54 protein-coding genes (2 of these 54 running past the window's edge) are annotated in these 56,203 nt (G+C 71.6%); 25 read left to right on the plus strand and 29 right to left on the minus strand.

Features of this window, described 5'->3' with window-relative positions:
• Positions 1-257: the 3' end of a purine-nucleoside phosphorylase gene (locus ACWC21_RS21810; protein WP_450884232.1), read on the plus strand. It extends 568 nt beyond the left edge of the window; only the last 257 of its 825 coding nucleotides appear in the window; its start codon lies off the left edge, out of view; it ends in the stop codon at positions 255-257.
• Positions 258-967: 710 nt separating this feature from the next.
• Positions 968-2,599 (plus strand): phospho-sugar mutase, encoded by a 1,632-nt coding sequence (locus tag ACWC21_RS21815; RefSeq protein WP_450884234.1) that lies wholly within the window; start codon positions 968-970, stop codon positions 2,597-2,599.
• A 443-nt stretch (positions 2,600-3,042) separates the two neighbouring features.
• Here ACWC21_RS21815 and ACWC21_RS21820 read toward each other — a convergent pair whose 3' ends face one another.
• Complete coding sequence (locus ACWC21_RS21820) at positions 3,043-3,768, minus strand: PH domain-containing protein (protein ID WP_450884236.1); 726 nt, start codon at positions 3,766-3,768, stop codon at positions 3,043-3,045.
• A gap of 232 nt (positions 3,769-4,000) precedes the next feature.
• On the opposite strand from ACWC21_RS21820, the gene deoC reads away from it, so the two are divergent.
• From deoC to ACWC21_RS21840, 4 genes are all read left to right on the plus strand, one after another.
• Entirely contained in the window at positions 4,001-4,954 is a 954-nt protein-coding gene (gene deoC, locus ACWC21_RS21825; protein ID WP_450884349.1) for a deoxyribose-phosphate aldolase, read from the plus strand.
• A gap of 5 nt (positions 4,955-4,959) precedes the next feature.
• Positions 4,960-6,393 carry an aldehyde dehydrogenase family protein gene (locus ACWC21_RS21830; RefSeq protein ID WP_450884238.1) on the plus strand — a complete coding sequence of 478 codons (1,434 nt, stop codon included), beginning with the start codon at positions 4,960-4,962 and terminating at the stop codon, positions 6,391-6,393.
• Entirely contained in the window at positions 6,386-7,309 is a 924-nt protein-coding gene (locus ACWC21_RS21835; RefSeq protein WP_450884240.1) for an aldehyde dehydrogenase family protein, read from the plus strand. The genes ACWC21_RS21830 and ACWC21_RS21835 overlap by 8 nt, the downstream gene beginning before the upstream one ends.
• 321 nt (positions 7,310-7,630) lie before the next feature.
• Entirely contained in the window at positions 7,631-8,269 is a 639-nt protein-coding gene (locus tag ACWC21_RS21840; RefSeq protein WP_450884242.1) for a uridine kinase family protein, read from the plus strand.
• Positions 8,270-8,294: 25 nt separating this feature from the next.
• Here the strand turns inward: ACWC21_RS21840 and ACWC21_RS21845 are convergent, their stop codons facing one another.
• A complete protein-coding gene (locus ACWC21_RS21845) occupies positions 8,295-8,702 on the minus strand; it encodes a peptidase inhibitor family I36 protein (RefSeq protein WP_450884244.1) in 408 nt (135 codons plus the stop codon).
• Between the two features lie 174 nt (positions 8,703-8,876).
• Here ACWC21_RS21845 and ACWC21_RS21850 point away from each other — a divergent pair, with 174 nt between their 5' ends.
• A complete protein-coding gene (locus ACWC21_RS21850) occupies positions 8,877-9,872 on the plus strand; it encodes a hypothetical protein (RefSeq protein ID WP_450884246.1) in 996 nt (331 codons plus the stop codon).
• 231 nt (positions 9,873-10,103) lie between these two features.
• Here the strand turns inward: ACWC21_RS21850 and ACWC21_RS21855 are convergent, their stop codons facing one another.
• A complete protein-coding gene (locus tag ACWC21_RS21855) occupies positions 10,104-10,841 on the minus strand; it encodes a SigE family RNA polymerase sigma factor (RefSeq protein ID WP_450884248.1) in 738 nt (245 codons plus the stop codon).
• Positions 10,842-11,080: 239 nt separating this feature from the next.
• Between ACWC21_RS21855 and afsQ1 the strand changes: the two genes are divergently transcribed.
• From afsQ1 to ACWC21_RS21880, 5 genes are all read left to right on the plus strand, one after another.
• Complete coding sequence (gene afsQ1, locus ACWC21_RS21860; protein ID WP_388791929.1) at positions 11,081-11,758, plus strand: two-component system response regulator AfsQ1; 678 nt, start codon at positions 11,081-11,083, stop codon at positions 11,756-11,758.
• On the plus strand, positions 11,755-13,332 hold the full coding sequence (locus tag ACWC21_RS21865; RefSeq protein ID WP_450884250.1) for an ATP-binding protein: 1,578 nt from the start codon (positions 11,755-11,757) through the stop codon (positions 13,330-13,332). Before afsQ1 ends, ACWC21_RS21865 begins: the two co-directional genes overlap by 4 nt.
• Positions 13,329-13,931, plus strand: coding sequence for a hypothetical protein (locus ACWC21_RS21870; RefSeq protein ID WP_450884252.1), 603 nt, complete (start codon positions 13,329-13,331; stop codon positions 13,929-13,931). Before ACWC21_RS21865 ends, ACWC21_RS21870 begins: the two co-directional genes overlap by 4 nt.
• Positions 13,932-14,034: 103 nt before the next feature.
• A complete protein-coding gene (locus ACWC21_RS21875; protein ID WP_450884254.1) occupies positions 14,035-14,577 on the plus strand; it encodes a VanZ family protein in 543 nt (180 codons plus the stop codon).
• Positions 14,578-14,673: 96 nt separating this feature from the next.
• Entirely contained in the window at positions 14,674-14,874 is a 201-nt protein-coding gene (locus ACWC21_RS21880; RefSeq protein WP_388791921.1) for a PspC domain-containing protein, read from the plus strand.
• Positions 14,875-14,947: 73 nt separating this feature from the next.
• Here ACWC21_RS21880 and ACWC21_RS21885 read toward each other — a convergent pair whose 3' ends face one another.
• Positions 14,948-15,283: an ATP-binding protein gene (locus ACWC21_RS21885; RefSeq protein WP_450884256.1), complete on the minus strand. Its 336-nt coding sequence runs from the start codon at positions 15,281-15,283 to the stop codon at positions 14,948-14,950.
• A 138-nt stretch (positions 15,284-15,421) separates the two neighbouring features.
• Positions 15,422-16,579, minus strand: a complete 1,158-nt coding sequence (locus ACWC21_RS21890; RefSeq protein ID WP_450884258.1) for an adenosine deaminase — start codon at positions 16,577-16,579, stop codon at positions 15,422-15,424.
• A gap of 113 nt (positions 16,580-16,692) precedes the next feature.
• Between ACWC21_RS21890 and ACWC21_RS21895 the strand changes: the two genes are divergently transcribed.
• Complete coding sequence (locus tag ACWC21_RS21895; RefSeq protein ID WP_450884260.1) at positions 16,693-17,457, plus strand: alpha/beta hydrolase family protein; 765 nt, start codon at positions 16,693-16,695, stop codon at positions 17,455-17,457.
• 17 nt (positions 17,458-17,474) lie between these two features.
• Here the strand turns inward: ACWC21_RS21895 and ACWC21_RS21900 are convergent, their stop codons facing one another.
• Positions 17,475-18,425, minus strand: coding sequence for a LysR family transcriptional regulator (locus ACWC21_RS21900; RefSeq protein ID WP_450884262.1), 951 nt, complete (start codon positions 18,423-18,425; stop codon positions 17,475-17,477).
• A gap of 63 nt (positions 18,426-18,488) precedes the next feature.
• Here ACWC21_RS21900 and ACWC21_RS21905 point away from each other — a divergent pair, with 63 nt between their 5' ends.
• The 3 genes from ACWC21_RS21905 to ACWC21_RS21915 all read left to right on the plus strand — a co-directional run bounded on the left by ACWC21_RS21905 (position 18,489) and on the right by ACWC21_RS21915 (position 22,182).
• The gene (locus ACWC21_RS21905; RefSeq protein ID WP_450884264.1) at positions 18,489-19,772 is read left to right on the plus strand and encodes an MFS transporter; all 1,284 of its coding nucleotides are present in this window, start codon (positions 18,489-18,491) and stop codon (positions 19,770-19,772) included.
• 90 nt (positions 19,773-19,862) lie between these two features.
• Complete coding sequence (gene dnaN / locus ACWC21_RS21910; RefSeq protein WP_450884265.1) at positions 19,863-21,035, plus strand: DNA polymerase III subunit beta; 1,173 nt, start codon at positions 19,863-19,865, stop codon at positions 21,033-21,035.
• A gap of 127 nt (positions 21,036-21,162) precedes the next feature.
• Positions 21,163-22,182 carry a sigma-70 family RNA polymerase sigma factor gene (locus tag ACWC21_RS21915; protein ID WP_450884267.1) on the plus strand — a complete coding sequence of 340 codons (1,020 nt, stop codon included), beginning with the start codon at positions 21,163-21,165 and terminating at the stop codon, positions 22,180-22,182.
• Here the strand turns inward: ACWC21_RS21915 and ACWC21_RS21920 are convergent.
• The 10 genes from ACWC21_RS21920 to ACWC21_RS21965 form a co-directional block, all read right to left on the minus strand.
• Positions 22,066-22,419, minus strand: coding sequence for an STAS domain-containing protein (locus tag ACWC21_RS21920; RefSeq protein WP_450884269.1), 354 nt, complete (start codon positions 22,417-22,419; stop codon positions 22,066-22,068). The two genes, ACWC21_RS21915 and ACWC21_RS21920, sit on opposite strands and share 117 nt — an antisense overlap.
• A 50-nt stretch (positions 22,420-22,469) precedes the next feature.
• Positions 22,470-23,054, minus strand: a complete 585-nt coding sequence (locus ACWC21_RS21925; protein ID WP_450884271.1) for a Uma2 family endonuclease — start codon at positions 23,052-23,054, stop codon at positions 22,470-22,472.
• 96 nt (positions 23,055-23,150) lie between these two features.
• Positions 23,151-24,434: a thymidine phosphorylase gene (locus ACWC21_RS21930; RefSeq protein WP_450884273.1), complete on the minus strand. Its 1,284-nt coding sequence runs from the start codon at positions 24,432-24,434 to the stop codon at positions 23,151-23,153.
• A gap of 67 nt (positions 24,435-24,501) precedes the next feature.
• Entirely contained in the window at positions 24,502-24,912 is a 411-nt protein-coding gene (locus tag ACWC21_RS21935; protein WP_450884275.1) for a cytidine deaminase, read from the minus strand.
• Complete coding sequence (locus tag ACWC21_RS21940) at positions 24,909-26,171, minus strand: ABC transporter permease (RefSeq protein WP_450884277.1); 1,263 nt, start codon at positions 26,169-26,171, stop codon at positions 24,909-24,911. The genes ACWC21_RS21935 and ACWC21_RS21940 overlap by 4 nt, the downstream gene beginning before the upstream one ends.
• Positions 26,171-27,292, minus strand: a complete 1,122-nt coding sequence (locus ACWC21_RS21945; protein WP_450884279.1) for an ABC transporter permease — start codon at positions 27,290-27,292, stop codon at positions 26,171-26,173. The genes ACWC21_RS21940 and ACWC21_RS21945 overlap by 1 nt, the downstream gene beginning before the upstream one ends.
• Positions 27,289-28,953: an ABC transporter ATP-binding protein gene (locus tag ACWC21_RS21950; protein ID WP_450884351.1), complete on the minus strand. Its 1,665-nt coding sequence runs from the start codon at positions 28,951-28,953 to the stop codon at positions 27,289-27,291. Before ACWC21_RS21950 ends, ACWC21_RS21945 begins: the two co-directional genes overlap by 4 nt.
• Before the next feature lie 221 nt (positions 28,954-29,174).
• Positions 29,175-30,221 carry a BMP family lipoprotein gene (locus ACWC21_RS21955; protein ID WP_450884281.1) on the minus strand — a complete coding sequence of 349 codons (1,047 nt, stop codon included), beginning with the start codon at positions 30,219-30,221 and terminating at the stop codon, positions 29,175-29,177.
• A gap of 226 nt (positions 30,222-30,447) precedes the next feature.
• Positions 30,448-31,476, minus strand: coding sequence for a BMP family lipoprotein (locus ACWC21_RS21960; RefSeq protein ID WP_450884283.1), 1,029 nt, complete (start codon positions 31,474-31,476; stop codon positions 30,448-30,450).
• 296 nt (positions 31,477-31,772) lie between these two features.
• Complete coding sequence (locus ACWC21_RS21965; protein ID WP_450884284.1) at positions 31,773-33,005, minus strand: M20 family metallopeptidase; 1,233 nt, start codon at positions 33,003-33,005, stop codon at positions 31,773-31,775.
• A gap of 287 nt (positions 33,006-33,292) precedes the next feature.
• On the opposite strand from ACWC21_RS21965, the gene ACWC21_RS21970 reads away from it, so the two are divergent.
• On the plus strand, positions 33,293-33,979 hold the full coding sequence (locus tag ACWC21_RS21970) for a class I SAM-dependent DNA methyltransferase (protein ID WP_450884286.1): 687 nt from the start codon (positions 33,293-33,295) through the stop codon (positions 33,977-33,979).
• Here the strand turns inward: ACWC21_RS21970 and ACWC21_RS21975 are convergent.
• From ACWC21_RS21975 to ACWC21_RS21990, 4 genes are read right to left on the minus strand one after another with little or no spacing between them, the layout of a single operon-like run.
• Positions 33,976-35,136, minus strand: coding sequence for a hypothetical protein (locus ACWC21_RS21975; RefSeq protein WP_450884288.1), 1,161 nt, complete (start codon positions 35,134-35,136; stop codon positions 33,976-33,978). The two genes, ACWC21_RS21970 and ACWC21_RS21975, sit on opposite strands and share 4 nt — an antisense overlap.
• Before the next feature lie 44 nt (positions 35,137-35,180).
• Entirely contained in the window at positions 35,181-36,119 is a 939-nt protein-coding gene (locus tag ACWC21_RS21980; protein WP_450884290.1) for an N-acetylneuraminate synthase family protein, read from the minus strand.
• 13 nt (positions 36,120-36,132) lie between these two features.
• Entirely contained in the window at positions 36,133-37,359 is a 1,227-nt protein-coding gene (locus ACWC21_RS21985; RefSeq protein WP_450884292.1) for a cytidylyltransferase domain-containing protein, read from the minus strand.
• 20 nt (positions 37,360-37,379) lie between these two features.
• Complete coding sequence (locus ACWC21_RS21990) at positions 37,380-38,750, minus strand: DUF6716 putative glycosyltransferase (protein WP_450884294.1); 1,371 nt, start codon at positions 38,748-38,750, stop codon at positions 37,380-37,382.
• Positions 38,751-38,948: 198 nt separating this feature from the next.
• Between ACWC21_RS21990 and ACWC21_RS21995 the strand changes: the two genes are divergently transcribed.
• From ACWC21_RS21995 to ACWC21_RS22010, 4 genes are all read left to right on the plus strand, one after another.
• A complete protein-coding gene (locus ACWC21_RS21995) occupies positions 38,949-39,935 on the plus strand; it encodes a glycosyltransferase family 2 protein (RefSeq protein ID WP_450884296.1) in 987 nt (328 codons plus the stop codon).
• Complete coding sequence (locus ACWC21_RS22000; RefSeq protein ID WP_450884298.1) at positions 39,935-41,266, plus strand: alpha-2,8-polysialyltransferase family protein; 1,332 nt, start codon at positions 39,935-39,937, stop codon at positions 41,264-41,266. Before ACWC21_RS21995 ends, ACWC21_RS22000 begins: the two co-directional genes overlap by 1 nt.
• Positions 41,267-41,614: 348 nt before the next feature.
• Entirely contained in the window at positions 41,615-42,778 is a 1,164-nt protein-coding gene (locus ACWC21_RS22005; protein ID WP_450884300.1) for an acyltransferase family protein, read from the plus strand.
• Positions 42,779-42,882: 104 nt separating this feature from the next.
• Positions 42,883-43,800 carry a class I SAM-dependent methyltransferase gene (locus tag ACWC21_RS22010; RefSeq protein WP_450884302.1) on the plus strand — a complete coding sequence of 306 codons (918 nt, stop codon included), beginning with the start codon at positions 42,883-42,885 and terminating at the stop codon, positions 43,798-43,800.
• A gap of 5 nt (positions 43,801-43,805) precedes the next feature.
• Here the strand turns inward: ACWC21_RS22010 and ACWC21_RS22015 are convergent, their stop codons facing one another.
• Entirely contained in the window at positions 43,806-44,456 is a 651-nt protein-coding gene (locus tag ACWC21_RS22015) for a TetR/AcrR family transcriptional regulator C-terminal domain-containing protein (protein ID WP_450884304.1), read from the minus strand.
• Positions 44,457-44,526: 70 nt separating this feature from the next.
• On the opposite strand from ACWC21_RS22015, the gene ACWC21_RS22020 reads away from it, so the two are divergent.
• Positions 44,527-45,903 (plus strand): FAD-dependent oxidoreductase, encoded by a 1,377-nt coding sequence (locus tag ACWC21_RS22020; RefSeq protein WP_450884306.1) that lies wholly within the window; start codon positions 44,527-44,529, stop codon positions 45,901-45,903.
• On the opposite strand, the gene ACWC21_RS22025 is transcribed toward ACWC21_RS22020, so the two are convergent.
• Together ACWC21_RS22025 and ACWC21_RS22030 are read right to left on the minus strand one after the other, a co-directional pair.
• Positions 45,904-46,485: a Uma2 family endonuclease gene (locus ACWC21_RS22025; protein ID WP_450884353.1), complete on the minus strand. Its 582-nt coding sequence runs from the start codon at positions 46,483-46,485 to the stop codon at positions 45,904-45,906.
• 99 nt (positions 46,486-46,584) lie between these two features.
• The gene (locus tag ACWC21_RS22030) at positions 46,585-48,165 is read right to left on the minus strand and encodes an acyl-CoA mutase large subunit family protein (protein WP_450884308.1); all 1,581 of its coding nucleotides are present in this window, start codon (positions 48,163-48,165) and stop codon (positions 46,585-46,587) included.
• An 83-nt stretch (positions 48,166-48,248) separates the two neighbouring features.
• Here ACWC21_RS22030 and ACWC21_RS22035 point away from each other — a divergent pair, with 83 nt between their 5' ends.
• A complete protein-coding gene (locus tag ACWC21_RS22035; protein ID WP_450884310.1) occupies positions 48,249-49,091 on the plus strand; it encodes a L,D-transpeptidase family protein in 843 nt (280 codons plus the stop codon).
• 228 nt (positions 49,092-49,319) lie between these two features.
• Here ACWC21_RS22035 and ACWC21_RS22040 read toward each other — a convergent pair whose 3' ends face one another.
• The 3 genes from ACWC21_RS22040 to ACWC21_RS22050 form a co-directional block, all read right to left on the minus strand.
• On the minus strand, positions 49,320-50,375 hold the full coding sequence (locus ACWC21_RS22040) for a hypothetical protein (RefSeq protein WP_450884312.1): 1,056 nt from the start codon (positions 50,373-50,375) through the stop codon (positions 49,320-49,322).
• The gene (locus tag ACWC21_RS22045) at positions 50,375-51,037 is read right to left on the minus strand and encodes an RNA polymerase sigma factor (protein WP_450884355.1); all 663 of its coding nucleotides are present in this window, start codon (positions 51,035-51,037) and stop codon (positions 50,375-50,377) included. The genes ACWC21_RS22040 and ACWC21_RS22045 overlap by 1 nt, the downstream gene beginning before the upstream one ends.
• 287 nt (positions 51,038-51,324) lie before the next feature.
• Positions 51,325-51,723, minus strand: a complete 399-nt coding sequence (locus ACWC21_RS22050; protein WP_450884314.1) for a hypothetical protein — start codon at positions 51,721-51,723, stop codon at positions 51,325-51,327.
• A gap of 237 nt (positions 51,724-51,960) precedes the next feature.
• Here ACWC21_RS22050 and ACWC21_RS22055 point away from each other — a divergent pair, with 237 nt between their 5' ends.
• The gene (locus ACWC21_RS22055) at positions 51,961-52,401 is read left to right on the plus strand and encodes a DUF1877 family protein (RefSeq protein ID WP_450884316.1); all 441 of its coding nucleotides are present in this window, start codon (positions 51,961-51,963) and stop codon (positions 52,399-52,401) included.
• A gap of 53 nt (positions 52,402-52,454) precedes the next feature.
• Here ACWC21_RS22055 and ACWC21_RS22060 read toward each other — a convergent pair whose 3' ends face one another.
• From ACWC21_RS22060 to ACWC21_RS22070, 3 genes are all read right to left on the minus strand, one after another.
• Positions 52,455-53,009: a hypothetical protein gene (locus ACWC21_RS22060; RefSeq protein ID WP_450884318.1), complete on the minus strand. Its 555-nt coding sequence runs from the start codon at positions 53,007-53,009 to the stop codon at positions 52,455-52,457.
• 76 nt (positions 53,010-53,085) lie between these two features.
• A complete protein-coding gene (locus tag ACWC21_RS22065; RefSeq protein WP_450884320.1) occupies positions 53,086-53,862 on the minus strand; it encodes a DUF4328 domain-containing protein in 777 nt (258 codons plus the stop codon).
• Between the two features lie 115 nt (positions 53,863-53,977).
• On the minus strand, positions 53,978-55,591 hold the full coding sequence (locus ACWC21_RS22070; protein WP_450884357.1) for a beta-N-acetylhexosaminidase: 1,614 nt from the start codon (positions 55,589-55,591) through the stop codon (positions 53,978-53,980).
• A 191-nt stretch (positions 55,592-55,782) separates the two neighbouring features.
• Here ACWC21_RS22070 and ACWC21_RS22075 point away from each other — a divergent pair, with 191 nt between their 5' ends.
• Positions 55,783-56,203: the 5' portion of a 2-oxo-4-hydroxy-4-carboxy-5-ureidoimidazoline decarboxylase gene (locus ACWC21_RS22075; RefSeq protein WP_450884322.1), read on the plus strand. Its footprint extends 185 nt past the window's final position; the window shows 421 of its 606 coding nt (coding positions 1-421); its start codon is at positions 55,783-55,785; its stop codon lies off the right edge, out of view.

The following is a 56,203-nucleotide window of genomic DNA, read 5'->3' on the forward strand; positions in this document are numbered from 1 at the left end:
CCGGCCCGCACTACGAGACGCCGGCCGAGATCCGGATGGCCCGGGTGATCGGGGCGGACCTGGTGGGCATGTCGACGGTGCTCGAGGCCATCGCGGCGCGGGAGGCCGGGGCGGAGGTGCTGGGGATCTCCCTCGTGACGAATCTGGCCGCCGGTATGACCGGGGAGCCGCTGAACCACGAGGAGGTCCTGCAGGCCGGGCGGGACTCGGCGGCGCGGATGGGCGCGTTGCTCGCGCGCGTGCTCGGCCGGTTGTAGGCGCGGGTGGGCTCTGGCGGGGGGCCGGCTGGGGCTCCGCCCCGGACCCCGGCGTTTCCCACCCACCCGTCACGGTCAACTGAACAGTGAACCCAGCTGGGGCTCCGCCCCGGACCCCGCCGGCAGGGGCTGTCGCCCCTGGACCCCGTTTCCCACCCACCCACCCGTGACAGCCAACTGAACAGTGGCCCCACCTGGGGCTCCGCCCCAGACCCCAGCGGGGGCTCCGCCCCCCCTGCACCCCCGGCGGGTCACCCCCACGACACCCTCGTGGGGGCACCGCCCCTGCACCCCCTGCGGGGCACCGCCCTGCACCCTCGTGGGGGCACCGCCCCCGCACCCCCGGGCACCGCCCCCGCACCCCCGCGGGGCACCGCCCTGACACTCCACTGGGCACCGCCCCTGCACACTCTGGGCGTGGCCGTCGCCGGATACGGAACCGACCGCTTTCCGGCGGGGCTCCGACCCTGCCACCCCACGGGGCTCCGCCCCTACACCCCCTCGCGGGGGCTCCTGCCCCCGCGCCCCGTCTGGCTCCGTCGGCGGGCGGCGCCGGCGCCGCCCGGCGATACGCGGCCCGTCCGGGGGTGCCCCCTCTGGGGGAGTTCGAGGACGAGGCCGTCCGGGGCCGACGCGGGGGCCGGGGGCGGCGGCCCCCGGCAGACAGACGGCACCAGCAACGAGCAACACCAACGAGAGGTTGACCCGACGTGCACGACGATCTCATCGCACGGGCCAAGGCGTGGCTGGCCGAGGACCCCGACGTGGAGACCCGTGAGGAACTCGCCGCGCTGATCGACGCCGGGGACGTCGAGGAGCTCGACGCACGGTTCGGCGGGACGCTGCAGTTCGGTACCGCGGGGCTGCGGGGCGAGCTGGGGGCGGGGCCGATGCGGATGAACCGGGCCGTGGTCATCCGGGCCGCCGCCGGGCTCGCGGCGTACCTGAGGAAGAAGGGGCAGGCCGGCGGAGTCGTCGTCATCGGCTACGACGCCCGGCACAAGTCCGAGGACTTCGCCCGCGACACCGCCGCCGTGATGACGGGCGCGGGGCTGCGCGCCGCGGTGCTGCCCCGGCCGCTGCCGACCCCCGTCCTGGCCTTCGCCATCAGGCATCTCGGCGCGGTCGCCGGCGTGGAGGTCACCGCCAGCCACAACCCGCCCCGGGACAACGGCTACAAGGTGTACCTGGGCGACGGTTCCCAGATCGTCCCGCCCGCCGACGCCGAGATCGCCGCCGAGATCGACGCGATCGTCTCCCTCGACGACGTCCCGCGTCCCGACACCGGCTGGGAGACCCTCGACGACTCCGTCCTCGACGCCTATCTCGCCCGTACCGACGCCGTCCTTGCCGAGGGCTCCCCGCGTACCGCCCGTGCCGTCTACACGGCGATGCACGGCGTCGGCAAGGACGTGCTGCTGGCCGCGTTCGCGCGGGCCGGGTTCCCGGAGCCCGTCCTCGTCGCCGAGCAGGCCGAGCCCGACCCGGACTTCCCGACCGTCGCCTTCCCCAACCCGGAGGAGCCGGGGGCGATGGACCTGGCCTTCGCGAAGGCGCGGGAGACGGAGCCCGACCTGGTCATCGCCAACGACCCGGACGCCGACCGGTGCGCCGTGGCCGTCCGGGACGGGGACGGGTGGCGCATGCTGCGGGGTGACGAGGTGGGTGCCCTGCTCGCCGCCCACCTGGTGCGGCGCGGGGCGCGCGGCACCTTCGCCGAGTCCATCGTGTCGTCCTCGCTGCTCGGGCGGATCGCCGCGAAGGCGGGGCTGCCGTACGAGGAGACGCTCACGGGCTTCAAGTGGATCGCCCGGGTGGACGGGCTGCGGTACGGCTACGAGGAGGCCCTCGGCTACTGCGTCGATCCGGACGGGGTGCGGGACAAGGACGGCATCACGGCCGCGCTGCTGGTCACGGAGCTGGCCTCCGAGCTCAAGGAGCAGGGGCGGACCCTGCTCGACCTCCTGGACGACCTCGCCGTGGAGCACGGCCTGCACGCCACCGACCAGCTCTCGGTCCGGGTCCAGGATCTGTCGGTCATCTCCGAGGCCATGCGGCGCCTGCGCGAGCAGCCGCCGACCGAGCTGGCCGGACTCGGCATCACCAGGGCCGAGGACCTCACCCGGGGGACCGACAGGCTGCCGCCGACCGACGGCCTGCGCTACACCCTCGACGGCGCCCGCGTCATCGTGCGGCCCAGCGGCACCGAGCCGAAGCTGAAGTGCTACCTGGAGGTCGTCGTGCCGGTCGCCTCGCACGCCGAGCTGCCGGCCGCCCGCGCCCGGGCCGCCGAGCTGCTCGCGGCGGTCAGGCGCGATCTGTCGGCGGCCGTCGGCCTCTGAGCCGTACGCACACCGTGCCGCCGTGCCGGTGACGTCGCGCTGATGGGATGTCCCTGCCGCCAGGGGCATCCCATCGGTGCTGTCCGGCCGGGCCCGTCCTGCCGGCTCGCCACGGCAGCCGCCCCTCCGACGGCGGCACAGCGGGCGGCGGCCACTGTGCCGGTCGTCGGCCGGGGCGGGCAGGCGCGGAGGGGGGGGCAGGCGCGGAGGCGGGCAGGCGCGGGGCAGACCCGCGCCGCGTGGCGGTGATGCCGGGGTGGTGGGCGTGATGGGCGGTCACGCGTGACGCGCGGCACGGAGGCCTGCGCCGGTGCGGCCCGTCCGGGCCGGGAGCCGGCGTGGGCCGGGAGCCGGCGTGGGCCGGGTTCACGCGGTGGCCACCGCCGCGGCGGTGGCCGCCAGCAGGGGCGCGGCAGGTCGAACATGTGCTCCAGCCGGGCCCGTCAGCCCGTGAAGCGCAGGATCGCCAGCAGGATCGCCCCGGCCACCGCGGGCGCCGCGACCTCGTACGCCCAGCGGACGGTGACCTCGCCCTGTGCCGTCTCCGCCTGCTCGCGGTCCTCCAGCATCCCCCGCAGGTCGTCCATGATCTTGTCGGTCTCGGCACGGGTCGGGCCGTCCGGTACGGCGGAGCCACGAAGGCCGCCCCCGAGCCCGCGGCCCAGTCCTCCGAGCCCGCGGCCCAGTCCTCCGAGCCCGCGGCCCGGTCCGCCGGGCCTGCCGCCCGCACGGGCCGCCGCCTCGGCGTGGGTCTGCCGCCGGGTGGCCTTCTTGCGGGCGCGGAGCGAGACGGGGATGGCCCACAGCTGGTACTTGGCGCCGGCCTTGGTGACGACCTCGTTCGAGTAGCCGGAGCGCAGGGAGGCGATCTGCCCCCAGGGCAGCGTGATCACCCGGAAGGGGTTGCGCACGCGCAGCCGGTCGTCGCCCGCGAAGACGGCCGGGCGCAGGGTGAACGCGGTCACCAGCGGAACGACGAGGATCAGAGCGGCGAGCGCCAGCCACGGGGTGCGGCCGTGCCCCTTGATCAGCGCGTCGACGCCGAGCCACCCGACGACGACGAGCAGCAGGACACCGCCCAGGAGCGCCATCGGGGAGCGGTAGATCAGGTCCTTGGTGGCGGGCGCCGGGGGGTGCGGCTCGGATGACTGGCGGTCCGGGGTCGTCATGCTCCCGATTCTGCCCGACGCCTCCGGAAGCCCACGTACACGGTCTCGCGGGCGGTCTCGTACGCGGTCCCGCGGGCGGTCTCGTACGCGGTCCCGCGGGCGGTCTCGTACGCGGTCCCGCGGGCGGTCTCGTACGCGGTCCCGCGGGCGGTCCCTCCGCGGTGCCGGGCCATGGGACGAGTACCCGGGGGTGTACAGCCGCTACGCGCGTAGATATGCTCGGCTGGTGACCATGCCCAGTACTGCACCCGCTGTTCTCGCTGACGTCACCGCGTCCGACAGCACGCTGCGCCGCTTCCTCCACGGGCTGCCCGGCGTCGACGCGGTCGGCCTGGAGGCGCGCGCCGCCTCGCTCGGCACCCGTTCCATCAAGACCACCGCGAAGGCGTACGCCATCGACCTCGCCATCTCGATGGTCGACCTGACGACGCTGGAAGGCGCGGACACCCCGGGCAAGGTCCGGGCGCTCGGCGCCAAGGCCGTCCACCCCGACCCGACCGACCGTACGGCCCCCGCGACCGCGGCCGTCTGCGTCTACCCCGACATGGTGACCGCCGCGAAGGAGGCCGTCGCCGGCTCGGGCGTGAAGGTCGCCTCGGTCGCCACCGCCTTCCCGGCCGGCCGCGCCGCCCTCGACGTGAAGCTGGCCGACGTCCGCGAGGCCGTGCTGGCCGGCGCCGACGAGATCGACATGGTCATCGACCGCGGGGCGTTCCTCGCGGGCAAGTACCTGAAGGTGTACGACGAGATCGTCGCGGTGAAGGAGGCCTGCGGGACCTCCGCCCGCCTGAAGGTCATCTTCGAGACCGGCGAGCTGTCGACGTACGACAACATCCGGCGCGCGAGCTGGCTCGGCATGCTGGCGGGGGCCGACTTCATCAAGACCTCCACCGGCAAGGTCGGGGTGAACGCCACGCCCGCCAACACCCTGCTCATGCTGGAGGCCGTGCGGGACTTCCGTGCGCAGACCGGGGTGCAGGTCGGCGTGAAGCCGGCCGGCGGCATCCGGACCAGCAAGGACGCGATCAAGTTCCTCGTCCTGGTCAACGAGACCGTCGGCGAGGACTGGCTGGACAACCACTGGTTCCGCTTCGGCGCCTCCTCGCTCCTGAACGACCTGCTGATGCAGCGTCAGAAGCTGGCCACCGGCCGCTACTCCGGCCCCGACTACGTGACGGTGGACTGATCACCATGGCTGCATTCGCATACGCACCCGCCCCCGAGTCCCGCTCGGTCGTCGACATCGCACCCTCGTACGGCCTGTTCATCGACGGCGAGTTCACCGAGGCGGCCGACGGCAAGGTCTTCAAGACCGTGTCGCCGTCCACCGAGGAGGTCCTCTCGGAGGTCGCGCAGGCCGGTTCCGAGGACGTCGACCGCGCGGTGCGGGCCGCCCGCAAGGCCTTCGAGAAGTGGTCGGCGCTGCCCGGCTCCGAGCGCGCCAAGTACCTGTTCCGCATCGCCCGCATCATCCAGGAACGCAGCCGCGAGCTGGCCGTCCTGGAGACGCTGGACAACGGCAAGCCCATCAGGGAGACCCGCGACGCCGACCTGCCCCTGGTCGCCGCGCACTTCTTCTACTACGCGGGCTGGGCGGACAAGCTGGAGCACGCCGGGTTCGGCCGGGATCCGCGGCCGCTGGGCGTGGCCGGCCAGGTCATCCCGTGGAACTTCCCGCTGCTGATGCTGGCGTGGAAGATCGCACCGGCGCTGGCGACCGGCAACACGGTCGTGCTGAAGCCGGCCGAGACCACTCCCCTGTCGGCGCTGTTCTTCGCGGACATCTGCCGCCAGGCGGGCCTGCCCAAGGGTGTCGTCAACATCCTCCCGGGCTACGGCGACGCGGGCGCCGCGCTCGTAGCGCACCCGGACGTGAACAAGGTCGCCTTCACCGGCTCCACCGCCGTCGGCAAGGAGATCGCCCGCACGGTGGCCGGCACGCGCAAGAAGCTCACCCTGGAGCTGGGCGGCAAGGGCGCCAACATCGTCTTCGACGACGCGCCCGTCGACCAGGCCGTCGAGGGCATCGTCACCGGCATCTTCTTCAACCAGGGCCAGGTCTGCTGCGCGGGCAGCCGCCTGCTGGTCCAGGAGTCGGTCCACGACGAGGTGCTCGACTCCCTCAAGCGCAGGCTCTCCACCCTCCGCCTCGGCGATCCGCTCGACAAGAACACCGACATCGGCGCGATCAACTCCGCCGAGCAGCTGGCCCGGATCACCTCGCTCGCCGACCGGGGCGAGGCCGAGGGCGCCGAGCGCTGGTCACCGGCCTGCGAACTGCCCAGCGCCGGTTACTGGTTCGCGCCGACGCTCTTCACCAACGTCACCCAGGCGCACACCATCGCCCGCGACGAGATCTTCGGCCCGGTCCTGTCGGTGCTGACCTTCCGTACGCCGGACGAGGCGGTCGCCAAGGCGAACAACACGCAGTACGGACTGTCGGCGGGCATCTGGACCGAGAAGGGCTCCCGCATCCTGGCCGTCGCGAACAAGCTGCGCGCCGGTGTCGTCTGGTCCAACACGTTCAACAAGTTCGACCCGACCTCGCCGTTCGGCGGCTACAAGGAGTCGGGCTTCGGCCGCGAGGGCGGCCGCCACGGCCTGGAGGCGTACCTCGATGTCTGACGTGACCCGTCTCTCCGTCTTCAAGACCTACAAGCTGTACGTCGGCGGGAAGTTCCCGCGTTCCGAAAGCGGTCGGGTGTACGAGGTGACCACGAGGACATCACCCGCTGACGCGGCGGGCAAGGGCAAGTGGCTGGCCAACGCCCCGCAGGCCTCCCGCAAGGACGCCCGGGACGCGGTCGTGGCCGCGCGCAAGGCGTTCGGAGCCTGGTCCGGTGCGACCGCGTACAACCGGGGCCAGATCCTCTACCGCGTAGCGGAGATGCTGGAGGGCCGCCGCGACCAGTTCGTACGGGAAGTCGCCGAGGCCGAAGGCCTGTCCAAGTCCAAGTCCGCCGCCGTCGTGGACGCCACGATCGACCGCTGGGTCTGGTACGCGGGCTGGACCGACAAGATCGCCCAGGTGGTCGGCGGCGGCAACCCGGTCGCGGGCCCGTTCTTCAACCTCTCCTCGCCCGAACCGACCGGCGTGGTGGCGGTGCTGGCCCCGCAGGAGTCGTCCTTCCTGGGCCTGGTCTCGGTGATCGCCCCGGTGATCGCCACGGGCAACACGGCGGTCGTGGTGGCGTCCGAGAAGGCCCCGCTCCCGGCCCTGTCGCTGGGCGAGGTGCTGGCCACCTCCGACCTGCCCGGCGGAGTCGTCAACGTCCTGTCCGGCCGTACGGCGGAGATCGCTGCGCCGCTGGCCGCACACCAGGACGTCAACGCGATCGACCTGGCGGGCGCCGACGAGGTGCTGGCGAAGGAGCTGGAGATCGCTGCCGCGGACAACCTGAAGCGGGTCCTTCGTCCACAGCCTGTGGACACGGCCGACTGGACGGCGACTCCGGGCACCGACCGCATGACGGCGTTCCTGGAGACCAAGACCGTCTGGCACCCGACGGGTTCGCTGGGGGCGTCCGGCTCGTCGTACTGACCGCCGCCGCCCACGGCAGCGAGCCGCGTTTCCCCTCGGCCCGGGGAAACGCGGCTCGCTGCCGTGGATGCCGGTTCCGGCGAGCGGATCGGGCCTGATGCCGGCGACCCGACCGGTGATGCGCCGCGTCGAGCCGCCCGGCGTCCGCGCGCCGGCCTGCGTGCCCCTGCCGCCCGGCGGGAGAGAACGGCGATCAGCGCACGCCATGGGCCGGAATTCCGGTAATGGTTCGGACACTGACGGTAGTTGAGGTGTGATCCGCGCTCCAAAGCCGGCCCGCGAGGTCGGCAGCGGTCGCACCATGCGTCAAACTGGTGTTCCGTGAGCATTCATCCCCCGTCACCCGCCCGTGTCGTGCTGCTGTGCGGCCCCTCGGGCTCGGGCAAGTCACTCGTCGCCGCCCGTTCCGGGCTCCCCGTCCTGCGCCTCGACGACTTCTACAAGGAGGGCGACGACCCGACGCTGCCTGTGGTGGAGGGGAGTTCGGACATCGACTGGGACCATCCGAAGTCGTGGGACGCGGATGTCGCCGTCGAGGCCATCACCCGGCTGTGCGCCACGGGGTCGACGCCCGTACCGGTGTACGACATCGCGCTGAGCGCCCGTACCGGCGAGGAGACGCTGCGCATCGGGCGGGCCCCGCTGTTCATCGCGGAGGGCATCTTCGCCGCCGAGATCGTCGAGCGCTGCCGTGAGCTCGGGGTGCTGGCGGACGCGCTCTGCCTGAGCCGCGGGCCCGTCACCACCTTCCGCCGGCGCTTCCTGCGGGATCTGCGGGAGGGGCGCAAGTCTGTGCCGTTCCTGCTGCGCCGCGGCTGGCGGCTGATGCGGGCGGAACGCATGATCGTCGCCCGCCAGACCTCGCTGGGCGCCCACGCGTGCGACCGGGACGAGGCGGTGGGCCGGCTGGCGGCCGCGGCCGCAGGCCGCCGCGCCACGGCGCGGACGACGGCGGCCTGAGGCCCGGCCGCGCTGTCCGGGTGGCTCAGCCGCCCGGGCAGCCCGCGGTCGAATAGGTCCAGCAGTGCGAGGACCACTTGTTGTCGTCCGAACCGCTGAAGTTCGTGCCGGCGCCGGGCGGCAGACCCCAGGTGTCACCGGCCCAGTTGTCCAGCTGGTAGAACCACAGGTTGTGGTTGGGGTCCTTGTTCTTGGCCGAGCTCGCCTTGTTGTCGATGGTGGTCGACGTGCCGTGGAAGACGAGTCCGCTGTAGCTCTTCTTGCTGGACAGCGTGTCGTAGATGCCGCCCGCGTAGTCCTGGAGACGGTAGATACAGGCCTCACCCGAGTCGCAGGTGCCGTCGTTGCTGGCGGCCTGCGCGGGCGTCATCGCGGCGAAGACGCCCGCGACGGACATCAGCGATGCCGCCAGGAGTGCGCGTCCTCTTCTCATGTCTGTTTCCTTTCGGTACGGAGCACGTGACCCTGACACACGGGGTGGGGCCGGATGGGACCCCGTTCCCGCGATTGACCGAAAGATCGACAATCATGGCCGAAAAGCATGTGTTCGAACTGTCTTACGTTCCGGGCGACTTGACGGTGTGTCCCACTAGTGATCAGCTGAAACATGCGTAACTGGAGGACCCCGGCCGGTGGCACGGGCGTGACGATCACGCTGGCGGCCGCTCTGGCGGTTCTCGCCACGGCCTGCGCCGGCGGGAACACGGGCGGGAAGACGGACGGAAACGGTCAGGGCACCCGGGACAGCACACCGGCCGTCGCCACCTCGTTCGCCCACGCGCCGAGGGACTACCCGCTGGACGCGTACCGGCCCACCACCGACGAGAGCGGGACCGTCGACCACGCGGTCGTCGTCCTGGCCCGTTCCTGCATGCGGAAGTTCGGCGAGAGCTGGCCCGCGTACCAGGCCCCTCCGGGCAGCATCCCGCTCAACGCCCGCAAGTACGGTCCGACCGACCTCGCGTCGGTCCGCGTCTACGGCTACAAGCCGCCGCTGCCCGACGGCGTCACCCGGCAGCAGGCGGTTCTCGCCCAGCAGCGGGCCGTCGCCGCCGACAAGACGATCACTCCGGCCGCGAAGGCCGTCTTCACCGGAGCCGCGACGGAGGGCGCGAAGGTCCCGCCGGGCGTCCCCCAAGGGGGCTGCCACGGGCAGGCCCAGCGCTCGGCGCGGGCCGACAGGGCGGCGGACGACCTGATGGAGGTCCAGACGCTGTTCGTCCAGGCGTCCCGCGGTACAGCGAAGGACCCGGCCACGGTCGCCCTGGACAAGCGGTGGAGCGCCTGCATGCGCAAGGCCGGGCTGGACTACCCCGATCCGCTCACCGCGGTCGACGACTCGACCTGGCGCGAACAGAAGACCAGCGCCTTCGGCCCCCATCCGGCCTTCCCGGCACCGTCCCGCAAGGAGATCTCCACGGCGGAGGCCGATGTGCGCTGCAAGGCCGAGACCGGCTACGTGGCGAAGCGGTACGCCGTCGAGGCCCGCCGCCAGCGGCAGCTCATCAAGGAGCACCGGAGCGCACTGGCCGCGGTGCTGGAACGCAAGCGGCGCATGGTGGAACGGGCCGAGGCCGTGGTCGCGGCCGACAAGGGGAAGTAGGGCGTACGCGGAGGGCCGGACGGCGAAGGACCGGACAAACGAGAGCGGGACTGGACGGACCCCCCGGCCCTCCAGTCCCGCACTCCGCCCACGTCCCCCGTGACGGAGTTCCCCGCGATCCCCCTTGCTTCCCCCGTTCTTCCCCCGTGATTCCCCCGGTTCCCCCGTGTTTCCCCAGGTGGTACTCCCCCGCCGAGCCCATCAGCGGCCTACGGCCGCGGGCCCCTACCTTCAGGCGACCAGCTCCCCGAAGGCGTATTCCTCGTCACGGCCGAAGCTGAGGACCTCGTCCTCGCGCAGCCGGCGGAGCGACCGCCAGATGCTGGACTTGACCGTGCCGACACTGATGTCGAGGATCTCCGCGATCTCCGGGTCCGTGCGGCCCTCGTAGTAGCGCAGGACCAGCATGGTGCGCTGGAGCTCGGGCAGCCGGGCCAGCGCCTGCCACAGCACCGCGCGCAGCTCGGTGCCGCGCATGGCGTCCGTGTCGCCGGGCGTCTCCGGCAGTTCCTCGGTCGGGTACTCGTTGAGCTTGCGGCGCCGCCAGGCGCTGATGTGCAGGTTGGTCATGGTGCGGCGGAGGTACCCGCCGACCGCGGCCTTGTCGCTGATCCGGTCCCAGGCCCGGTAGGTCGAGAACAGCGCGCTCTGCAGCAGGTCCTCGGCCTCGAAACGGTCACCGGTGAGGTGGTAGGCGGTCGCGTACAGGGAGGCGCGGCGCTCCTGGACGTAGGCGGTGAACTCCACCTCCGTCAGCGAGCGGCGCTCCCCCGAGGCCTCCCCGTACGCGGTTCCCCCGTGTGCTTCCCCCGTGTGCGCGTCAACCACCGACATATAAGCCGGAAGCTGACGCCCGGCGCCGCGAGCGCACCCCCGAGCTCCCGCGACCCCGGACTTCTCGGAACCCCGGTTCACGTCGTGCAGCCGCGTGACCACTGCGCTGGTGCTGGTGCCGTGCAGCGTGTTCATCTCGCGCCCCCCGTCGTGGACTTCCGGTGTTCGTCTCGCTCAGGCCGTCTGGCTTGCCTGTGCCGAAAAGCTTGCCGACGGCACTTCATGGCCATGTCCGCCGACTGTCACAGACCTGTCACAGGGGTCGGTCACACGGATGTCACACCGTGCGCACAGGTGGTCGCGGTACGGGGTCCCGGGAGGCCGCCCGGACGCACAGGTCGTCCGGGAGCCTCTCCATGGGCCAGAATGAGCCCGTGCCTTCCCTGTTGCTGATCGAGGACGACGACGCCATCCGCACCGCCCTGGAGCTGTCTCTTACGCGCCAGGGTCATCGGGTTGCCACCGCTGCCACCGGCGAGGACGGCCTGAAGCTGCTGCGCGAGCAGCGGCCGGACCTGATCGTGCTGGACGTGATGCTGCCCGGCATCGACGGGTTCGAGGTGTGCCGGCGCATCCGGCGCACGGACCAGCTGCCGATCATCCTGCTGACCGCCCGCAACGACGACATCGACGTGGTGGTCGGGCTGGAGTCCGGGGCGGACGACTACGTGGTCAAGCCGGTGCAGGGCCGGGTCCTCGACGCCCGCATCCGGGCCGTGCTGCGGCGCGGCGAGCGGGAGTCCAGCGACTCGGCGACGTTCGGGAGTCTCGTCATCGACCGCTCGGCGATGACCGTGACGAAGAACGGCGAGGACCTCCAGCTGACGCCGACCGAGCTGCGGCTGCTGCTGGAGCTGAGCCGGCGCCCGGGACAGGCGCTGTCCCGGCAGCAGCTGCTGCGGCTGGTGTGGGAGCACGACTACCTCGGTGACTCGCGGCTGGTGGACGCCTGTGTGCAGCGGCTGCGCGCCAAGGTCGAGGACGTCCCGTCGTCCCCGACGCTGATCCGTACCGTCCGCGGTGTCGGCTACCGGCTGGACACGCCTCAGTGACGAAGGAGCAAGGGGGGTTCCGCGGCTGGTCCGCGGGGCGCAAGGGAGCTGTGTCGCGGCTGCGTTTCACCAGTCTGCGGCTGCGGCTGGTCGTGGTCTTCGGGCTGGTCGCCCTCACCGCCGCCGTGTCGGCGTCCGGCATCGCGTACTGGCTGAACCGTGAGGCGGTGCTGACCCGTGCCCAGGACGCGGTGCTGCGTGACTTCCAGCAGGAGATGCAGAACCGGGCCGGTGCGCTCCCGGTGCCGCCCACACAGGACGAACTGCAGCGCACCGCCGGTCAGATGGCGGCCAGCAGCCAGCGCTTCAGCGTGCTGCTGGTCGCGACGGACGCCGACGGCAGGACGGTGTACGGGAACTCCGGCGGCCTGAACGGGTTCGCGCTGGAGGACGTGCCCGGATCGCTGCGGGCCGCGGTGAACAAGCAGCAGAAGGTGGCCGACGGCAACAAGTCGCCGTACCACCTGTACTGGCAGCGGGTCGTCGACCACGGCACCCCGTACCTGGTCGCCGGTACGAGGGTGATCGGCGGCGGCCCGACCGGCTACATGGTCAAGTCGCTGGAACCGGAGGCCAAGGACCTCAACTCCCTCGCCTGGTCGCTCGGCATCGCCACCGGACTGGCGCTGGTCGGCTCGGCGCTGCTCGCGCAGGCCGCGGCGGGGACCGTGCTGAAGCCGGTGCACCGGCTCGGTGTCGCCGCACGGCGGCTCGGCGAGGGCAGACTGGACACCCGGCTGAGGGTCTCCGGGACCGATGAACTCGCCGATCTCTCGCGGACGTTCAACAACGCGGCCGAGGCGCTGGAGCAGCGGGTCGCGGAGATGGCCGCGCGGGACGAGGCGTCCCGGCGGTTCGTCGCCGACATGTCCCACGAACTGCGCACTCCGCTGACCGCCATCACGGCCGTGACGGAGGTGCTGGAGGAGGAACTGGAGGCGGAGTCCGGGAGCATCGACCCGATGATCGAGCCCGCCGTACGGCTGGTGGTGAGCGAGACCCGGCGGCTGAACGACCTCGTGGAGAACCTGATGGAGGTCACCCGCTTCGACGCGGGCACCGCCCGGCTGGTCCTGGACGACGTCGACATCGCCGACCAGATCACCGCCTGCATCGATGCCCGCGCCTGGCTGGACGCCGTGGAGCTGGACGCCGAGCGCGGCATCCACTGCCGGCTCGACCCGCGCCGCCTGGACGTGATCCTCGCCAACCTGATCGGCAACGCGCTCAAGCACGGCGGGTCGCCGGTGCGGGTCTCGGTGCGCATCGACGGCGAGGACCTGGTCGTCGCCGTGCGCGACCACGGTCCCGGCATTCCCGAGGACGTCCTGCCGCACGTCTTCGACCGCTTCTACAAGGCCAGTGCCTCCCGGCCGCGTTCCGAGGGCAGCGGCCTGGGCCTGTCCATCGCGATGGAGAACGCGGGCATCCACGGCGGCCGGATCACCGCCGCCAACTCGCCCGAGGGCGGCGCGGTCTTCACCCTGCGGCTGCCGAAGGACGCCTCCGCGCTGGCGGAGGGGAGCGACGGCAAGGGCGACGGTTCGAAGGGTTCGAAGGAAGAGGCGTCATGAACGCACGACGCCTGCTGGCGCTCCCCGTACTCGCCGCGCTGCTCACCGGCTGCGGCATCAGGGCCACCCAGGTGCCCACGGACTTCGGCGCGGCGCCCTCCCGGGTGCCGTGCTCGCTGACCGAGCCGGACCTCACCACGCAGTCCTCGCACGGGGTGCCCGTGCAGGTCTTCCTGCTGTGCGGTTCGTCGCTGGTCACCGTGGACCGTTCGGTGCGCGTCCCGGACGGCACCGCGGACGCCAAGCGCCGGGTGCTGGTGGCCCAGGGGCTGCTGGACCAGCTCGCCCAGACGCCGTCCGCCGGGGAGAAGAACGCCGGCTACACGACGTTCGTGCACGGGGGCATGGCCGTGACCGGGCCGCGCCCGAAGGACCCGGAGGACGCGCTGCGGCTGAGCACCGCCCCCGAACAGCTCACCTCGTACGCCCTCGCCCAGATCGTGTGCACCTTCTCCGACTCGGCCGCGGCCGAGGGGGACGGTTCGGTGATCCTGGGCGGGCCGGACCGCGGACCGCTGCGCCGGTACGAGTGCACCGACGAGGTGCGGTCCCGGCCGGGCAGCGGGATGCCGACGTCCAGCGCGGTGACGGCCGGCTGACGGACCGGGCGCCGTCCGTGCGGCCCCGGGTGTGCCGGAAGCTTCCGGACGCGCGCGTGGCGGATCCGGAACCGATCGTGCACGCGGGCGCGTCTACGGGGGCGTGCAGCGTCAAGGCTCCATCGGCGGCAGCGCCGCGATCCGCGTCCGTGTGACAGGGGGTGCCCTCCTGGTCGCACACCTGGCGCTCGTCGCCTGGCTCACGCTGCGACCCCTGGACGTTCCCTGGATGATGCCCACCAACCTGCGCCCGCTGGCCGGGATCCGGGCCGACCTGGCGCTGGGCTGGGCCGGGGCGGCCCGCCGGATCGGTGCGGGCCTCGCGCTGCTGGCACCGCTGGGCGTTCTGCTGCCGATGGCGCACGGCAGGCTCGCCGTGTCCCCGCTCGCCTCCCTGCTCCGTACGGCCACGACGGGCGCCCTGATCTCCCTGGGCATCGCGCTCTTGCAGACGGGGGTGCCCGGGCGGGTCGTCGACGTCGACTCCCTGCTGCTGAACACCGCCGGTGTGGTGCTGGTCCACCTCGCCCTCGTCCCCGCGGGCCGGTCCTGGCTCCGCCGCAGGAACGAGCGTGTCCGCCGCCCGCAGGAGGAGACTTCTCAGGGGCGGACCCCGACGATTCCCAGGGTCGGTATCGCACCGTAGAGCGACGCTTCGTCTGCTTCGTCCGCGTAGCGTGGAGGTCAGTCGAGGCAGCCGACCGGGGCGGCCTCGCCACGGACGCTCACGAAGGAGCCGACCATGACCGCCCTTGCCCGCCCCACCCATGGCCGCATGATCGGCGGAGTGTGCGCAGCGCTGGCGCGGCGCTTCGGCACCTCCGCGACGACGATGCGGGTGATCTTCCTGGTCTCCTGCCTGCTGCCGGGGCCGCAGTTCCTGCTCTACATAGCGCTGTGGATCCTGCTGCCCGCGGAGGACAAGGCGCGCACGGCCTGGTAGCCCGCCGTACCGTTCGCCGTCGGGGCGCACCGCGTGTGACCGGTGCGCCCCGACGGCAGGTGCGGTGGCCCGGTCAGACGAGCGGAAGACCCTTGGCCAGGCCCCCCGCCACCGGCAGACCGCCGAGCAGCCCGCCGACCGGCGAGGTCGGGCCCTGCCGGAGCGCCTGGTCGGCGACCGGCCGGGTGGCGGCCGTGCCCGCCAGGACCGCGGGCCGGCCCTTGGAGAGCGCCTGACCGGCACCGGGGAGCGCCTTGTCGACGTTCTTGGTCGGCAGCGTCTTGGTGACGCCGTCCAGCGCCTTGCCGGTGTTGGGGAGACCGGCCGCGTCGGCCGTGCCCGCACCGACGGCGGCGATGGCGACACCGAGGGCGGCGACACCGAGGGTCTTGACAGCAGACTGCTTCATCTTGAATGCGTCCTTGACTGGATGACGGGGGACTGAGCGGTCCCCGACCGTAAACACGCGCAGCCACCCCCGCAAACATTGAAATGCGGACGGTCGAGGAGGACCCGTCGGCATTCCGTGCCCTCGATCGCCCTCCGGTCAGCCCTCCGAATCCACAGAACCGCTGGTAGATGCGGTCTGCTGAAAAAGCCATTCGGATTTCAGTTCGGCATATCCGGGTTTGATGACGTCATTGATCATCGCCAGCCGTTCATCGAAAGGGATGAACGCCGATTTCATCGCATTGACGGTGAACCATTGCATGTCGTCGAGCGTGTAGCCGAACGCGTCGACGAGATGCTCGAATTCCCGGCTCATACTGGTGTGGGACATGAGACGGTTGTCCGTGTTCACGGTGGCCCTGAAGTGCAGGCGCCTGAGCAGCCCGATCGGATGCTCGGCGTAGGAGGCGACGGCCCCGGTCTGGAGGTTGGAGCTCGGGCAGAGCTCCAGCGGGATGCGCTTGTCACGGACGTAGGACGCGAGCCGGCCGAGCTTGACCGAGCCGTCCTCGTGGACCTGGATGTCGTCGATGATCCGTACGCCGTGCCCGAGCCGGTCGGCGCCGCACCACTGCAGTGCCTGCCAGATGGACGGCAGCCCGAAGGCCTCGCCGGCGTGAATGGTGAAGTGGTTGTTCTCCCGCTTGAGGTACTCGAAGGCGTCCAGGTGCCGGGTGGGCGGGTAGCCGGCCTCGGCGCCCGCGATGTCGAAGCCGACGACGCCCAGGTCCCGGTAGCGGTTGGCGAGTTCGGCGATCTCCAGAGCGCGGGCCGCGTGCCGCATGGCGGTCAGCAGGGCGCCGACCCGGATGCGGTGACCGTTCCGGCGGGCGATCGCCTCCCCTTCCCGGAAGCCCTCGTTGACGGCCTCGACGACCTCCTCGAGGCTGAGTCCGCCCTCCAGGTGCTGCTCGGGCGCGTACCGCACCTCGGCGTACACGACGCCGTCCTCGGCCAGGTCCTCGGCGCACTCCCGGGCCACCCGGACCAGCGCGTCGCGGGTCTGCATCACGCCGACGGTGTGCGAGAACGTCTCCAGGTACCGCTCCAGGGACCCGGAGTCGGCGGCGTCGGCGAACCAGGTGCCGAGCTTGTCGGGATCGGTCTCGGGGAGCGTGGAGTATCCGGTGTCGCGGGCGAGTTCGGCGATCGTCCCCGGCCGGAGGCCGCCGTCGAGGTGGTCGTGCAGCAGAACCTTGGGCGCCCGGCGGATCCGGTCCGGCGTCGGGGTGTTCGCGGTGCTCTGGCTCGTCATTTCCGCACTCTACCTCCTACGCGCGTAGATCATCCGGTTTACGTTTCCGCCGATACGTAACAGTGACCGCACGGACAGGTGGCGTACGCCGGCACTTCTGACACTGTTCTGTCATGGCACAGGAAGTGACGCCGGCCCGAACGGCCCGGCTGGGCAGGGCAGTCGGCCCGGTGCCGTCGGCGGTGAGCGGCGCGGTCCTGCTGCTGCCCGGCGGCGAGGAGGTATCCGACCGCAGGCCGTCCCCCGTATGGGCGATGGCCTTCGTCCGTGCCCTCGGGCGCCGGCTGGCACGCGCGGGCCGCGACGAGGGACTCGCCACCCATGTCGTCCACTACCGCTACCGCGGCTGGAACGGCGGCGCGGCCCATCCGGCGGCCGACGCGTCCTGGGCGGCGGACGAGGTCGTACGGCGCTACGGCGACGTCCCGGTCTGCCTGGTGGGCGTCGGGATGGGCGGGCGGGCGGCACTGCGGGCGGCCGGGCACGAGGCCGTGCACTCCGTGGTGGCCGTCGCACCCTGGCTGCCCGAGGAGGACCTGGCCGCCCCGGCGGAGCCGGTGAAGCAGTTGGCCGGACGGCGGGTTCTGATCGTCCACGGCACCAACGACGGGCGCAGCGACCCGGAGCTCTCGTTCCGGCTGGCGGTCCGGGCGAAGAAGGCCAACCGCGAGGTGTGCCGGTTCGAGGTGCACTCGGACGGGCACGGTCTGCACCAGTACCGGAGCGAGGTGCAGGCGCTGGTCGAGGACTTCACGATGGGGGCCTTGTTCGGGCACACGCTGGCGCGCCCGCTGGAGGACGCGCTGGCCGCGCCGCCGCCGATCGGGTTGCGGATGCCGTTGGCCGCGGGCTTCGGGCAGTCGATCCGCAAACGCTGAGGCAGGCGCCGGCACGGTCAGGGCAGCAGACTCCCGCGGCGTGAGAGCAGGAACCTCTTGAAGGCGGCCACCGGAGGCGTGTCCGGGTGGCCCGCCAGCCATGCCACGCCGATCTCGCGTGCCGCTCGCGGTGCGGTGACCGTCAGTTCCACCACGCCCGGCCGGGGGAACACCGGCGGTGGCAGGAGGGCCACGCCCAGCCCTGCCGCGACCAGGCCCCGCAGGGTCTCCGCCTCCTCGCCCTCGAAGGCGACGCGCGGTTTGAAGCCGGCCTCGCTGCACAGGTCGTCGGTGATGCGGCGCAGACCGTAGCCGGGTTCCAGGGTGACGAAGGTTTCGTCGGCGGCCTCGGCGAGCCGGACACGCCTGCGGCCGGCCAGGCGGTGGTCGGCGGGGACGACCAGGCGGAGCTTCTGCTCGTCGAGGCGGCGGGCGACCAGGTCGGGGGCGTCGGGCACCGGGGAGGTCAGGCACAGGTCGAGCTCACCGGCACGCAGCCGCTCCAGCATGGCCTCGCCGTAGTTCTGGACGAGGCTGAAGCGGACGCGGGGATGGTCGGCACGGAAGGCCTGGAGCAGACCGGGGACCGTCTCGGCTCCCATGGTGTGCAGGAAGCCGAAGGCGACCTTGCCGGTGGTCGCGTCGGCGTCGGCGCGCACCTCCTCGGCGGCCCGTCCGATGTCGGCGAGGGCACGTTCGACGGAGCCGACGAAGGTACGTCCCGCGGGGGTGAGGGACAAGGTGCGGCCGCGGCGGGCGAAGAGGTCGACGCCCAGGTCCTGCTCCAGGCGGACCATGGCACGCGAGAGCGTGGACTGCGGGACGTTCATCTCCTGGGCGGCGCGGGTCACGTGCTCGGTGCGGGCGACGCCCGCGAAGTACGCCAGGCGTGGCGCGAGCAACATGACGATGTCTTCTGTGTCACTGAACCGTGACAGACGCTCTTGTGACCTCGGCTGATGCACCATGGGAACGATTATGGCGAGTCCGTGCATTGGACGGATGAGAGGGCCCGTCCGTAGGTTCGAAGCATGTCTCCCGCCGATACCGGGGCGTCCACCGTCGTGGGCGCCGCAACGTCCTTCCCCTCCGATACCGCCGACTCCCGCATGGCCCCGGGCGGCCCCGGCTACGGCCGGATGAGGCTCGCGCTCTTCCTGGCCGGTGTCGCGACCTTCGCCCTGCTGTACTCCACCCAGGCCCTGCTGCCGCTGATCTCGGACGACCTCGGGGTGGCGGCGAGCGAGGCCAGCTGGACGGTGGCGGCGGCGACCGGCGGGCTGGCGCTGTTCGTGCTGCCGATGAGCGCGCTGTCGGAGCGCTTCGGCCGCCGTGCGGTGATGACGGCCTCGCTGACCGTGGCGGTGACCGTCGGGATGCTGGTGCCGTTCGCGCCGTCACTGGGTGTCCTCGTGGTACTGCGGGCGCTCCAGGGGGCGGCCGTGGCCGGGGTGCCCGCCTCCGCGACGGCCTACCTCGCGGAGGAGGTCCGGCCCAAGGCGCTGGTCACGGCGATCGGCCTGTTCGTCGCCGGCAACAGCGTCGGCGGTATGAGCGGCCGGGTGATCACCGGCTGGGCGGCCCAGGAGTGGGGCTGGCGGGTCGCGGTCGGCGTGGTCGGCGCGGTCGCGGTGGCCTGCGCGGTGGCGTTCCGGCTGCTGCTGCCGGCCCCGAAGCACTTCACCCCGGGCTCGCTGCGCCCGCGGGTACTGGCCCGCACGGTCCGCGACCACCTCGGGAACCCGCTGCTGGGCCGGCTGTACGCGATCGGCGCGCTCTTCATGACCGTCTTCGGCGGTGTGTACACCGTGATCGGCTACCGCCTGACGGAGGAACCGTTCGGGCTGCCGCAGGGCATCATCGGCTCGATCTTCCTGGTGTACCTGGTCGGTACGGCCTCGGCGTCGGCGGCGGGCCGCCTGGTGGGCCGCCTCGGCCGGCGCGGCGCGCTGTACCTGGCCGGCGGCACGACGGCGACGGGCCTGCTGCTGTCCCTCGCGGCCTGGCTCCCGCTGGTCCTGCTGGGCCTGGTGCTGATCACCGCCGGGTTCTTCGCGGGCCACGCGGTCGCGTCCTCGGCGGTCAGCAAGACGGCGACGACCGGCCGGGCCCAGGCGGCGGCGCTGTACCAGTCCTCGTACTACATCGGCTCCAGCGTGGGCAGCACGCTCGGCGCGACGGCCTTCCACACGGGCGGTTGGGCCGGCACGGTCGGGGTCGGCCTGCTGGCGGTCCTCGGCGTCGTGGCGATCACGGTGTTCGGCTCGCACGCGGCCCGGGTGGCAGCCCGGCGGGAGCCGGTCGGCGCGCACTGAGCCCGACCAAGTTCCCCCTGCTCGGGGCCGGTTGTCAGTGGTCGCGTGTAGCGTCCGCGCGTCAACCGGATCGAGCAGGGGGTTCGTCGTATGGAGTTCCGGATCGCGCGCGGGGATCTCGCGGACGCCGTGGGGTGGGCGGCACGCGCGCTGCCCGCGCGTACACCGGTACCGGTGCTGGGCGGGCTGCTGCTGGCAGCCGGGGCCGGGCGGCTGACGGTGTCGGGCTTCGACTTCGAGACGGCGGCGCGCATCGAGGTGGACGCCGAGACGGAGACGGCCGGTGAGGTGCTCGTCCTGGGGCGCAGGCTGCTGGACATCTGCAGGGTGCTGCCGGAGGGGCCGGTGAGCTGCGCGCTGGAGGGCACGCGGTTCACGGTGGAAGCGGCAGGCACGCGGTTCGGGCTGTCGACGCTGCCCCGTGAGGAGTACCCGGCGGTTCCGGCGCCGCCTGCGTTGTACGGCGGTGTGGACGCGGCGGTGTTCGCGACGGCCGTGGGCCAGGTCGCCGTGGCGGCCGGCCGGGACGACACCCTGCCGGTGCTGACGGGCGTCCAACTGCGCCTGGAGGGTGACGAGATGACGCTGTCGGCGTCGGACCGCTACCGGTACGCCGTTCGACGGCTGGAGTGGAAGCCGGAGGGGGCCGTCGCCGGGGAGGCGGTGGAGGCGCTGCTGCCCGCGCGGCGACTGCTCGACGCCGCCCGGTCGCTGGCGCGGTCCGGGACCGTGCGCCTCGGCCTGGACGCGGGATCGGCCGGTTTCGAGGGCGCGCGGATGCGGACGGTCGTACGGCGGCTGGACGGGCGGCTGCCGGGGTACGGGGCGCTGTTCGACATGGCGGGTGCGGTGGTCGCCGAGGTGGAGCTCGAGGCACTGGCGGAGACGGTGCGGCGGGTCGCGGTGGTGGCGGAGGCGAACAGTCCGGTGCGGCTGGACTTCTCGGCCGAAGGGGGCGGGTCGGTGCTGGTGCGGGCCGGGTACGGGGACGACGTGGCGGCGCAGCGGCTGCCCGCCTCGCTGGACGGCGGTGCGGAGGTCACGGTGGCCTTCAATCCGGCGTACCTGCTGGACGCGGTGAACTCCTTCGGGGGGCCGCGGCTGCGGCTGGAGATGCTGGGGACGGGGCAGCGGGTGCTGCTGAGCTCGGGCGCGGGAGGCCGGGACGGCGGGGACGGCGGAAAGAGCCGGGAGGGCGACAAGGGCGACGGGTCTTTCGAGGCGCACCGGCATCTGCTGATGTCCGTGAAGCAGCTGGTCTGAACGTCCTCCGTCATGTCGCTGACCTGCTGATTCGTGTGCTCCGGGAGCCGTTGTCAGTGGGCTGCGGTAGCTTCCGAAGTGCTGGGGCGCGAAGGCGCGCGAAGGATCGGGCAGGGGTGGGTGGACCATGGGCGACGGCGGCACGGCGACGAGGACGGACCTCGACGTCGCACTGGAGAAGCACCGGACCGAGCTGACCGGTTACTGCTACCGCATGCTGGGTTCGTCCTTCGAGGCGGAGGACGCGGTACAGGACACCCTGGTCCGCGCCTGGCGGAGCTACGACAAGTTCGAGGGCCGCTCCAGCCTGCGCTCCTGGCTGTACCGGATCGCGACGAACGTCTGCCTGGACATGCTGTCCGCGGGCAGCAAGCGGGCCCGGCCGATGGACCTCACGGAGTCGACGCCGCTCGCCCGGGCGGCCCTCTCCCCCCGCCCGGACCACACCTGGCTGGAGCCGATGCCGGACGCCCGTGTGCTGCCGGTGGTCGAGGACCCGGCGGAGGCGGCCGTCGCCAAGGAGTCGGTCCGGCTCGCGTTCATGGCCGCGCTGCAGCAGCTGCCGCCCAAGCAGCGGGCCGTGCTGATCCTGCGCGAGGTGCTGGCCTGGCGGGCGAGCGAGGTCGCCGAGCTGCTCGGCACCACGGTCGCCTCGGTCAACAGCGCGCTGCAGCGGGCGCGGGCGACGCTCGCCGAGCGGGACGACAAGGGCGCCGGGGCGGCGGTGTCCGATCCGCTGGACGCGGAGCAGCAGAAGCTCCTGGAGCGCTATGTGAAGGCGTTCGAGGGCTACGACATGACGGCGCTGACGGCCCTGCTGCACGAGGACGCCGTCATGACGATGCCGCCGTTCGACCTGTGGCTGACCGGCCACGACGACATCACGGGCTTCATGACGACCCTCGGCGCGGCCTGCGCGGGCTCCCGGCTGCTGCCGGTCCAGGTCAACGGGCTGCCGGGCTTCGCCCAGTACAAGCCGGACCCGGAAGCCGGCGGCTTCACCGCGTGGGCGGTGCAGGTGCTGGAGATATCAGAGGGCCGGATCACCGGGTTCCACTGCTTCCTCGACACCCAGCGCTGGTTCCCGCTCTTCGACCTGCCGCTCCACCTGGAAGCGGAGGCCGACCAGGTCGAGCAGGGCGTGTAGCGCGGGTGTGGGGTCCCTCAGGCGTATGCGGCCTCCGGCCCGGCGGGCGGTGAGTGCCAGACGGGCGAGCAGGTCGACCACGGCGAGTCCGGGGGGCCCGAGCCCGGCGACGTCGCAGACGACGACTCCGCCTCCGGTCGCGTCCAGCAGCGCCCGTAGGTCGTCGCAGAGCCCCGGCACGTCGGTTCTGGTGACGGGGCCGGGGAGGACGAGTACGGGGGGTGTCTTGGGGTCCACTTACGGTAGACCGGGTGACCACCCCTAACTCATCGGGTCAGGGTGGGCCCCTACTCGGTAGGGAACTCGCTGGTGTCGATCACGACGTCGAAGGGGGCGGGAAGCTTGAGCGCTTCGCCGAACTTGGCCGTGCTCAGCGGGCGGTAGACGTCGCCCTTCGGTTCTCCGTAAAGCGTCGCGGTGGGGCCTTCGGGAGCCCAACGGTCGACTAGGAGATACAGCGGAATCCCCGCGGTGGCGTACGCGGCGGGCTTGCTGACGCGGTCCTGGCGGGCGTTGGACTTGGAGGTGACCTCGACGACGAGTTCAGCCAGGGCTGCCGGAATATGGGAGTCCGACTCCGGGTGTTCCTGCACCGGGGCGACCAGCAGGTCCGGGATGAGCATTCCCAGGCGCGACGGCACGGAGATCGCGAGTGTCTGGAAGATTTCCCAGTCCTCGGGGATCACTGAGTAAAGGCGACGCTGGATGCGAGCCGCGATCACGTTGTGGCGGAACGCGGGAGCAGGTGACACGGTGATGATCCCCTCGATGATCTCCACCTTGCTGCCCTCAGGCCATTCCATCTCCTCCCAGAACCGGACAAGGTCGTCCCAACTCTGCTCGGGGTCCTGGCTCACGGTGAGTGCGCTCATGGCGGTTCTCCAATCGGTGCGTCACCGATCCCAGCATGCCGAACGGGACCGGCGGAGGTCCACCAATCCCGTTCACTCGAAAGAGAATTCCCCTGGTCAGGCGATACGTTCCAGCACCACCGGCGACGCCGAGAACTCCGTGCCCTCCGGCGCGATGTCGAAGGAACCCTCCACCGACTGCAGCGCGTACTCGAAGCGCTCGGGAGTGTCGGTGTGCAGGGTCAGCAGGGGCTCGCCCGCGCGGACCGGCTCGCCCGGCTTGGCGTGGATCTCGACGCCCGCGCCCGCCTGCACCGGGTCCTCCTTGCGGGCGCGGCCCGCGCCGAGGCGCCAGGCGGCGACGCCGATGCCGTAGGCGTCGAGGCGGGTGAGGACGCCGGAGGACGGGGCCTTCACGACGTGCTGCTCCCTCGACGTGGGGAGCGGAGCGTCCGGGTCGCCGCCCTGCGCGGCGATCATGCGGCGCCAGACGTCCATCGCCGAACCGTCGGCCAGCGCCTCAGCCGGGTCGGCGTCCTTCACACCGGCCGCGTCCAGCATCTCGCGGGCCAGGGCGATGGTCAGCTCGACCACGTCCGCGGGACCGCCGCCCGCGAGGACCTCGACCGACTCGCGGACCTCGAGGGCGTTGCCCGCCGTCAGGCCGAGCGGGGTCGACATGTCGGTCAGGAGCGCGACCGTCTTCACGCCGTGGTCCGTGCCGAGGCCGACCATCGTGGAGGCCAGTTCCCGGGCGTCCTCGACGGTCTTCATGAAGGCCCCGGAGCCGACCTTCACGTCCAGGACCAGCGAGCCCGTGCCCTCCGCGATCTTCTTCGACATGATCGACGAGGCGATCAGCGGGATCGCCTCCACCGTGCCGGTGACGTCCCGCAGCGCGTACAGCTTCTTGTCCGCCGGGGCCAGTCCGTCGCCCGCCGCGCAGATCACCGCGCCGGTGGTGTCCAGGACGTGCAGCATCTCCTCGTTGGACAGCAGGGCACGCCAGCCGGAGATCGACTCCAGCTTGTCCAGGGTGCCGCCCGTGTGACCGAGGCCGCGGCCCGACAGCTGGGGGACGGCCGCGCCGCAGGCCGCCACGAGCGGGGCCAGCGGCAGGGTGATCTTGTCGCCGACGCCGCCCGTGGAGTGCTTGTCGGCCGTGGGACGGGACAGCGCCGAGAAGTCCATGCGCTCGCCGGAGGCGATCATCGCGGCGGTCCAGCGGGCGATCTCGCGGCGGTTCATGCCGTTGAGCAGGATGGCCATCGCGAGCGCGGACATCTGCTCGTCGGCGACCTCGCCGCGCGTGTACGCGTCGATGACCCAGTCGATCTGCTCGTCGCTGAGTTCACCGCGGTCCCGCTTGGTGCGGATGACGGAGATGGCGTCCATGGCCATGTGTTTCCCTTCCGGGGTTGCGAAGGTGCACGGCCCCCCTGAACGCGTCAGAGGGGCCGTACGGGACTTACTTGGTGAGATGGTCCGGTCCGAAGGCCTGGGGCAGCATCTCGGAGAGCGGCAGGACGCCCGCGGGGGTGTCCAGGAGCAGGTCCGGCCCGCCGAACTCGTACAGCAGCTGCCGGCAGCGGCCGCACGGCACCAGCAGGCCGCCGGTGCCGTCCACGCACGTGAAGTGCGTCAGCCGGCCGCCCCCGGTGCGCTGCAGCTGGGAGACCAGACCGCACTCGGCGCACAGCCCGAGCCCGTAGGAGGCGTTCTCGACGTTGCAGCCGGTGACCGTGCGCCCGTCGTCGACCAGGGCGGCGACACCGACCGGGTAGCCCGAGTAGGGGGCGTAGGCGTGGGACATGGCCTCCCGCGCCTCGGCGCGCAGCGCCTCCCAGTCGAAGTCGGCGGCCGACGGGGTCGACGTCACTTGCCCTGTCCCTTCCGGTAGGGCAGGCCGTCCGCCTTCGGCATGCGCAGCTTCTGGGCGGACAGCGAGAGGACGAGCAGCGTGACGATGTACGGGGTGGCCGTCACGAGCTGGCGCGGGACCTCGTTCGTGGAGGAGTACCAGACGAACATCAGGGCCGCGATGACGACCGTGATGACGGCGGGGACGTACTTCTTCCGCCACGCCAGGTACGCCGCCCCGATCACCAGCAGGATCGCCAGCAGCAGGATCAGCGCGTGGACGTTCACCGTGCCGCCGCGCAGGTTGAGGCTGTCGGTGTAGCCGAACAGGCCCGCGCCGAGGGCCAGGCCGCCCGGCATCCAGTTGCCGAAGATCATCGCGGCGAGACCGATGTAGCCGCGGCCGGCGGTCTGGCCGTCGAGGTAGACGTTGGACGCCACGATCGACAGGAAGGCGCCGCCGAGGCCGGCGAAGCCGCCGGAGATGATCACGGCGAGGTACTTGTACTTGTAAACGTTGACGCCGAGGGACTCGGCCGCCACCGGGTTCTCACCGCAGGAGCGCAGGCGCAGACCGAAGGCCGTGCGCCACAGCACCCACCAGGTCACCGGGACCAGGGCGATCGCGACGACGGTCAGCGGCGACAGGCCGGTGACCAGGCCGCCGAGCAGGCCCGCGATGTCCGAGACCAGGAACCAGTGCTTCCCGTTGAGCGTGTTCAGCCAGTCCGACAGGCCGGGGATGCTGAAGTCGCCGAGGGAGTCGATCGGCGGGGACTGCTTGGTGGAGCCCTGCGGGGCGTCGGCGAAGGTGAACTTCGACAGGTAGCGGGTCACGCCGAGGGCCAGGATGTTCAGCGCCACACCGGAGACGATGTGGTTGACGTTGAACGTGACCGTGGCGATGGCGTGCAGGACGGCGCCGAGCGCGCCGCCGACGATGCCGAAGACGACACCGGTCCACGGTCCCCACTGGTAGCCGGCCCAGGCACCGAACCAGGTGCCGAGGATCATCATGCCCTCGAGACCGATGTTGACGACGCCCGCGCGCTCGGCCCACAGGCCGCCGAGGCCCGCGAGACCGATCGGCACGGCGAGCTGCAGCGCGGTCGACATCTGCCCGACCGAGGTGATGCCGTCCGCGCCGGTGATCAGACGGACGATCGAGGTCAGCACCAGCACACCGGCGATGACCAGCAGGAGTACCGGGAGCGACATTCGGCGGCCGCCCTTGCCGGGCTGCTTCGCCTGCGGCTTGGCGATGGTCGCGGTGGACATCAGGCAGCCACCTCCTTCTTGGTGTTCTGGGCGGCGGCCGCGGCCAGCTCGGCGCCGACCCGGCGCTGCTGACGGCGCAGGGCCCACTGCTGGACGGCCGCGTACGAGATGACGACCGCGAAGACGATCAGGCCCTGCATGATCGTGGCGATCTCCTTGTCGTACGCCACGGGGGTCGCGTAGTCGAGGGCGGGCGAGGCCTTGTCGAGGAAGGCCCACAGCAGGGCGGCGAGGGCGATGCCGCCGGGGTTGTTGCGGCCGAGCAGGGCGATGCCGATGGCGGTGAAGCCGAGGCCCGCGGGGAAGCTCAGGCTGTAGGTGTGGGTGTCGCCGAGCAGCAGCGGCAGGCCGGCCAGGCCCGCGATGGCGCCGGAGATCAGCATGGAGACCAGCACCATGCGCTTGGCGTCGACGCCGGAGGCCGCGGCGGCGGTCTCCGAGGCGCCGGTGGCGCGCAGGTCGAAGCCGAAGCGGGTGCGGTTGAGGACGACCCAGTAGCCGACGCCGAGGAGCACGGCGAGGAAGACCAGGCCGTAGATCGAGCCGACGTCCGGGCCCAGGTCGATGCCGGGGAACCAGCCGGACTTCTTCATGACACCGGTCGTCACGTTGTCGCCGAGCTGCACGCCCCACACGTCGGTGAGGGTGACGTAGGCGATGACGCTGGTGGCGATCGCGTTCAGCATGATCGTCGCGACGACCTCGCTGACGCCGCGGGTGACCTTCAGGACACCGGCGATACCGGCCCAGAAGGCACCGGTGCACATGGCGACCAGGAGCAGCAGCGGGATCTGCAGCACGGCGGGCAGCGCCACGTGCGCGCCGACGACGGCGGTCATCACCGCGGCCAGGCGGTACTGGCCGTCGACACCGATGTTGAACAGGTTCATGCGGAAGCCGAGGGCGACCGCGATGGCGGCGATGTAGTACAGCGCCGCCTGGTTGATGATCAGGACCTGGATGTCCGAGTACGGCAGCTGCTGCAGCATGAGGACGTACGGCTCGATCGGGTTCTTGCCCGACGCGAGCAGGACGACCGAGGTCAGCACGATCGCCAGGAGGAGCGCGATGACCGGGCCGGCCACCGCGAGGAGCACTCGCTCCTTGTCGAACTTCTTCATCGGGCCTCGTCCTCCGGACCGGCGTCTGCCTCGTCTTCTGTGGCGGTCTCTGCGTGCTCCAGGTGTCCGGACGCGGCACCCGTCATCGCCGAGCCCAGTTCCTCCGGCGTGATGGTGGCCGGGTCGGCGTCCGCGACCAGTCGGCCGTTGTAGATCACGCGCAGGGTGTCCGACAGGCCGATCAGCTCGTCCAGGTCGGCGGAGATCAGCAGCACGGCCAGGCCCTCGCGGCGGGCCTCGCGGATGCGGTCCCAGATCTGTGCCTGGGCGCCGACGTCCACACCGCGGGTGGGGTGGGCGGCGATCAGGAACCTGGGGTTGTGGCTCATCTCGCGGCCGACGATCAGCTTCTGCTGGTTGCCGCCGGAGAGGGAGGCCGCCGTGACGTCGATGCCCGGGGTGCGGACGTCGTACTCCTCGACGATGCGGCGGGTGTCGTCCTGGGCGCCCTTGGGGTTCAGCCAGAAGCCCTTGGCGTTGGGCTTCTCGGTGACGTGGCCGAGGATGCGGTTCTCCCAGAGGGGCGACTCCAGGAGCAGGCCCTGGCGGTGGCGGTCCTCGGGGATGTAGCCGACGCCCTGCTCGCGGCGCTTGCGGGTGGGCCAGGGGGTGATGTCCTCGCCCAGGAACAGGATCTGCCCGGAGTCGGCGTGCTTGGTGCCGATCAGCGCGTCGATCAGCTCGGTCTGGCCGTTGCCCTCGACACCGGCGATGCCCATGACCTCGCCGGCGCGGATGCTGAAGGTGACGTCGTCGAGGACGCGCTTGGCCTCGCCGCGCGCGACCTCGTCCATGAGAAGGGAGGCGGACGACTCCCCGAGCGAGACCGTGCCCGACGAGTAGACCGTGAGGTCCCTGACCTCCAGGACGACCTTGTCCGTGACGGTCGACTCGGCGGTCTCCGGAGTGGGCAGCTCGCTGCCGACCATCAGCTCGGCCAGCTGGCGCGGGGTGGTCTCGGACGGGATCGCGGTGCCGACCGTCGTTCCGCGCCGGATGACGGTGATGTCGTCGGCGACGGAGAGCACCTCGCCCAGCTTGTGGGAGATGAAGATGACCGAGAGGCCCTCGGACTTCAGCTCGCGCAGGTTGGCGAAGAGCGCGTCGACCTCCTGCGGGACGAGCACGGCGGTCGGCTCGTCGAGGATCAGGGTGCGGGCGCCGCGGAAGAGGACCTTGAGGATCTCCACGCGCTGGCGGTCGGCGACGCCGAGGTCCTCGACCAGGGCGTCCGGGCGGATGCCCAGGCCGTAGCGGTCGGAGATCTCCTTGATCTTCTTGCGTGCGCCGCCGCCGATGCCGTGCAGCTTCTCGCTGCCGAGCACCACGTTCTCCAGCACGGTCAGGTTGTCGGCCAGCATGAAGTGCTGGTGGACCATGCCGATGCCGCGGGCGATGGCGTCCGCGGGGCTGGCGAAGCTCACCTCTTCGCCGTCGATCGCGATGGTGCCCTCGTCCGGCTTCTGCATACCGTAGAGGATCTTCATCAGGGTCGACTTGCCGGCGCCGTTCTCGCCGACCAGGGCGTGCACGGTGCCCTTGCGGACCGTGAGGTGGATGTCGTGGTTGGCGACGACACCGGGGAATCGCTTGGTGATGCCCGCGAGCTCTACCGCGACTGTCGACGGGGCGGTGAGCGGAGGGCTGCTGGACGCGTCGATGGCGCACTCTCCTCGGGAAAGGGGCCTCTCTACGCGCGTAGCGCCCCTGCTTTAAATAGTGCCCGGACCTGACCGGCCTTGTCCAAGTTGTTCAAGTAACCGATCCGTTCCGAGCATTCTGCCGCGCGAACGGGGCGCGGACCGCATCAGCCCGTGCCCCGTTGTGCGGCCGTAACGCTGCCATTGCGGCGTCTTCCGGCCAAGGCCTCCGACCGGGATCGTCAGGAGGTCTTCACCTTGATGCTGCCGTCCTTGATACCGGCCTCGGCCTTCTTGATCGCGGCCTGCATGGCGGCGTTGTTCTTGAAGACCGGGTTGGAGTCGGCGAGGCCGACACCACCGTTGTCCAGCGAGCCGCGAATGTCCCCGGAGAGCGGCTTCTTGTCCTTGATGACGGACTTGGCCAGGTCGTAGACCGCGCCCTCGACGTTCTTCAGGGCGGAGGTCAGGATGTAGTTCTTGTACTTGGCCAGGGCGGCCTGCTTGTACTGGTCGGAGTCGACGCCGATGGCCCACACCTTGTGCTCGGCGGCGGACTTGATCACGCCCTGACCGGAGAGGCCGGCGGCGGCGTACAGGACGTCGGCACCCGCGTCGATCTGGCCGTTGGCCGCGTTCTCACCCTTGTCGGGGCTGGAGAAGCCGCCCTCCTGGGCCGTCTGGGTCAGGTACTGCGACTCGACCTTGATCTTCGGGTTGACCGACTTGGCGCCCTGGACGTAACCCGCCTGGAACTTGTGGATCAGCGGGACGTCCACGCCGCCGATGAAGCCGATGTGGTTCTTCTTGGTCGCCTTGGCGGCCGCGACACCCGCCAGGTACGAGGACTGCTCCTCGTGGAAGACCATGTCGGCGACGTTCTTCGCCTGGGTCTGGTCGTCGTCGATGATGCCGAAGGTGACCTTCGGGAACTTCGCCGCGGCCTCCTTCACGGCGCCCGCGTAGGCGAAGCCGACGCCGATGACCGGGTTGTAGCCCGCCTTCGCCAGGGTCACCAGGCGCTGGGTCTTGTCCGCGTCCGACTCGTTGTCCGTGGGCTCCACGTCGCGGCCGCCGACGCCGAAGTCCTTCTGGGCCTTCTCGAAGCCGGCGTAGGCGGCGTCGTTGAAGGACTGGTCACCCTTGCCGCCGACGTCGTACGCCAGACCGATGCCCTTGGACTTGCCCCCACCGGTGGAGGACGAGGACGAGGTACCACAGGCGGAGACGGTGACGGCGAGCGCTGCGGTCGCAACGCCTGCAATCGTGATACGGGACACCCGGCGCATGGAACGTGACTCCTTTGTGCAAGCGCCCAACCCAGGCGCTGGTTCCGCGGCAGCGTAACGCGCGTAGACCTGACGGAAAACCCCCAATGTCCGGTCCGTTATCTACCTGTGGCCACAGTCACGGCTCCAGGTTACGGACAGCAGCGCGCCCCTTGCGGGTGGCAAGGGGCGCGCTGCCCAAACATGGTTCTACGGGGTGTGCCGACGCTGTTACCGACCGGTCAGATCACTTGGTGTCGACCGTGATCTTGCCGTCGATGATGTCCTGCTTGGCCTTGTCCACGGCCGAGACCACGTCGGTCATCGCCTTGTACTTCGGGTTGGAGTCGGCGAAGCCGACGCCGCCGGACTTCAGGTCGCCGCGGACGTCACCGCTGAGCGGCTTGCCGTCGTAGACGGACTTGGCGAGGTCGTAGACGGCGCCGCCGACGTTCTTCAGGGCCGAGCCGAGGATGTAGTCCTTGTACTTGGCCAGCGCGGCCTGCTTGTACTGGTCCGAGTCGACGCCGATGGCCCACACCTTGTGCTCCGCGGCGGACTTGATCACGCCCTGACCGGAGAGGCCGGCCGCCTGGTAGATGACGTCGGCGCCCGCGTCTATCTGACCGTTGGTCGCGCTGTACCCCTTGTCGGGGCTGGCGAAGCCGCCCTCCTGAGGCGTCTGGGTCAGGTACTGCGACTCGATCTTGATCTTCGGGTTGACCGACTTGGCGCCCTGGTCGAACCCGGCCTCGAACTTGTGGATGAGCGGGATGTCCACGCCGCCGATGAAGCCGATGTGGTTCTTCTTGGTCGCCTTGGCGGCCGCGACACCCGCCAGGTAGGAGGACTGCTCCTCGTGGAAGACCATGTCGGCGACGTTCTTCGCCTGGGTCTGGTCGTCGTCGATGATGCCGAAGGTGACCTTGGGGTACTTGGCGGCGACCTGCTTCACCGCCGGGGCGTAGGCGAAACCGACTCCGATCACCGGGTCGTAACCGGCCTTCGCGAGGGTCTCCAGACGCTGGATCTTGTCCGCGTCGGACTCGTCGGCCTGCGGCTCGATGTCCCGTCCGCCGATCTTGAAGTCGGCCTCGGCCTTCTTGAAGCCGGCGTAAGCGGCGTCGTTGAAGGACTGGTCACCCTTGCCGCCGATGTCGTAGGCCAGGCCGATGCCCTTGCCGGAGTACTTGCCGTCCTTGGAGCTGCTGGTGCTCGACTCCGTGCTGGACTTGCCGCAACCGGCGGCCGCGAGGGCGACGACCGCGACGGCCACCGCAGCTTGGGAGAATCTCGTCCTCCGAGAGATCAGACGCACAGCAAGCACCCTTCGTCCCCACGGCCCCGTCACGCGGTCCGCTCTTCCCCAATGTGCCGCCGGTGGCGAGGGTGCCTCCGGTGGTGGCGATTCCGGCGCACAGTAACGCGCGTAGAAGAGGAGGGGAACGGGGTTTTCCCGGGCCGTTACCGATTCGTGCCGCCCCCCGGTTACAACGGCCTACCGCCGGTTACACCCGGATGACACAAGGGGACGGAGGGGCACCAACCGGCCACCCCTCCCCCACCCACGGCCTACTGCACGGCGTCCAGCAGCGCCGCGGCGGTGAACAGTTCCACTCCCACCGTGATGGCCCGCTCGTCGGCGTCGAAGTCGCCCTGGTGCAGATCGCGCACCGTGCGTTCGCCGGGCGTGCGCACCCCGAGCCGCGCCATGGCACCGGGCACGTGCTCGAGGTACCAGGAGAAGTCCTCCCCGCCGAGGCTCTGCTCGGTGTTCTCGACGGACTCGATGCCGCGACGCGCGACCATGGCCTCCCGCAGCAGTTCGGTCACCTCGGGGTCGTTCACGACCGGCGGCACCCCGCGCACGTAGTTGATCTCCGACTTGGCCCGGTGCAGGGTGGCGACCTCGTCGATCGCGGCGTGCAGCACGTCGGGGGCCAGCCGCCAGGCGTCGATGTCGAGGCACCGTACGGTCCCCGAGAGCTCGGCGTGCTGCGGGATCACGTTCGGCGCGTGCCCCGACTCGATCCGCCCCCAGGTCACCGCGAGCCCGCTGCGGCTGTCCACCCGCCGGGCGACGATGGCGGGCACGTCGGTGGCGACCCTGGCCGCGGCGGTCACCAGATCGGTGGTCAGATGCGGCCGGGCGGTGTGCCCGCCGGGCCCGTCCAGGGCGATTTCCAGCCGGTCGCAGGCACTGGTGATGGGCCCGTGCCGCAGCCCGATCTTCCCGGCGTCCACCCGGGGGTCGCAGTGCACGGCGATGATCCGCCCCACTCCGTCCAGCGCCCCGTACGCGATGACGTCGGCGGCGCCTCCGGGCAGCACCTCCTCGGCGGGCTGGAAGAGCAGCCGCACCGGACGGGGCAGCAGCCCCTTCTCGTGCAGTGCGGCGAGGACCAGACCGGCGCCCAGCACCACGGTCGTGTGCACGTCGTGGCCGCAGGCGTGCGCGCGGTCCGGCACGGTCGACCGGTACGGGGACTCGGTCTTCGTGTCCGGGATGGGCAGTCCGTCGATGTCGGCCCGCAGCGCCAGTATGGGCGCCTGGCCGGTCCCCTGGTCGGGCTCCGCCCCGATGTCGCAGACGAGCCCGGTCCCGGCGGGGAGGACCTGGGGCCTGAGCCCCGCCTTCTCGAGCCGCCCCTTGATCGCGGCGGTGGTACGGAACTCCTGGTTGCCCAGCTCGGGGTGCATGTGCAGGTCACGCCGGAACGCGACGAGCTCCGCGTACAGCGACTCGCTCAGCAGGCCGGGCAGCACGGCATCGCCAGGAAGGTCGGCCTCGGACTCTGGGGACATCAATTGGTTCACCCTCTGAAGGGTAGGACGCCGGACCGGTCAACTGACCCTCGATCAACAAAACTTCAACCCGTTAGGGGAAGAAAATCCGACCGCCCGACGCATAGCCGATGTATCGGATGGGTAAACTTCCGCGGCTCCGCCGCAGCCGGATCGCCCATCCATCCTTTCCTCCACGGATACCACGCAGCGGCAAAGCCACGCTGGAGCGGTCCGCGTACCGGAACCTCCGGAGGGAAAGGCGCAGGTCGGAGCGGTGCAAGCGGAGCGGGGTAATCTGCGCCCCCGTGAGTGAACCGAACCCGGACTTCATAGACGCCACCCGCTCGTCCTACGACGCGATCGCCAAGGAGTACGCGGAGCGCTTCCCCGCCGACCTGGACATCGGCCCCGTGGACCTGGCCCTGATCGCCGCCTTCGCCGAGCTGGTCAAGGCGGGCGGTTCGGCGCCGGTCGCCGACCTCGGCAGCGGGCCCGGTCATGTCACCGCCCATCTGCACGGCCTCGGGGTGCCGGTCTTCGGGGTCGACGTCTCACCCCGGATGGTGACGCTGGCCCGCGAGGCGCATCCGCACCTGCGGTTCCACGTCGGCTCCATGACCTCGCTGGACCTGCCGGACGCGACGCTGGGCGGGATCATGGCGCTCTACTCGGTCATCCATGTCCCGGACGACCACCTGCCGGCGGCGTTCGCGGAGTTCCACCGCACCCTCGTCCCGGGCGGGCACGTTCTGCTGTGCTTCCAGTCGGGCGACGACGACGGTCGGATGCGTCTCACGGAGCGGTTCGGGCACGAGATCGACCTGCACTACTACTGGCGCACACCGGACACCGTCTCCGCCCTGCTAGCCGAAGCGGGCCTGGAGCCGGTGGCCACGACCGTCCGCGAGCCCGTCGACGACGAGAAGCGCCCCCGGGCCTTCCTGCTGGCCCGCAAGCCGAGCGGCGCGGGCGACGGGGACGTGACCGTCTAGGCCGGGCTCACCGCCGCCAGCCGGTGGACGTCGCGGGCGGTGCCCGTGACCCCGGACAGGAAGCCCTGGGCCCGGGGGGAGGCGTGTTCGGTCAGCCAGGCGGGGTCGATGTCGCACACGGCGACCCGTACGCCCGTTCCCACCAGGGCCAGGGGCAGCGTGTGGACGACCGTCGAGGGGAAGCTGAGGATCGTCCGCCCGATCGGACCGCGCCGGGCGATCAGCTCCAGCGGCAGGTCGGGGCGGACGATCTCCAGTCCGGTCTCCGCGGCGAGCCGGTGGAGCTTCTCGGCGCTCTCCCGGCGGTGGGCGAAGTAGCGGGTGGCCCCGTGGGCCTTGGCCAGGTTGCGGACCGCCTCCAGGTACCGCTCCCCGTCGACGACGCCGGTCTCGACCAGCGAGGTGCCGACCATGTCCGCGCCGCCGGTGATGCGGGGCGGGCCGAAGCGGGCGCGGGTCCAGCCGAAGTCGTTGGCGGTGACCGTCACCCCGTCGGGTCTCTCCTTCACCGGCATGGAGGAGAAGACCTCCACCCGGCGGCCGGCGTTCGGGGTCAGCCGGCGCCGCGCGGAGGAGGACACCGGCGCGAACAGCAGGTCGCGCGCGCCGGGGCGGCCGCCCTTGCGGTGCCAGCGCACCAGGCGCTCACCGCGGGCGAGCTGGGCGACGAACTCCATCGTCGCCGTGCCGTCGTCGACCACCACCAGGTCCTTGGCCCGGGTGATCGTCAGCAGCAGCTGGACGTAGCGGGAGAAGGGGTCTCCCATGACGATCCGGTCCGCCCGGCGCAGCCGCCCGGTGAGCCCGCCGATCGTCTGGAAGGGTGCGGCGGGACCGCCCCGGGCCTCCTCCCAGCGGACCCGGTACCCCTCGTCGCGGGCCAGGTCGGCCATGCGGCGCAGCTGGCCCCGGGTCATGGGGTCGGTCGGGGCGAGGACGACGACGGTGAGCTCCGCGCCGGACCGCGTTCCCGCCGGCTGCTCGCCGTCCACCGGGCGCCGCACCTGCGCGGGCAGGGGCACCACCCGGCCCGCGCCGGACGTGTCCGTCCCGCGCAGGCCGTGGACGTGCGCCCACTCCAGCACGTTCAGCAACTGCACCGGACTCTCCACGAAGGCGAGAGTGCGGGGGCCGGTGTTCCCGGCGCGGGGGCTCATCGACGTACGACCGTCCCGTCGTAAGGGGCTCGTGTGGCCCGTTCTCACACCGCGACCGGCTCGCCCGCCGCCGCCGCGATCTCCGCCTCGGCGACGACGCCGCTGACCCGGCGCAGCTTCTTCATCGGGCCGAGCTCGGACTCGTAGACCTTCTTGACGCCGTCGCCGAGGGAGGCCTCGATGGTGCGGATGTCGCGGACCAGGCGCGTGAGGCCCTGCGGCTCGACGGAGGCGGCCTGGTCGGAGCCCCACATGGCGCGGTCGAGGGTGATGTGGCGCTCGACGAAGGCGGCGCCGAGGGCGACGGCGGCCAGCGTGGTCTGCAGGCCGGTCTCGTGGCCGGAGTAGCCGATCGGGACGTTCGGGTACTCCTTCTCCAGCGTGTTGATCACACGGAGGTTGAGCTCCTCGGCCTTGGCCGGGTAGGTCGAGGTGGCGTGGCAGAGCAGGATGTTCTCGCTGCCCAGCACCTCGACGGCGTGGCGGATCTGCTTGGGGGTCGACATGCCGGTGGAGAGGATCACCGTGCGGCCGGTGGCGCGCAGGGTGCGCAGCAGTTCGTCGTCCGTCAGGGAGGCGGAGGCCACCTTGTGGGCCGGGACGTCGAACTTCTCGAGGAAGGCGACGGCCTCGGTGTCCCACGGGGAGGCGAACCAGGCGATGCCCTTCTCCTTGCAGTACGCGTCGATCTTGCGGTACTCGTCCTCGCCGAACTCCACGCGGTGGCGGTAGTCGATGTAGGTCATCCGGCCCCAGGGGGTGTCGCGCTCGATGTCCCACTGGTCGCGCGGGGTGCAGATCTCCGGGGTGCGCTTCTGGAACTTGACGGCGTCGCAGCCGGCCTCGGCGGCCACGTCGATCAGCTTGAACGCGTTCTCCAGCTCACCGTTGTGGTTGATGCCGATCTCGCCGCAGATGTAGACGGGGCGGCCGGGGCCGGCCTGACGCGGACCGAGGTTGCGGATACGGGAGTTGGTGCTCATGGCGGAGATGTCCTTACTTGGTGAGGGAATCGAGAGAGGGGCCGAGGATCCAGCTGGCGATCTCTCGGATCGCGCCGTCGCCACCGGGGACGGTGGTGACCGCGCGTGCGGCGCCGCGTACGACGTCGTGGGCGCTCGCGACCGCCACGGGCCAGCCGACGAGGGCGAAGCACGGGAGGTCGTTGACGTCGTTGCCGACGTAGAGCACGCGCTCCGGCGCGATGCCCTGCTCCTCGCACCACTGCTTGAGGGCGAGGTCCTTGCGGTCGATGCCGTGCAGCACGGGGAGCTTGAGCTTCCGGGCGCGGGCGGCGACGACCAGGTTCTGTTCCGTGGACAGGATCAGCATCCGCAGTCCGCTCCGGCGCAGGGCGGCGATGCCGAGGCCGTCGCCGCGGTGCACGGAGACGAACTCCCGTCCGTCGGAGTCGATCAGCACCCGGTCGTCGGTCTGGGTGCCGTCGAAGTCCAGTACGACCGCGTCGATGTCGTCGGCGGTCGGCAGCGAACCGGGGAGGTCCGCGTCGAAGAGGGGGGCCAGCGCGCGGGCGCGGGCCAGGTCGTGCGGGTCGTCGATCTCCAGCACGCGCGCGGGGTCGGTGCGCACGAGTTCCGTGCGGCCGAAGAAGCGGTGCTGGTGCTTGCGGAATCCGGCCGCGTCCATGGCGTAGGCGGCGCCGGTCTCCAGGAAGTCCTGGGGGCGGTCCTGGCGGCGGGGGCGGAAGGACTTGTCGTGGTTGACGCCGAAGCCCCCGCCCGCGGTGTCCTCGGTGCCCTCGTCGTCACGCCAGACGAACCCGTGGAACGGGGCCACGGTCACCGCGGTGTCCGCGCCGTTCTCCACGACCGCGCCCGCCACCGAGTCGATGTCCTCGCGGACGATGAACGGGCTGGTGCACTGCACCAGGAGGACCACGTCGACGGGGGCCCCGTGCAGGGACTCGTGGGCGTCCACCGCGTGCAGGACGGCCGCTTCGGAGGTGGCGGTGTCCCCGGCGATGGCGGCCGGGCGCAGGACGACCTCGGCGCCCGCCTCGCGCGCCACGGCGGCGATGGCCTGGTCGTCGGTGGAGACGACCACGTCCGTGACGAGGCGGGTGGCCAGGCACTCGCGAACGGCCCTGGCGACGAGCGGGACGCCGCCGACGGGGGCCAGGTTCTTGGCGGGCACTCCCTTGGAGCCGCCTCGCGCGGGGATCACCGCGAGGACGCGGCGCACCCCGGCTGACGTGTCGGACATGGGTGTTTCTCCTTGAGGACTCACAGCTCCCCCATCCGCCGGATGACGGGCGCCACCCGCTGCACTCCGTGCCGGTAGGCGCCGCGCGCCGCCCGGCGGACGATCTGCCGGACCGGTCCGGGCTCCTTGTCGGCGGCGGGCGCGCCGGGCAGCGGGCTGCCGTCCGGGCCGAGGTGATGGCGGGCGAGGATGCCGGGCAGGTAGCCGGGCGCGGTCGCGGGTGTGTAGTACGGGGTCAGCGGCGCCGGGCCGCCGGGCCGGGCGAGCAGCTTGGCGATCCGCTCGCGCGCCGCGTCGAAGGCGGTGGCGTAGTCGCCGTCGGCGGCGACGCCCTGCCGGGCCACCCATTCGGGCTCGGGCGCCGGCCGGTGTCCGGCGTCGAGCTGGTCCCAGGAGGCCAGGCAGCCGGAGCCGACGAAGTGGTGGTTGCCGAGGGTCTCCCGGACGCCGAGGTCGGTGAGGACGACGGTCGGGATGCGGCGGTGCAGGGACTCCAGCGCGGCGGTGGAGCTGATCGTCACCAGCAGGTCGGTGCGGTCGAGGACCTCGCCCATGTTCCCGTACACCAGGCGGAAGTTGGGCGGCGGTGCCAGCCGCTGCGCCAGCTTCTGGTAGGGCAGCTCCTCGATGTGCGTGGTGTGCTCGCCCGGCTTGGAGCGCAGTTTGAGCAGCACTTCGCGGTTGGGGTGCAGGCGCGCGTGCTCGACCAGGCGCTCCAGCAGGTACGTACGGTCCCTGCGGCTGTCCGGCACGGACGGCTGGGCCGCGAACACCACGGTGTAGGGCCTGCGCCCTTGCTTCGCAGAGGGGTCGTGTTCGCCCTCGTACGGGCTGCCACCGAGGAACGGCAGCGCCACCTCCGTGACCGCCGAGGCGTCGGCGCCCACGCCCTCGTACACGGCCCGGAAACGGTCCGCGTCCTGGCGGGAGTTGGCGAGGACGAGGTCCGCGCCGTGCCTGAGCAGCAGGCCGTCGGCGAGCTTCTCGTAGACGACTCCGACGTAGCCGGTGACGACGACGGGACGCCGCGTACGACCCTCCCAGACCCGCTTGAGGCCGTGCAGCACCGCCTGCACACCGCCGCCGACGAGGGCGAGCACGACGATGTCGTACGACTCCTCGGCCATGGCGCGCAGGAACTCGACGGCCGTGACCTCGCGGAGGGAGTCGGCGGTGACGCCCACCTCGGCCAGCTGGCGCGGGGTCGGCGTCGCCCGGCCGCGCAGCAGGAACCCGCTGAGCGCGGGGGCCCCTTGCGCGGCCTCGTGCGCTGCGGCTTCCATGGACGGGCCCGGCGCGATACGAACCGCGGTCAACGCACCCCATTTCCATCGGGTGTCGGAGTCCGCGAGTACCGCGATTCGCGTGGGCTTCGGTGTACTTGGTGGCACGACGAAGACGCTAGGAAGCAATTCCTAGGTAAGGCCCAACCGCATCTCAACAAAAAGTTAACAACACATCGCCGTGAGCCCAACTGGCTTGTCGAAGCCCGGGAAGTACACGCGATGCACCGATCCGACACACGGAGTTCACTCTCCGTACGAATACTCGAAAGTTGCTCAGCCGGGCGGCCTCCTAGGCTTTCGCGGGTGCCAAAGCTTTCCGTGATCGTGCCGTTCTACAACGTGCAGCAATACGCCCTGGACACCCTGCGAAGCCTTCGTTTGAACGCCCGTCCCGATTTTGAGTTCGTCCTGGTGGACGACCATTCGAAGGACGAAACACCGGCGATTCTCGAGCGTGCCGCCGAAGAGCTTTCCGAGGTGGCGCAGGTGCGTTACATCCGCCATGAGAAGAACGGAGGACTCGCCACCGCGCGCAACACCGGCCTGGACGCGGCGCAGGGCGAGTACCTGACGTTCCTGGACGGCGACGACTGGCTGGCCCCGGGCTACTACGACCGGCTGGTGGCCTCGATCGAGGAGTTGGGCTGCGACTTCGTCCGCACCGACCATGTCCAGGCCACGGCCCGCGCGCGGACGGTGCACCGGGTGCCGCACGGGCGGCGCCGCCACGTCATGAACCCGCGCGACGCGATCCTGCCGGCCGACCGGTCGACCTCGGTGGACTACGCGTACGCCTGGGCCGGTGCCTACCACCGCCGGCTGCTGGACAAGGGCCTGCTGCACTTCACCGACGGGCTGCGCACGGCCGAGGACCGGCCGTGGATCTGGAAACTGCACCGCGAGGCGGACTCGTTCGCGGTGGTGAGCCTGCTGGGCGTGTTCTACCGGCGCGGCGTCGCCTCCTCCCTCACGCAGATCGGTGACGTCCGCCAGCTGGACTTCATCCGCGCGTTCGACCAGGTCATCGCGGAGACGGCCGCGGACCCGGACGCCGACCGGCTGCTGCCGAAGGCGGTCCGCACCTACTGCGCGATCATCGCCCACCACCTGTCGGACCAGAGCAAGTGGGAGCCGGCCGTGGCCAAGCAGCTGCGGTCGATGAGCGCGGCGGCCATCCAGCGGATGCCGCAGGACGCGCTCGGTGACGTGCTCGACACCATGGACTTCGACCGCTCCTCCAAGCTGCGGCGGCTGCGGCGCCGGATCACCACAGCGAAGGCGGCTGCCTGATGCCCCGTACCACCCGGATCTTCTGCGTCTCCACCCTGTACGGCGCCGCCACCCTGGCCGCCGCGCTCGACTCCGGCTGCTTCGACGAGCAGGACCGCAGTCTGCTGCTGGTCTTCAACAACACCGCGACTCCGGAGACCACCCCGCCGGTCGACGCCCTGCCGGGCTTCGAGCCGCTGCGCGACCACTTCGACTCCGTCCTCTCCTGGAACGAGGCCATCCGCCCCTTCCACCCCGGCGCCTGGGCGCCGCGCGCGGACGACGTCCCGCTGTTCGAGCGTTATCTGCGGCTGCTGTGGGACCTCGGCGACGACGACGTGGAGCTGGTCCTGGAGTCCATCCAGGTCGCCCCCGCGCTGACCGTGGCCACGCTGTTCACCGAGGCCGTCATAGACGTCTACGCCGACGGCCTGATGAGCTACGGCCCCACCCGCAACAAGCTCGATCCGCTGGTCGGCACACGGGTGCGCCGGCTGCTCCATCTGGACCTGGTGCCGGGTCTGACGCCCATGCTGCTCACCGAGTTCGACGTGCCCGCGCAGGTCGTGCCGACGGCCGCGTTCCTGAAGGTGATGGGCGAGCTCACGGCGCGGGTCACGGATCTGCCCGCGCTGCCCGAGGAGGCGGCGCTGCTGCTCGGCCAGTACCTGTCCGCGCTGGACATCCTCTCCGTCGACGAGGAGGAGGACCTGCATGTGCGGATGATGCGCGGTGCGGTCGAGCGCGGCCACCGCCGCATCGTCTTCAAGCCGCACCCGACCGCGCCGGCCCGCTACAGCCGCGCCCTGGAGACCGAGGCCGCGAAGCTGGATGTGGAGCTCACGGTGCTGGACGTGCCCGTGCTCGCCGAGGTGCTGTTCGAGCAGACGCCGCCCGCCCTGGTCGTCGGCTGCTTCTCCACCGCGCTGTTCACCGCGTCCGCGTTCTACGGCCTGCCCGTGGCCCGCGTCGGCACCGAGCGGCTCCTGGACCGCCTCGCGCCCTACCAGAACAGCAACCGGGTCCCCGCCGTCCTCGCCGACGCGCTGGTGCCGGACCTGACCGGCGGCAAGGACGAGAAACCGATCGCCGCCGACACCCTGGGCGACCTGGTCACCGCGGTCGGCTTCGCCATGCAGCCGCAGATCTACCCGGGGATGCGAGCGGCGGCCGAGCGCTACCTCTCGGCACACCTCGGCCCGCGCACCCGGCGCTACTTCAAGCGCAGGCGCCTCACCGCCCTCGGCCTGCCCGGCGGCATCCCCGACCGGCTGGCCTTCCTGCCCCGCAACGCCACCGCCCGCCGGGTGGTACGCCGGGCGAAGGCCCTGCAGAAGGCGGTACGCCGCTGAGGGCCGGGAGAACGCACAGCCACCGAATCCCGGCGGAGAAGCTCCTTGCCGTTGTGTGAAGTGCTCGGCACCGCACAACGGCGAGGAGCCTTTTGTCATCTGCGGCTCTGCCTGACTCGACGAGCCCGCTCACGAACTCGCCGATCGCGCGGCCCGGTTGCTGAGGCCCGAGTGAGACAGGGCTGGTGCGGTGACAGCCGCGCGGGCGAACGGAAGGAAACCAATGCGACGCCCAGGTGAACCGCTGGCGACCGCTCAGCGAAGTGTGCGGCTGTCGAACAGAAGCCCACAGAGTGAACTCATATGGTCTTGGTTGACGATCCTCAGTGCATTGCGAGGGATACCAGCATGACCGAAACGGTCGTGACGACGGCGAGGTCGCAACCCGCCTCGGCAGCACTTGTTCAGGAAGGCACTCCGCCCGGACCGCCCCCGGTGGTGCCGGCCACCGGGGGCCGGCTACGGGCCCTGGACGGGCTGCGGCTGGTCGCAGCGCTGATGGTGGCCGCGTACCACTACGGCGGCCGGGACGGCGATGTCACAAAGGCCTGGGGAAGCAGCCCGCAGCACCAGTTCCCCACCCTGCACACGTATTTCGCGTACGGCTGCCTCGGTGTCCAGATCTTTTTCGTGATCAGCGGATTCGTGATCTGCATGAGCGGCTGGGGGCGGCCCCTCAAGTCGTTCTTCGCCTCCCGCGCGTCCCGGCTGCTGCCCGCCTACTGGGTGGCGATCATCCTCGTCACGGGCGTGTTCGCACTGCCCGCGGTCGCCTACAAGACGGTGTCGCCGAGTGACTTCCTGGTGAACCTGACCATGCTGCAGCAGCCGCTGGGCGCGGAGCGGGTGCTGGGCGTGTGCTGGACGCTGTGGGCGGAGGTCCGCTTCTACGCGCTGTTCGCGCTGCTGGTGGTGCTGCCCGGGGCGAGCCGCCGGCGCGTCGTCTTCTTCTGCGCGGGCTGGACACTGGCGGCGGCGATCGCGCAGGGCGCGCACCAGCCGCTGCTGGACATCGTGCTGATGCCGGAGTACGCGCCGTTCTTCGTGGGCGGCGTCGGGCTCTACCTGGTCCACCGCGACCGGCGTGACGTCTACGCGTGGGGCATCGTGGTGGTGAGCTGGCTGATCGGGCAGCACTATGCGGTGAAGAGCCTGTGGAACGCCGCGAACCCGCACGCCTTCGCCCACCGCACCTCGTTCGGCATCATCCTGGTGGTGACGCTGGGCTTCATCGCGGTCGCGGCGATAGCGCTCGACTGGCTGGGGTGGGCGAACTGGCGCTGGCTGACGGTGGCCGGGGCGCTGACCTACCCCTTCTACCTGGTGCACGAGCACCTGGGCTGGGTCGTCATCAAGTTCCTGCACCGGGACCTGCACATCCCGTCCTACGGGACCTTCCTGCTGACGGTCGCCTTCATGCTGGGCCTCGCCTGGCTGATGAACCGGTACGTGGAGAAGCCGCTGACCCCGCGCATACGTGCGGCGCTGTCCCGTCCGTCGGTCCGGCGGTAACCGCGACCACCGCTGGAATTGGCCCCGAATTCACCCGGGGCCGGGCATGGAAATCCCTCCTTGGGCAGGCGTGTGGCAGTTCACGGCTCAACCAGGGAGTGCCCATGCCCGCCACATCACGACCGGTCCGACCGCCCCGCACGTTCGACGACGTCCCCGGCTGGTTCCCCGTCCTCGACCAGGTCCTCTTCGACTGGTTCCTCGACCGGCAGGAGAGCACCGGGCAGCGGGGCGACCTGCTGGAGATCGGGGTGTACCTGGGCAAGAGCGCCATCTTCACCGGGCGGCATCTGCGGGAGGGCGAGCGGTTCACCGTGTGCGACCTCTTCGAGGGCGACGCACCCGACGACGCCAACCGGGCGGAGTCGACGAAGTCGTACGGCACCCTGACCCGGCGGGCCTTCGAGGAGAACTACCTCGCCTTCCACGACGAGCTGCCCCGCGTCCTGCACGGCCCGAGCTCCCTGGTCCCGGCCGAGGTGGCGCCGCGCTCCTGCCGGTTCGTGCACGTGGACGCCTCGCACCTGTACGAGCACGTGTACGGCGACATCGGCGCCGCCCGCGACCTGCTGGTGGACGGCGGGCTGGTGGTCCTGGACGACTTCCGCTCCGAGCACACGCCGGGCGTCTCCATAGCCGCCTGGGAGGCCGTGCTCAACCGGGGACTGCGGCCGATCTGCCTCAGCAGCCAGAAGCTGTACGGCACCTGGGGCGACCCCGGCCAGGTGCAGGAGGAGCTGCTGGCCATGGTCCGGGCCCGCACGGACTGCCACCTCAGCGTGCAGGAGGCCGCCGGGCACCGCATCGTCCGCCTCAAGTCCAAGGGCATGCGGGCGCCGGTACTGCCGCCCTCCCGGCACCACGTCGAGGAGCCCGCCCCGGCCGCGGCCGCGGTCCCCGCGCAGCCCCGGCCGGCCGGCCCCACCGCCCCGCCACGCGGGCGCTACGCCCGCCGCATCGCCGCGGACCTGCTGCCGCCGGTCCTCACCCGGGCGCTGCGCCAGGCCCGGAGCGCCCGGTAGGGCCCTCACGTGATGCCGTAGTAGGCCTCGATTCCCGCCACGACCAGGGCCAGGCCTTCCTCGAACTGCTCGTCGTAGTCGTCGAAGAGCAGCTTCCCGGCCTCGGCCGCCAGCGGGTAGTCGGCCAGGCGGCGGGCGCGTTCCTCGATGTCGTAGCCCTCCCGGCGTTCGCCCGGGAGGGGCCGCACGCCCTGCTCCTCGGTGACGAAGCCGACGGTGTACGCGTTCGCGGTCCGTGCCGCCCGCACCGCCTGCGCGAGGGTGAAGCCGGCGGACGTGAGGACGCGCAGGGCCGCCTCCATCTCGCGGCCGTGGTCGACGCCCGTGAAACGTGAGCCGCTGAAGACCTTCGCGCCGTCGCGGTAGCCGAGCAGGGCGGTGCGCAGTCCCCGGTTCGCCTTGCGCAGCCGCTCCTGCCAGGTGTCGGTGGGATCGAGCGCGGTACCGGCGACCATCCGGCGGTACATCTCCGTCGCCATCTCGTCCAGCAGCGCCTGCTTGTCCTTGAAGTGCCAGTAGAGAGCGGGCGCCTTGACGTCCAGCTCCTTGGCGATGGCACGCAGGGTCAGGCCGTCGAGACCAACCTCGTTCAGCAGCCGCAGCGCCGTGTCCGCGACCCGTCCGCGGTCCAGGGGCGCGCGTCGTTCCGTACTCACGCTTGACAGCTTAACACCGTTAAGGGCACGCTGTCGGCAGCGGAACTTAACGACGTTAAGGAGATAGGCGATGGATGTTCTGGTCGTGGGGGCGGGCCCCACCGGACTGACGCTGGGCATCGACCTGGTCCGGCACGGGGTGGACGTACTGGTCGTGGAGCGGGGGGACCGGCTGTTCCCGGGATCGCGTGGCAAGGGGATCCAGCCCCGCACCCTGGAGGTCTTCGAGGACCTCGGCGTCCTCGACGCGATCCGTGCGGCGGGCGGCCCCTACCCGGTGCGGACGGTCTGGAAGGACGGCGAACGGGTCGGCGACCGGCCGATGTTCGAGGCGCTGGAGGCGGACGAGGGCGCGACGTACACCGAGCCGTGGATGGTTCCGCAGTGGCGCACGCAGGAGGTCCTGTACGCGCGGCTGATGGAGCTGGGCGGGCGGGTGGCCTTCGGGCGCGAGGTGACGGGGCTGGAACAGGACGCCGAGGGCGTGAGCGTGCGGTTCGCCGACGGTACGACTCTCCGCGCGCGGTACGTCGTCGCGGCCGACGGCGGGCGTTCGGCGGTACGGCGGGCGGTGGGTCTGGGGATGGCCGGCGAGACGGTCGACCCGAATCCATTCCTGGTGGCGGACGTGCGGCTGAAGGGGCTCGGCAGGGAGTACTGGCACACGTTCCCCGGGCCCGACGGCACCGGCCTCGCCCTGTGCCCGCTGGCCCGCACGGACGACTTCCAGCTCGCCGGGAAGTTCCCGGAGGGCACCGATCCCGAGCCGACCCTGGACGGCGTCCGGAAGCTGGTCGCCGCGTACACCCACCTGGACGCCGAGGACGTCACCGAGCTGCGCTGGGCCTCGGGCTTCCGGCCCCGGACGGGGCTCGCGGACCGTTTCCGGGTGGGCCGCGTGTTCCTCGCGGGGGACGCGGCCCACGTGCACTCGCCGGCGGGCGGGCAGGGGCTGAACACCAGCGTCCAGGACGCCTACAACCTGGGCTGGAAGCTGGGCGCGGTACTGCGGGGCGGGGCGCCCGACGCGCTGCTCGACACGTACGAGGAGGAGCGCCGCCCCAACGCCGCGGCGATGCTGGGCCTGACGACGGGCGTGCACCGCGGCGAGGTGCGGCGGGGCAAGGCGACGGTCCAGCTCGGGCTGGGCTACCCGGAGTCGTCCCTGAGCGAGGAGAGGCGTGCCGTTCCGTCCGGTGTACGCGCGGGTGACCGGGCGCCCGACGGCACGGTGGGCGGGGTGCGGCTGTTCGACGCGTTCCGGGGGCCGCACTGGACCCTGCTCGGCGCGGAGGCGGCGCCTGTGGCGGGGGTGCGGGCACTCCCGGCGGCCCCTGCGTCGTACGGCCCGGGTGTGTTCCTGGTCCGGCCGGACGGTTACGTGGGCTGGGCGGGGGACTCGGGGGCGGGGCTCGGGGAGTATCTGGCGGGAGTGGGGTGCCGGTAGCTAGTCGTCGCCGTCGAGGAGGATGTCGACGGAGAGGTCAAGGGTGACGCCCACGGACTCGGGCAGGGGGACAGTCTGACCTCGCTTGTAGCGGGCGGGGTCGGGGTACTTGCCGTCGACCGGACCGGTGTAGAGGAGCACCTCGTCGTGCGTGCGGTCGGCGATGAGGTAGGCGGGGATGTTGGCCCGGGCATAGACATCGACCTTGGTGGCGGTGTCGTTGGTCCAGTTCGAAGAGGTCACTTCCAGGACCAAGCGGAAGACGTGCGGCGCATAGCAGTTCTTCTCGACGAGGGCGTCCTTGTAGTCGGCATCCACAACTGAGAAGTCCGGCACCGCATAGTCATCCGGCCCGGTCGGCAGCCACAGCCCGACCCCGCCCACGTACCTGAGCCCGGCCTCCCGCGCCTTGATCCTCAGGAACTCCTCGATGAGCCAGGTCAGCGTCTCCTGATGCGAGCCGTCCGGCGGCGGTGTCACAACAATGCTCCCGTTGAGGATCTCCACCCGGTGCCCGGGCAGCTCCTCCCAGAGCCGGTCGGCAGCATCGCTGAGCGACGGCGGCCCGGGACCCTGCATCATCACAGCCACGGCACCCTCCTTTCGGGAACACCCTCCACGAGCGTAACCGGGGATGTGCGATTTCCGCCCCCGATCACTCATTCGAGGTAACCGCCCAGCTCAGAACGCATCGCCAGGCACATGACTCCCCCAGACCTCCCGCAGCGCCCCGCACACCTCCCCCACGGTCGCCCGCCCCCGCAACGCCTCCTTCATCGGGTACAGCACGTTGTCCTCCCCCTCGGCGGCCTTCTTCAGCGCGGCCAGGGCCGAGTCCACCGCCGCCTGGTCCCGTTCCGCCCGCAGCCGGGCGAGCCGCTCCGCCTGCCGGGCCTCGATCGCCGGGTCCACGCGGAGCGGCTCGTACGGTTCCTCCTCGTCGAGCTGGAAGCGGTTGACGCCGACGACGACGCGTTCGCCCGTGTCCGTCTCCTGGGCGATGCGGTACGCGTTGCGCTCGATCTCCTCCTTCTGGAAGCCCCGCTCGATCGCCGCCACCGCGCCGCCGAGGTCCTCGACCCTCCGCATCAGGTCCAGGGCCGCCGTCTCCACGTCGTCCGTCATCCGCTCCACGGCGTACGAGCCCGCGAAGGGGTCGACGGTCGCGGTCACGTCCGTCTCGTGGGCGAGCACCTGCTGGGTGCGCAGGGCGAGCCGGGCGGACTTGTCCGTGGGCAGCGCGATCGCCTCGTCGAAGGAGTTGGTGTGCAGGGACTGCGTGCCGCCGAGCACCGCCGCCAGGGCCTGGACGGCGACCCGGACCAGGTTCACCTCGGGCTGCTGGGCCGTCAGCTGGACCCCCGCCGTCTGGGTGTGGAAGCGCAGCATCAGCGACTTCGGGTCCCGCGCGCCGAACTCCTCCCGCATCACCCGGGCCCAGATCCGGCGCGCGGCACGGAACTTGGCGACCTCCTCCAGGATCGTGGTACGGGCGACGAAGAAGAAGGACAGCCGGGGCGCGAAGTCGTCGACGTCCATGCCGGCCGCGACCGCCGTTCGGACGTACTCGATGCCGTCGGCGAGGGTGAAGGCGATCTCCTGCGCGGGTGAGGCGCCCGCCTCGGCCATGTGGTAGCCGGAGATCGAGATGGTGTTCCACCTGGGCATCTCGGCCCTGCAGTACCGAAAGATGTCCGCGGTCAGGCGCAGGGAGGGCTTCGGCGGGAAGATGTACGTCCCGCGCGCGATGTACTCCTTCAGCACGTCGTTCTGGATCGTGCCGGTGAGCCGGTCGGGTGAGACGCCCTGCTCCTCCGCCACCAGCTGGTAGAGGAGCAGCAGCAGCGCCGCCGGCGCGTTGATCGTCATCGAGGTCGAGACCTGGTCCAGCGGGATCCCGCCGAACAGCACCCGCATGTCGTCGATCGAGTCGATGGCCACGCCCACCTTGCCGACCTCGCCGTGGGCGAGGGGCGCGTCGGAGTCGTGGCCCATCTGGGTGGGCAGGTCGAACGCGACGGACAGGCCCGTGGTGCCGTGTTCGATCAGCCGGCGGTAGCGGGCGTTGGACTCGGCCGCCGTGCCGAAACCGGCGTACTGGCGCATCGTCCACGGCCGGCCGGTGTACATGCTGGGGTACACGCCCCTGGTGAAGGGGTATGCGCCGGGTTCGCCCAGTTTCCCGGCGGGGTCCCAGCCGGCCAGGTCACCCGGCCCGTAGACCGGCTCGATCGGCAGTCCCGACTCCGACTCACGCGCCATGGTGTGTGCCTTCCGAGTTGCGTTCGGTACTCCTCACCATGCCCCGTTGTTCGGCGGCGGTCACGCTGGGAAGCATCTGGGGCATGAGCCGCATCGGACGCGTCACCGCCGCACTCGTCCCCGCCGTCGCGCTGGCCCTCCTCTGCGGCTGCACGGTGCAGTCCCCGGACGGCGACGGCAAGCGGCGCTCGCCGGTGCGCGTCGAGCTCCCCGGCAGCCGGTCGCCCGCCCCCGACACCCCGCACACCCCCGGACCGAGCGCCGACGCCCCCTCCTCCGCTCCCGCGGTACCACCCCACATCCTGTGGACCCGCGGCGACAGCGGTACGGGCGTCCGTGAGCTGCAGGCCCGGCTGCGGCAGATCGACTGGCTCTTCGACGGGCCCACGGGGACGTACGACGACCTGACCGAGCAGGCGGTCAGGGGCTTCCAGCGCAAGCGCGGGCTGCCGCAGACCGGCGAGACCGACGCCGTCACCTGGCGGCGGCTGCTCGGCATGACGCGCGAACCGGGCGAGTGGGAGCTGTACCTGATGGGCGGTCAGCCGGCCGCCGCACCCGACCCGCGCTGTCTGACCGGCCGGGTGCTGTGCATCAGCAAGACCAGCCGGACGCTGCGCTGGATGATCGACGGGCGGACGGTGTCCACGATGGCGGTGCGGTTCGGCTCGCAGCACACCCCCACGAGGGAGGGTGTGTACCACGTCTACTGGAAGTCACGGCACCATGTGTCGACGCTCTACGACTCCCCCATGCCCTACGCGATGTTCTTCAGCGGGGGCCAGGCGGTGCACTACTCCTACGACTTCGCCGCGCGCGGTTACGCGGGCGGATCCCACGGCTGCGTCAACGTGCGGGACGAGGCGGCGATCGCGGATCTGTTCGCGCAGGTGCGGAACGGCGACAAGGTCGTCGTCTACTGGTGAGCGCGAGGCTGCCGGAGAGGTGTGGGGCGCGGGCGGGACCGGGGGAACGTGTCCCGCCCGCGCCAGATGCACGAGCCGTGGGTACGGGGGGAACCCCGGCTCAGTGCGACGGCCGATGACCAGTCGGCTCACTCTCTTCTGCGTACCCGGGTCCGAAAACGTTACGCGCTACCGCAAAAAAGTTTCTCCACCTGTGAAAGCGCAGGTCAGGGCGCGCATCGGCGAAGATCAGAGCGCGGTGTAGGTCGGGCTCGGCGACGGGACCGGAAGGGTCGCCGGGTGCTGCGGCACCAGTGGGACGAAGGCCGGCGGAGTGGGTGTGCCGAGGCCTCCGTCGCGGTGGTGGCCGCGCCGGCCTCTGTGGCCGTCGTCGTCGCCCCGGCCGCCGTTGCCCTTCCCGCTCCCGCCGTCACGGGCACCGTGACCGCCCTCGCCGTGACCGCCCTCGCCGTGGCCGTCCCCGTCGCCGGTCGTGTTCCCGGTCGTCGCGAGGATGCCCCTGCAGTACTTCCACACGCGCGCGGAGCCGCCCGCCATCCCGTCCAGGGCGCGCTTGCGGTCGGCCGCCAGTTCCCGGCCGGCCCAGATGTCACGGCAGGCCGAGCGTGCTTCGTGCCAGACGTTTCCGGTGCCGTGGGACACGTCGGGCGAACCGGTGGCACCGCCCGTGGACTTGTCGGGGGCGGCACCGGGCGAGGAGGTGCCGCCGGGGGTGCCATGCGCACCGCCGCTCGGCGGCAGCAGCCCGGACGTGCCGCCCCGGGTGACTTCCGGGGAAGGCGAGGCCGCCGGGCCCTGAGGGGTCGCGTCGGCCGACACCGAGGCGCCGGGGCCGGGACCGGGGCCGGGGGTGTGGTCGCCGAACGGCGTCGGCAGCACCCCGCTGCCCGCGGCCATGGCGACCCCGCCGAGCGCGCCCGCGGCCAGCGCGGCGGTGACCGCCAGGCGCACGGGGCGGATCCAGCCGGGGCGGCGTACGGCGTGCGGCCGGGCGCCGATGCGGACCAGTCCGACGTCGGCGGGCCCGTCGGTCCCGTGACCGGCGGCGAGCTGCGCGGCGGCGTCCGCACGGGCCTCGCGCGCCTTGCGGAAGGCGGCCAACGCGGCTTCCTCGCCGGGAAGTTCCGTTTCGGTCCGCGCGGCCTCGACGGCCAGGGCGCCGAGCGCCTCGGCGAGCCGTTCGGCCTGCTCGCGTGCGGAGGGGTCGGCGGCTTCGAGCGACTCACCGCGCAGTAGACGCTCCGCCGTCCGGCGGTTCAGCCACCTGTAGTGCTCGTCGGCCATCACATGTCCTTCTGCGTCCGCGCACGCGTGTGCGTCACAGTGCCGGACGTCACCGCGCGTCCCCGCGGTTCTCGCTGGGGCGGCAGCACTTCGAGACTGCCCGCCGATTCCGGATCCGCGCCGATCAGCTCGGCGAGCCGCTTCAGACCGCGGTGCGCGGCCGTGCGAACGGCGCCGGCGCGCTTGCCGAGGGTCTCGGCGGCGGTCTTGGCGTCGAGGCCCACGACCACGCGCAGGACGACCGCCTCGGCCTGGTCCTGGGGGAGCCGCGCGATGAGGGAGAGGGTGCTGTCCGTGGACAGGGCCTCCATGGCCTCGCCCGCGGTGTCGGACTCGGCGGGCCGGCCGGTCAGTTCGGTCTCGTCGCCGCCGATCGCGGGGCGGCGGCCGCGCATCCGTATGTGGTCCAGGGCCCGGTTGCGGGCGATGCGGGCGGCCCAGCCGCGGAAGCGGTCCGCGTCCCCGCTGAAACGCTCCAGGTCGCGGGCGATCTGCAGCCAGGCCTCGGATGCGACGTCCTCGGCGTCCGGGTCGCCGACCAGCGTCCGCACGTACCCCAGCAGCCGCGGATGCACGGCCCGGTAGACCGTACGGAAAGCGGTCTCGTCCCCGGCCTGTGCCGCACGTACCGCGGCGGTCAGCTCCGCGTCGTCCCCCAGCACCTGGTTGGTTCCTCGATAGATGGTCGCGGCCCGGAGGCCGCCGATCGTTGCAGTGATCATGCATTCGCGCTACGACGCGAAAGGCACGTTACGACCTGAAACCGCTCCTCGTCCACGTCCGTCCAGGATGCAACTGACTCGTGACGCGGGTGGACCGTGGCGGGGTGTGACAGAAAACGCACTCAAGGCGCTGTAGGAAGTACGGGTCGCCGCGCGGCCCGTGCCGCGCGACGGCCGGGGCCTCTCCTGTGGGGGGTGGCGGCTCCGGCCGTTGCCCTGGCGGCGGGTCAGCTCCGCCGTCCGGTCTCCCCCGTCGCGTCCCGGCACAGCAGCCGCAGCGACCCGTGCCCGCCGAAGCAGCGCCGGGCCTCGTCGATCGGGTCCCACAGACGTCCGTCGGGCGTGCGGATCCAGTGGTCGCCGCCGGTCGCCCACCACTCGGCGCCGGCCTGCCGGACCAGCACCTCGCCGGCGTACGCCCCGAAGCCGCGCAGCACGTCCTGCACCGCCTCGGCGGGAGGCCCCTCGCGCCGGATGTCCTCGATCATCCGGTCGACGCGCCACAGGCTCTGCGCCGAGTAGTCGAGCCGCACCCGTGCGCCCTCGCGCATCGTCGCCACCGCGTCCGCCGCCCACCGCACGGGCTTCGTCGCGGCCTGCGGCCTGGTCTGCTGCCGTTCAGTCACGTACTGGGTAGTCACATAGGGGAAAGCGGAGTCGGCGGGCCTTTCGTCACACGGATCCGGGGCCGTTCCCGCAACGCGCCCAACACCGACCCGCCTCCGCCGCAGGACGGTCACAGGACCTGCGCGCGAGCGAGGTTTACGCCGGGAGTGACGTTCGGCCGCCGCTGTGCGCTGTCTTCTGCGATGACTATGTGCTTCCACCTCCGCGCGGTGCCGCCCGGGGAGTTACGAGACGACGTGCGTTCGCTGCAGCGGCTGTTCCAGGACGACTGGGACACCGTCCGGGGACGGATCAACCGGCGCCGGGAGGAGGTGCTGGACCAGCGCTACCTGGACCACGAGCTGCTGTACGCGGGCTCGCCCCCGCACCTCGCGGAGGACGGCCCGCATGCCCAGGTGGTCCTCGGCGGCCGCCCGGTGTTCCACTCGGAGCTCGGCATGCCCCCGTTCCTGCTGCTGACCCCGGCCGAGACGGCGGCCGTCGCCGGCTTCCTCGCCTCGGCCGATTTCGCGGCCCTGTGGCACGACTCCCGTGCGGACCTGCTCCCCCGGTACGGCGGCCCGGCCACCGAGGAGCAGACCCGCGGCGCGTTCGCGGCGGCACACCGGGACCTCGGCGAGTTCTACGCCCGCGCCTCGGCCTCCGGCGAGGCCGTCGTGAAGTGGCTGCTGCTCTGAGAGCTACCGGGCAGGCCCTGCACGTCTGTCCCGACCGGGCAGGCCCTGCGCCTCTACCCCCGCCCCCGGGCTCGCCGGGAGACCACCGCGCGCAGGACGCGGCGGCCCTCGGTCGAGGTCTCGAGGGCGCCGCGCAGGCCGGCGGTGCCGTGGGTGGCGAGCAGTTCCAGGACCGCCGTCTGGCGGCGCAGCTCGGCGGCGACCAGAGGGGGCATGCCCTCCGTGCCGCCCTCGCGGCGGGAGTCGACCGAGGAGGTGTCCGCGGCCGGGTCGAGCAGCCGGTGGATCTGCAGGGAGGCCACGGAGCAGGCGTCGGCCCAGACCCGCACCTCGGCACCGGTGCACTCGGCCGGGGCGGCGTCGAGCATCCGGCGGGCGAGGTCCGCGGCCGCGTCCTCGACCGCCGCCCCCGGGTCGGCCGAGCCGAGCGCGGCGCGGGCCTTCTCCAGGCCCTCCGCCCAGTCACCGGTGTCCGCGAGGCTCCCCCACAACGGCCGCAGGACCTCGTCGTCGCCGCCCAGCAGCGGCACGCACCGATCCAGACAAGCCAGCCCACTGGCGGCCAGCGCTCGTTCGTCGGCCTGAGCGATCAGTTCCACCAGGCTCATGGAATCCTCCCTCGCCAGGGCGCCGACCTTTACGGAGCCCGCATTTCCCCTTACTGCGTGCGACGGCCCGGGAGTGTCACAGAGGCATGGTTTCGGCCACCGGAACGGGGCCGCCCAGGGCCTTGCGGCGCTGCATACCGGTCAGCCGCAGCACGACGACGATCGCGAAGGCGGCGGCCGCGATGTCGACGGCGTCGGAGAAGAGCATCAGGCGGGCGGCGTCCAGCAATCCGTGTGCGCCGTCGGTCCGCCGGTAGGTGCGCAGGGTGGCCCGGTCGGCGAGGAGCGAGATGATCCACAGCGTCCACCAGGCGTTGACCGGCGCATGCGAACGGGGCCTGCCCGCCGGGCCGCTGGCGTCCCAGATGTCCAGGGTGATCCGGCGCGGCATCCAGAAGTTCACCACCGGCACGAACCACGCGCCGATCGCCCAGCCGCGCTGGTGGCTGTGCGCGGCGGCATCGAAGACCTCGGCGTTGACCCTGACCCGGTGGAACCAGCACAGGTAGACGACGACGCAGGTCAGCAGTGCCACCGTCTGTGCCATGCCGGAAGGGGCGTAGAGCGTGTCGGCGTGCCGCGCGCGCCGGATGATCTCCGTGCCGCGGGCGCCGTCCAGGAGGTCGCCCGCGATGCCGTACTGCAGCAGGTCGACGTACATCGCGAACAGGTCGGTCGCGACGACCAGCCCCAGCGCCGCCACGGTGGCCCGGCCGAGCCCGACCGGCGAGCGCAGCCAGGCGCCGGGCGCCCCGGGGAACGGCGGGGCGGGCTGTTCCGGCGTACCCGCGCAGCGGGTGCACAGGGTGCCGCCGGGCGCGGCGGCGAAGTGATGGCAGCGCGAGCAGATCATGGTGGGTCCCCCGAGGTGTGACGAGACGCCGGGCGCGGCTCTCCCCTGAGGCCCCCGTGCGGCATGCGGAACATACGGTTCGCGGGTGCCGCACGTCCACCTGGTATGACCGTGCTCAGCCGACGCGGTTCGCCAGCTTCTGGAACTCCGCCCAGGTCAGCGTCGGTTTGCCGGGGTTCCACAGTTTCTGCACGGTCGCCCGGAGCGGCATCCGGATGCCCGCGGCGACCTGGTCCTGGGTCTGCGCGTTCGCGATGTCGGACCACACGGCGAAGGACCCGCCGAGGATCTGCCCGTCGTAGCGCGCCGGGACGGCGGTGGTCCCGCGCAGGACCCGCGGGTTCCACTGCTCGTAGATCCGCTTGCCGGTCGGGTAGACGAAGGTCTGCGGCTCGCCGAGGACGTAGTACAGGAACTCGTCGTTGTAGTTGAGCACCTTCCGCCCCGCGCTCAGGTACTCCAGCGGCTGCCGGGCGCCGATCTCCTTGCCGGTCCAGTACGCGACCTGGAGGTCCTTCGCGGCCGGTACGGACGTCCGCCGGAAGAACCCGTCGTTCCACACCCGCATGGTGCGGTCGTGGGCGCGGACGGTGTCGGCGCGGTCGTTCAGCCAGCCGGTGGCGAGGTCGGAGACGGTTCCGCCGGGACCGTAGGCCTGCCGGGCGGCGGCGGCCAGCTGCGGGTAGGAGGCCTGCGGGTCGGCCACGGTCAGGGCCTGGTACTCGTCGCCGCCGAGGTTCCACTGGGAGCCGGGGAACAGGTCGGCGTACTCGTCGAGGAGGTCGTCCACGATCGTGGCGGCGGCGTCCTTGGAGATGTCGACCGCGCCGCGCGTGGGGATGCCCCGCGCGTTGCGCAGCTGCAGGTCGGGGTGGGCGGCGATGACGGCGCCGAGGTGTCCGGGCGAGTCGATCTCGGGAACGACCGTGATGTGCCGGCCGGCCGCCAGATCGACGATCCGCTTGACCTGGGCCTTGGTCAGATGGTCCTTGGAGACGACCTCGGGGTGGGTGGTGGACTCGATACGGAAGCCCTGGTCGTCGGAGAAGTGCAGCCCCAGCTCGTTGAACTTCAGGTCGCCGAGCTCCTTGACCCGGTCCTCGATCCAGGAGGCGGTGTAGGGCTTGCGGGCGATGTCCAGGTTGAACCCGCGCCGCGGCTTGTCCGGCTGGTCCCGCACCACCCCCTCCGGGGCGGTGCCGCCGCCGTGCACCTCCTGCTTGAGGGTGCGTGTGCCGTAGAAGACCCCCGCGTCCGCGGGCCCGCTTATGTTCACTCGGCCGCCGCGCACGGTCATGGTGTACGACTCCGGGTTCGCGCCCTCGTCGTCGTTCAGCGCCAGCCGCACGTCCCCGGCGCGCACGTCGTCCCGCTCGCCCGCGTACGACAGGCCCAGCTCCCGGGCGATCAGCTTGCCCTCGTCGGTCAGGTCGGCGTCGCTCACCACCACGCGCTCGCCGTGCGCCGGACGCCAGCCGGGGCCGCGGGCGGGAGTGTGGGACCGTACGGCGGGAATCGTGCGGGGCGCCTGGGAGAGCGGGTAGGAGCGGCTGGGCGTGGGGCTCGGCTTCGGCGACGCGGGGCCCGCCGGGTTCGCCCCGGGGTCCGCGGACCGCTGTGCCGAGGTCGCCGGCCCGCCGTCGTCCGCCCAGGCCCAGACCCCCACCCCCACACCGAGCCCGACCGTGCCGACGAAGGCCGCGACGGCCACCGCCCGCTTCCTCCCCACGTTCCGCGCCGACGCCCGGCGCCTGTGCTGACTCACCGTCCCAACCTACGGCCGGGGCGCCGGCCACACGTCATCCACACGCTCCGAAACTCTCCCGTCCGAGTGAAATCCGGACATCCGACGGACATGGCATGACCACTCTCGATAACGTGACGACACAGCTCTTCACAAGATCCCCAGACAGACCACATGTGACGCGAGGACCCACGCTGCCTGCGCACCCGTACCCCTCCGCCCGAGTGGCCATACCGGCGCTCCCGGAGCAGCCCCGCACCCCGCCGTCCGCCACCGCGGTCGAGGGTTTCAACACCGCGCCCGCGGACGAGGTCCACAGCGCCCTCCTGGGCTGCCTGCGCAGCGTCCACTGGGCCCGCCGTATCGCCGCCCACCGCCCCTACCCGGACCTCGACTCCCTCCTGGCCGCGGCGGACGAGGCGGCGTACGACCTGACACCGGGCGAGATCTCGGAGGCGTTGGCGGCGGAATGCCTGCCGGAGCTGCCACAGGGAACGTATTCAGCCGCCCACACAGCTCTGAGCGCCGCCCACGCCGCCTACGAGGCCCGCTTCGGACACGTGTTCGTCATCTATCTGGGTGACACCTCCGCGGAGG

Source organism: Streptomyces sp. NPDC001348 (assembly GCF_053597535.1).

Excerpts from the sequence above, each read along its gene's own strand:
- ACWC21_RS21820 (WP_450884236.1), bottom strand. The coding sequence starts at position 3,768 with ATGACGACCCCGGACCGCCAGTCATCCGAGCCGCACCCCCCGGCGCCC.
- deoC (WP_450884349.1), top strand. The coding sequence starts at position 4,001 with ATGCCCAGTACTGCACCCGCTGTTCTCGCTGACGTCACCGCGTCCGAC.
- ACWC21_RS21830 (WP_450884238.1), top strand. The coding sequence starts at position 4,960 with ATGGCTGCATTCGCATACGCACCCGCCCCCGAGTCCCGCTCGGTCGTC.
- ACWC21_RS21835 (WP_450884240.1), top strand. The coding sequence starts at position 6,386 with ATGTCTGACGTGACCCGTCTCTCCGTCTTCAAGACCTACAAGCTGTAC.
- ACWC21_RS21845 (WP_450884244.1), bottom strand. The coding sequence starts at position 8,702 with ATGAGAAGAGGACGCGCACTCCTGGCGGCATCGCTGATGTCCGTCGCG.
- ACWC21_RS21850 (WP_450884246.1), top strand. The coding sequence starts at position 8,877 with ATGCGTAACTGGAGGACCCCGGCCGGTGGCACGGGCGTGACGATCACG.
- ACWC21_RS21855 (WP_450884248.1), bottom strand. The coding sequence starts at position 10,841 with ATGAACACGCTGCACGGCACCAGCACCAGCGCAGTGGTCACGCGGCTG.
- ACWC21_RS21870 (WP_450884252.1), top strand. The coding sequence starts at position 13,329 with ATGAACGCACGACGCCTGCTGGCGCTCCCCGTACTCGCCGCGCTGCTC.
- ACWC21_RS21880 (WP_388791921.1), top strand. The coding sequence starts at position 14,674 with ATGACCGCCCTTGCCCGCCCCACCCATGGCCGCATGATCGGCGGAGTG.
- ACWC21_RS21885 (WP_450884256.1), bottom strand. The coding sequence starts at position 15,283 with ATGAAGCAGTCTGCTGTCAAGACCCTCGGTGTCGCCGCCCTCGGTGTC.
- ACWC21_RS21890 (WP_450884258.1), bottom strand. The coding sequence starts at position 16,579 with ATGACGAGCCAGAGCACCGCGAACACCCCGACGCCGGACCGGATCCGC.
- ACWC21_RS21895 (WP_450884260.1), top strand. The coding sequence starts at position 16,693 with ATGGCACAGGAAGTGACGCCGGCCCGAACGGCCCGGCTGGGCAGGGCA.
- ACWC21_RS21900 (WP_450884262.1), bottom strand. The coding sequence starts at position 18,425 with ATGGTGCATCAGCCGAGGTCACAAGAGCGTCTGTCACGGTTCAGTGAC.
- ACWC21_RS21905 (WP_450884264.1), top strand. The coding sequence starts at position 18,489 with ATGTCTCCCGCCGATACCGGGGCGTCCACCGTCGTGGGCGCCGCAACG.
- dnaN (WP_450884265.1), top strand. The coding sequence starts at position 19,863 with ATGGAGTTCCGGATCGCGCGCGGGGATCTCGCGGACGCCGTGGGGTGG.
- ACWC21_RS21915 (WP_450884267.1), top strand. The coding sequence starts at position 21,163 with ATGGGCGACGGCGGCACGGCGACGAGGACGGACCTCGACGTCGCACTG.
- ACWC21_RS21925 (WP_450884271.1), bottom strand. The coding sequence starts at position 23,054 with ATGAGCGCACTCACCGTGAGCCAGGACCCCGAGCAGAGTTGGGACGAC.
- ACWC21_RS21930 (WP_450884273.1), bottom strand. The coding sequence starts at position 24,434 with ATGGCCATGGACGCCATCTCCGTCATCCGCACCAAGCGGGACCGCGGT.
- ACWC21_RS21940 (WP_450884277.1), bottom strand. The coding sequence starts at position 26,171 with ATGTCCACCGCGACCATCGCCAAGCCGCAGGCGAAGCAGCCCGGCAAG.
- ACWC21_RS21945 (WP_450884279.1), bottom strand. The coding sequence starts at position 27,292 with ATGAAGAAGTTCGACAAGGAGCGAGTGCTCCTCGCGGTGGCCGGCCCG.
- ACWC21_RS21955 (WP_450884281.1), bottom strand. The coding sequence starts at position 30,221 with ATGCGCCGGGTGTCCCGTATCACGATTGCAGGCGTTGCGACCGCAGCG.
- ACWC21_RS21965 (WP_450884284.1), bottom strand. The coding sequence starts at position 33,005 with ATGTCCCCAGAGTCCGAGGCCGACCTTCCTGGCGATGCCGTGCTGCCC.
- ACWC21_RS21975 (WP_450884288.1), bottom strand. The coding sequence starts at position 35,136 with ATGAGCCCCCGCGCCGGGAACACCGGCCCCCGCACTCTCGCCTTCGTG.
- ACWC21_RS21980 (WP_450884290.1), bottom strand. The coding sequence starts at position 36,119 with ATGAGCACCAACTCCCGTATCCGCAACCTCGGTCCGCGTCAGGCCGGC.
- ACWC21_RS21985 (WP_450884292.1), bottom strand. The coding sequence starts at position 37,359 with ATGTCCGACACGTCAGCCGGGGTGCGCCGCGTCCTCGCGGTGATCCCC.
- ACWC21_RS22000 (WP_450884298.1), top strand. The coding sequence starts at position 39,935 with ATGCCCCGTACCACCCGGATCTTCTGCGTCTCCACCCTGTACGGCGCC.
- ACWC21_RS22005 (WP_450884300.1), top strand. The coding sequence starts at position 41,615 with ATGACCGAAACGGTCGTGACGACGGCGAGGTCGCAACCCGCCTCGGCA.
- ACWC21_RS22010 (WP_450884302.1), top strand. The coding sequence starts at position 42,883 with ATGCCCGCCACATCACGACCGGTCCGACCGCCCCGCACGTTCGACGAC.
- ACWC21_RS22020 (WP_450884306.1), top strand. The coding sequence starts at position 44,527 with ATGGATGTTCTGGTCGTGGGGGCGGGCCCCACCGGACTGACGCTGGGC.
- ACWC21_RS22025 (WP_450884353.1), bottom strand. The coding sequence starts at position 46,485 with ATGATGCAGGGTCCCGGGCCGCCGTCGCTCAGCGATGCTGCCGACCGG.
- ACWC21_RS22030 (WP_450884308.1), bottom strand. The coding sequence starts at position 48,165 with ATGGCGCGTGAGTCGGAGTCGGGACTGCCGATCGAGCCGGTCTACGGG.
- ACWC21_RS22035 (WP_450884310.1), top strand. The coding sequence starts at position 48,249 with ATGAGCCGCATCGGACGCGTCACCGCCGCACTCGTCCCCGCCGTCGCG.
- ACWC21_RS22040 (WP_450884312.1), bottom strand. The coding sequence starts at position 50,375 with ATGGCCGACGAGCACTACAGGTGGCTGAACCGCCGGACGGCGGAGCGT.
- ACWC21_RS22060 (WP_450884318.1), bottom strand. The coding sequence starts at position 53,009 with ATGAGCCTGGTGGAACTGATCGCTCAGGCCGACGAACGAGCGCTGGCC.
- ACWC21_RS22065 (WP_450884320.1), bottom strand. The coding sequence starts at position 53,862 with ATGATCTGCTCGCGCTGCCATCACTTCGCCGCCGCGCCCGGCGGCACC.